At 68.1% G+C, this 57671-nt stretch carries 49 protein-coding genes (2 of these 49 running past the window's edge); 33 read left to right on the top strand and 16 right to left on the bottom strand.

Going from position 1 to position 57671, the window contains the following annotated elements:
- Both QX204_RS03670 and QX204_RS03665 read right to left on the bottom strand, forming a co-directional pair.
- Positions 1 to 189: the beginning of an enoyl-CoA hydratase gene (locus QX204_RS03670; protein WP_301905176.1), read on the bottom strand. It extends 606 nt beyond the left edge of the window; the window shows 189 of its 795 coding nt (coding positions 1–189); its start codon is at positions 187 to 189; its stop codon lies off the left edge, out of view.
- Between the two features lie 85 nt (positions 190 to 274).
- Positions 275 to 1345, bottom strand: coding sequence for an enoyl-CoA hydratase/isomerase family protein (locus tag QX204_RS03665; RefSeq protein ID WP_301905175.1), 1071 nt, complete (start codon positions 1343 to 1345; stop codon positions 275 to 277).
- Positions 1346 to 1441: 96 nt separating this feature from the next.
- On the opposite strand from QX204_RS03665, the gene QX204_RS03660 reads away from it, so the two are divergent.
- Positions 1442 to 1993: a hypothetical protein gene (locus QX204_RS03660; protein ID WP_301905174.1), complete on the top strand. Its 552-nt coding sequence runs from the start codon at positions 1442 to 1444 to the stop codon at positions 1991 to 1993.
- A gap of 1 nt (position 1994) precedes the next feature.
- Here QX204_RS03660 and QX204_RS03655 read toward each other — a convergent pair whose 3' ends face one another.
- The gene (locus QX204_RS03655) at positions 1995 to 2969 is read right to left on the bottom strand and encodes a DUF2157 domain-containing protein (RefSeq protein WP_301905173.1); all 975 of its coding nucleotides are present in this window, start codon (positions 2967 to 2969) and stop codon (positions 1995 to 1997) included.
- A gap of 121 nt (positions 2970 to 3090) precedes the next feature.
- On the opposite strand from QX204_RS03655, the gene icmF reads away from it, so the two are divergent.
- The 3 genes from icmF (at position 3091) to QX204_RS03640 (ending at position 7925) form a co-directional block, all read left to right on the top strand.
- The gene (gene icmF / locus QX204_RS03650; RefSeq protein WP_301905172.1) at positions 3091 to 6315 is read left to right on the top strand and encodes a fused isobutyryl-CoA mutase/GTPase IcmF; all 3225 of its coding nucleotides are present in this window, start codon (positions 3091 to 3093) and stop codon (positions 6313 to 6315) included.
- A gap of 81 nt (positions 6316 to 6396) precedes the next feature.
- Positions 6397 to 7464 carry an amidohydrolase family protein gene (locus QX204_RS03645; protein ID WP_301905171.1) on the top strand — a complete coding sequence of 356 codons (1068 nt, stop codon included), beginning with the start codon at positions 6397 to 6399 and terminating at the stop codon, positions 7462 to 7464.
- Positions 7465 to 7517: 53 nt separating this feature from the next.
- Positions 7518 to 7925 carry a DUF3224 domain-containing protein gene (locus QX204_RS03640; protein ID WP_301905170.1) on the top strand — a complete coding sequence of 136 codons (408 nt, stop codon included), beginning with the start codon at positions 7518 to 7520 and terminating at the stop codon, positions 7923 to 7925.
- A 51-nt stretch (positions 7926 to 7976) separates the two neighbouring features.
- Here QX204_RS03640 and QX204_RS03635 read toward each other — a convergent pair whose 3' ends face one another.
- Together QX204_RS03635 and QX204_RS03630 are read right to left on the bottom strand one after the other, a co-directional pair.
- Positions 7977 to 8726, bottom strand: a complete 750-nt coding sequence (locus QX204_RS03635; RefSeq protein WP_301905169.1) for an SWIM zinc finger family protein — start codon at positions 8724 to 8726, stop codon at positions 7977 to 7979.
- A complete protein-coding gene (locus tag QX204_RS03630; RefSeq protein ID WP_301905168.1) occupies positions 8727 to 11555 on the bottom strand; it encodes a DEAD/DEAH box helicase in 2829 nt (942 codons plus the stop codon).
- A gap of 199 nt (positions 11556 to 11754) precedes the next feature.
- On the opposite strand from QX204_RS03630, the gene QX204_RS03625 reads away from it, so the two are divergent.
- Both QX204_RS03625 and QX204_RS03620 read left to right on the top strand, forming a co-directional pair.
- Complete coding sequence (locus tag QX204_RS03625) at positions 11755 to 12117, top strand: hypothetical protein (protein WP_056817960.1); 363 nt, start codon at positions 11755 to 11757, stop codon at positions 12115 to 12117.
- Positions 12118 to 12174: 57 nt separating this feature from the next.
- Positions 12175 to 12861 carry an HNH endonuclease family protein gene (locus QX204_RS03620; RefSeq protein WP_301905167.1) on the top strand — a complete coding sequence of 229 codons (687 nt, stop codon included), beginning with the start codon at positions 12175 to 12177 and terminating at the stop codon, positions 12859 to 12861.
- A gap of 16 nt (positions 12862 to 12877) precedes the next feature.
- Here QX204_RS03620 and QX204_RS03615 read toward each other — a convergent pair whose 3' ends face one another.
- Complete coding sequence (locus QX204_RS03615) at positions 12878 to 13687, bottom strand: sulfurtransferase (RefSeq protein WP_301905166.1); 810 nt, start codon at positions 13685 to 13687, stop codon at positions 12878 to 12880.
- Positions 13688 to 13969: 282 nt separating this feature from the next.
- On the opposite strand from QX204_RS03615, the gene QX204_RS03610 reads away from it, so the two are divergent.
- Positions 13970 to 15172 (top strand): benzoate/H(+) symporter BenE family transporter, encoded by a 1203-nt coding sequence (locus QX204_RS03610; RefSeq protein ID WP_301905165.1) that lies wholly within the window; start codon positions 13970 to 13972, stop codon positions 15170 to 15172.
- 13 nt (positions 15173 to 15185) lie between these two features.
- On the opposite strand, the gene QX204_RS03605 is transcribed toward QX204_RS03610, so the two are convergent.
- Entirely contained in the window at positions 15186 to 15680 is a 495-nt protein-coding gene (locus QX204_RS03605) for an Lrp/AsnC family transcriptional regulator (protein WP_301905164.1), read from the bottom strand.
- Positions 15681 to 15852: 172 nt separating this feature from the next.
- Between QX204_RS03605 and pdhA the strand changes: the two genes are divergently transcribed.
- The 7 genes from pdhA to QX204_RS03570 all read left to right on the top strand — a co-directional run bounded on the left by pdhA (position 15853) and on the right by QX204_RS03570 (position 22820).
- Positions 15853 to 16935 (top strand): pyruvate dehydrogenase (acetyl-transferring) E1 component subunit alpha, encoded by a 1083-nt coding sequence (gene pdhA, locus QX204_RS03600; RefSeq protein ID WP_301905163.1) that lies wholly within the window; start codon positions 15853 to 15855, stop codon positions 16933 to 16935.
- Positions 16932 to 17906 carry an alpha-ketoacid dehydrogenase subunit beta gene (locus QX204_RS03595; protein WP_056817967.1) on the top strand — a complete coding sequence of 325 codons (975 nt, stop codon included), beginning with the start codon at positions 16932 to 16934 and terminating at the stop codon, positions 17904 to 17906. The genes pdhA and QX204_RS03595 overlap by 4 nt, the downstream gene beginning before the upstream one ends.
- Before the next feature lie 14 nt (positions 17907 to 17920).
- Positions 17921 to 19243 (top strand): dihydrolipoamide acetyltransferase family protein, encoded by a 1323-nt coding sequence (locus QX204_RS03590; protein ID WP_301905162.1) that lies wholly within the window; start codon positions 17921 to 17923, stop codon positions 19241 to 19243.
- Between the two features lie 68 nt (positions 19244 to 19311).
- Positions 19312 to 20043 (top strand): hypothetical protein, encoded by a 732-nt coding sequence (locus QX204_RS03585; protein WP_301905161.1) that lies wholly within the window; start codon positions 19312 to 19314, stop codon positions 20041 to 20043.
- Positions 20044 to 20128: 85 nt separating this feature from the next.
- Entirely contained in the window at positions 20129 to 21496 is a 1368-nt protein-coding gene (locus tag QX204_RS03580; RefSeq protein WP_301905160.1) for a uracil-xanthine permease family protein, read from the top strand.
- A gap of 175 nt (positions 21497 to 21671) precedes the next feature.
- Positions 21672 to 22475, top strand: a complete 804-nt coding sequence (locus QX204_RS03575) for an SDR family oxidoreductase (RefSeq protein WP_301905159.1) — start codon at positions 21672 to 21674, stop codon at positions 22473 to 22475.
- Between the two features lie 126 nt (positions 22476 to 22601).
- The gene (locus tag QX204_RS03570; RefSeq protein ID WP_301905158.1) at positions 22602 to 22820 is read left to right on the top strand and encodes a hypothetical protein; all 219 of its coding nucleotides are present in this window, start codon (positions 22602 to 22604) and stop codon (positions 22818 to 22820) included.
- A 76-nt stretch (positions 22821 to 22896) separates the two neighbouring features.
- On the opposite strand, the gene QX204_RS03565 is transcribed toward QX204_RS03570, so the two are convergent.
- On the bottom strand, positions 22897 to 23316 hold the full coding sequence (locus QX204_RS03565) for an acyl-CoA thioesterase (protein WP_301905157.1): 420 nt from the start codon (positions 23314 to 23316) through the stop codon (positions 22897 to 22899).
- A 7-nt stretch (positions 23317 to 23323) separates the two neighbouring features.
- Positions 23324 to 24256 (bottom strand): AraC family transcriptional regulator, encoded by a 933-nt coding sequence (locus QX204_RS03560; protein ID WP_301905156.1) that lies wholly within the window; start codon positions 24254 to 24256, stop codon positions 23324 to 23326.
- A 95-nt stretch (positions 24257 to 24351) separates the two neighbouring features.
- Here QX204_RS03560 and QX204_RS03555 point away from each other — a divergent pair, with 95 nt between their 5' ends.
- The 3 genes from QX204_RS03555 (at position 24352) to QX204_RS03545 (ending at position 26784) form a co-directional block, all read left to right on the top strand.
- The gene (locus tag QX204_RS03555) at positions 24352 to 25197 is read left to right on the top strand and encodes an NAD(P)H-binding protein (protein WP_301905155.1); all 846 of its coding nucleotides are present in this window, start codon (positions 24352 to 24354) and stop codon (positions 25195 to 25197) included.
- Positions 25198 to 25310: 113 nt separating this feature from the next.
- Entirely contained in the window at positions 25311 to 26528 is a 1218-nt protein-coding gene (locus QX204_RS03550; RefSeq protein ID WP_301907898.1) for an MFS transporter, read from the top strand.
- Between the two features lie 19 nt (positions 26529 to 26547).
- Positions 26548 to 26784: a hypothetical protein gene (locus QX204_RS03545; RefSeq protein ID WP_301905154.1), complete on the top strand. Its 237-nt coding sequence runs from the start codon at positions 26548 to 26550 to the stop codon at positions 26782 to 26784.
- On the opposite strand, the gene QX204_RS03540 is transcribed toward QX204_RS03545, so the two are convergent.
- Complete coding sequence (locus QX204_RS03540) at positions 26781 to 27938, bottom strand: DUF5925 domain-containing protein (RefSeq protein WP_301907897.1); 1158 nt, start codon at positions 27936 to 27938, stop codon at positions 26781 to 26783. The two genes, QX204_RS03545 and QX204_RS03540, sit on opposite strands and share 4 nt — an antisense overlap.
- Before the next feature lie 96 nt (positions 27939 to 28034).
- Here QX204_RS03540 and QX204_RS03535 point away from each other — a divergent pair, with 96 nt between their 5' ends.
- The gene (locus tag QX204_RS03535) at positions 28035 to 29600 is read left to right on the top strand and encodes an MFS transporter (protein ID WP_301905153.1); all 1566 of its coding nucleotides are present in this window, start codon (positions 28035 to 28037) and stop codon (positions 29598 to 29600) included.
- A gap of 118 nt (positions 29601 to 29718) precedes the next feature.
- On the opposite strand, the gene QX204_RS03530 is transcribed toward QX204_RS03535, so the two are convergent.
- Complete coding sequence (locus QX204_RS03530; RefSeq protein ID WP_301905152.1) at positions 29719 to 30432, bottom strand: DUF8020 domain-containing protein; 714 nt, start codon at positions 30430 to 30432, stop codon at positions 29719 to 29721.
- A gap of 156 nt (positions 30433 to 30588) precedes the next feature.
- Here QX204_RS03530 and QX204_RS03525 point away from each other — a divergent pair, with 156 nt between their 5' ends.
- The 6 genes from QX204_RS03525 to QX204_RS03500 all read left to right on the top strand — a co-directional run bounded on the left by QX204_RS03525 (position 30589) and on the right by QX204_RS03500 (position 35672).
- Entirely contained in the window at positions 30589 to 31587 is a 999-nt protein-coding gene (locus tag QX204_RS03525; protein ID WP_301905151.1) for an iron chelate uptake ABC transporter family permease subunit, read from the top strand.
- Complete coding sequence (locus QX204_RS03520; protein ID WP_301905150.1) at positions 31584 to 32639, top strand: FecCD family ABC transporter permease; 1056 nt, start codon at positions 31584 to 31586, stop codon at positions 32637 to 32639. Before QX204_RS03525 ends, QX204_RS03520 begins: the two co-directional genes overlap by 4 nt.
- Before the next feature lie 12 nt (positions 32640 to 32651).
- Positions 32652 to 33458, top strand: a complete 807-nt coding sequence (locus tag QX204_RS03515) for an ABC transporter ATP-binding protein (RefSeq protein WP_301905149.1) — start codon at positions 32652 to 32654, stop codon at positions 33456 to 33458.
- Between the two features lie 131 nt (positions 33459 to 33589).
- Positions 33590 to 34588 (top strand): ABC transporter substrate-binding protein, encoded by a 999-nt coding sequence (locus tag QX204_RS03510; protein ID WP_301905148.1) that lies wholly within the window; start codon positions 33590 to 33592, stop codon positions 34586 to 34588.
- A 25-nt stretch (positions 34589 to 34613) separates the two neighbouring features.
- The gene (locus tag QX204_RS03505) at positions 34614 to 35453 is read left to right on the top strand and encodes a siderophore-interacting protein (protein WP_301905147.1); all 840 of its coding nucleotides are present in this window, start codon (positions 34614 to 34616) and stop codon (positions 35451 to 35453) included.
- Between the two features lie 3 nt (positions 35454 to 35456).
- Positions 35457 to 35672 carry a phosphopantetheine-binding protein gene (locus tag QX204_RS03500; RefSeq protein WP_301905146.1) on the top strand — a complete coding sequence of 72 codons (216 nt, stop codon included), beginning with the start codon at positions 35457 to 35459 and terminating at the stop codon, positions 35670 to 35672.
- A gap of 55 nt (positions 35673 to 35727) precedes the next feature.
- Here the strand turns inward: QX204_RS03500 and QX204_RS03495 are convergent, their stop codons facing one another.
- Positions 35728 to 37377 (bottom strand): (2,3-dihydroxybenzoyl)adenylate synthase, encoded by a 1650-nt coding sequence (locus QX204_RS03495; RefSeq protein ID WP_301907896.1) that lies wholly within the window; start codon positions 37375 to 37377, stop codon positions 35728 to 35730.
- 87 nt (positions 37378 to 37464) lie between these two features.
- Between QX204_RS03495 and QX204_RS03490 the strand changes: the two genes are divergently transcribed.
- From QX204_RS03490 to entS, 6 genes are all read left to right on the top strand, one after another.
- Entirely contained in the window at positions 37465 to 38253 is a 789-nt protein-coding gene (locus QX204_RS03490; protein WP_301905145.1) for an SDR family oxidoreductase, read from the top strand.
- Between the two features lie 9 nt (positions 38254 to 38262).
- Positions 38263 to 39396, top strand: coding sequence for an isochorismate synthase (locus QX204_RS03485; RefSeq protein WP_301905144.1), 1134 nt, complete (start codon positions 38263 to 38265; stop codon positions 39394 to 39396).
- 32 nt (positions 39397 to 39428) lie between these two features.
- A complete protein-coding gene (locus QX204_RS03480) occupies positions 39429 to 40097 on the top strand; it encodes an isochorismatase family protein (RefSeq protein WP_301905143.1) in 669 nt (222 codons plus the stop codon).
- A 334-nt stretch (positions 40098 to 40431) separates the two neighbouring features.
- Positions 40432 to 48972, top strand: a complete 8541-nt coding sequence (locus QX204_RS03475; protein ID WP_301905142.1) for a non-ribosomal peptide synthetase — start codon at positions 40432 to 40434, stop codon at positions 48970 to 48972.
- A gap of 36 nt (positions 48973 to 49008) precedes the next feature.
- Positions 49009 to 50007, top strand: coding sequence for an ABC transporter substrate-binding protein (locus QX204_RS03470; protein ID WP_301905141.1), 999 nt, complete (start codon positions 49009 to 49011; stop codon positions 50005 to 50007).
- On the top strand, positions 50004 to 51233 hold the full coding sequence (gene entS / locus QX204_RS03465; protein ID WP_301905140.1) for an enterobactin transporter EntS: 1230 nt from the start codon (positions 50004 to 50006) through the stop codon (positions 51231 to 51233). Before QX204_RS03470 ends, entS begins: the two co-directional genes overlap by 4 nt.
- A gap of 67 nt (positions 51234 to 51300) precedes the next feature.
- On the opposite strand, the gene QX204_RS03460 is transcribed toward entS, so the two are convergent.
- The 4 genes from QX204_RS03460 to QX204_RS03445 form a co-directional block, all read right to left on the bottom strand.
- The gene (locus QX204_RS03460; RefSeq protein ID WP_301905139.1) at positions 51301 to 52422 is read right to left on the bottom strand and encodes a mechanosensitive ion channel family protein; all 1122 of its coding nucleotides are present in this window, start codon (positions 52420 to 52422) and stop codon (positions 51301 to 51303) included.
- 132 nt (positions 52423 to 52554) lie between these two features.
- A complete protein-coding gene (locus QX204_RS03455) occupies positions 52555 to 53973 on the bottom strand; it encodes an NAD(P)(+) transhydrogenase (Re/Si-specific) subunit beta (protein ID WP_301907895.1) in 1419 nt (472 codons plus the stop codon).
- Positions 53974 to 53990: 17 nt separating this feature from the next.
- Positions 53991 to 54293, bottom strand: a complete 303-nt coding sequence (locus QX204_RS03450; RefSeq protein WP_056818017.1) for an NAD(P) transhydrogenase subunit alpha part 2 — start codon at positions 54291 to 54293, stop codon at positions 53991 to 53993.
- Positions 54293 to 55411 carry a Re/Si-specific NAD(P)(+) transhydrogenase subunit alpha gene (locus tag QX204_RS03445; RefSeq protein WP_301905138.1) on the bottom strand — a complete coding sequence of 373 codons (1119 nt, stop codon included), beginning with the start codon at positions 55409 to 55411 and terminating at the stop codon, positions 54293 to 54295. The genes QX204_RS03450 and QX204_RS03445 overlap by 1 nt, the downstream gene beginning before the upstream one ends.
- Before the next feature lie 394 nt (positions 55412 to 55805).
- Between QX204_RS03445 and QX204_RS03440 the strand changes: the two genes are divergently transcribed.
- The 3 genes in view from QX204_RS03440 to QX204_RS03430 are tightly spaced (each overlapping or abutting the next) and all read left to right on the top strand, a layout consistent with a single transcriptional unit that may run on beyond the window.
- Complete coding sequence (locus tag QX204_RS03440; protein ID WP_301905137.1) at positions 55806 to 56258, top strand: HIT family protein; 453 nt, start codon at positions 55806 to 55808, stop codon at positions 56256 to 56258.
- Positions 56255 to 57094: a maleylpyruvate isomerase N-terminal domain-containing protein gene (locus QX204_RS03435; RefSeq protein WP_301905136.1), complete on the top strand. Its 840-nt coding sequence runs from the start codon at positions 56255 to 56257 to the stop codon at positions 57092 to 57094. The genes QX204_RS03440 and QX204_RS03435 overlap by 4 nt, the downstream gene beginning before the upstream one ends.
- On the top strand, positions 57094 to 57671 hold the 5' portion of the coding sequence (locus QX204_RS03430) for a Type 1 glutamine amidotransferase-like domain-containing protein (RefSeq protein WP_301905135.1). 64 nt of this gene lie beyond the right edge of the window; only the first 578 of its 642 coding nucleotides appear in the window; it begins with the start codon at positions 57094 to 57096; its stop codon lies off the right edge, out of view. Before QX204_RS03435 ends, QX204_RS03430 begins: the two co-directional genes overlap by 1 nt.

The following is a 57671-nucleotide window of genomic DNA, read 5'->3' as shown; positions in this document are numbered from 1 at the left end:
GCCGGTGATCACGACGGCGCCGATGGAATCGTCGCCGTCGAGTTCGTCGAGCGCGGTGATGACGTCGTCGAGTACCTGGGCATTGAGGGCATTGAGCGCCTTGGGCCGGTTCAGGGTGATCCAGCCGACCCCGCCCTTCCCGTCGGCGCCGCCCTTGCGCTCCAGCAGAATCGTCTCGAATTCGGTCACGGCCACCCTCTTGTCAGTCAACGGTCACGGATCACGCTGACGATACCGAGCCAGGTCGCCCACCGGTGCGGGGTGCCGCCGGCGATCAGGCCCGCAGTCCCAGTTCGCGCTCGCCGAGCGCGGCGAAGTAGGCGTCGACCTGGGCATCGGTGACGTCGGCGAGAGTCGCGGGCGACCAGTGTGGCGTGCGGTCCTTGTCGATCACCTGCGCGCGGATGCCCTCGACCAGGTCGTGGGTGCTCAGCGCGGCCACGGTGATCCGCAGTTCGGCATTCAGCGCCCCGGCCAACGTCAGGTCGCGGGCATCGCGCAGCGCGCGCAGGGTCGCTTTCAGCGCGATCGGGGATTTCGACAGCAGATCATCGGCGGCCTTGGTCGCTTCGGGCGAATCCGCCGCGCGCAGCGCCTCGACGATCTGTTCGACGGTGTCGGCGGCGTAGCAGGTATCGATCCAGGCGCGCTGGGCATCGAGCTCGGATTCCGGTGCGGGCGTGGCGAATCGGGCGATCGCCTCGTCGGCCGGGACGGTGCGCAACGCGTCGAGCAGGGCGGGCAGGTCTTCGGAGGCGACGAACGTATCGGCGAAACCGGTCACGATCGCGTCGCCCGCGCCCATGCGCGCGGTGGTGAGCGCCACGTGGGTGCCCAGCTCGCCGGGGGTGTGCGAGAGCAGATAGGTGCCGCCGACGTCGGGCACGAAGCCGATGCCCACTTCGGGCATGCCGATCTGTGAGCGCTCGGTGACGATGCGGTGACTGCCGTGCGCCGACAGGCCCACTCCGCCACCCATCACGATGCCGTCCATCACCGCCACATACGGCTTCGGGTAGCTGCCGATCAGCGCGTTGAGCGAGTATTCGTCACGCCAGAACGCCGCCGACCCGGTGTCGATCGGTGCGGGTGCGTCCGGGCCACCGTCGTTGATCGTCTTCGCGTCGCGATGGATGGCCACGATGTCGCCGCCCGCGCACAGGCCACGCTCGCCCGCGCCGACGAGCGCGACGGTCCGGATCGCCGGATCGGTAGCCCATGCTCGCAGTTTCTCGGTGATGGCCAGGCTCATCGAGTGGTTGAGCGCGTTGATCGCGCGCGGCCGGTTCAGCGTGATCAGACCGAGCCCGCCACGCACCTCGAACAGCACTTCCGCTTCGCTCATGCCCGTCACGATAAAGTCGGATATCGGACTATCCGAAACTGTGGCACGCCGTCTGTGACGCATTCCACCGCGTCCGATTTGCGGCACAATCAGACCATGGGCAGCGACCACTTCGTGCGGATCACCCGCCTGCGCGCACTGATCGACCACGAGAACACCGGCGCGGGCGAGCGCGCCACCGCGGAGCGCATGCTCGAGCGTCTGCTCCGAAAATCCGTGGGCCACAACGGTTCCAGTGCTGCCCCTGACCGCGTCTACGGTTCGCGCCATCACCGCGCAGGCAGGCACGCGAGCACCGCGTCGATCGTCGAATTCGTCCGCGAGGACATCGCCTTCGCCCGCACTTTCGTCGCCGCGGGCGCCCCCGGCGAGGTCACGGTCCACAGTCCCCTCGCCGCGGCCCCCGCCGAGCTCACCGTGGCCGTCACGACCCCGTTCGCCGACCAGATCGTCGTCACGATCACCGATATCCCGCCCTCATGGGGTTGGGAACCCGACGAATTCGACCGCATCACCGCCACCGAGGACCTGCGCCGACTCGCCGACGAACTCGCCGAGATCATCGACAGTTACAACCACGACGGCGCGGACGTGGGCCCGCGCTTCTTCCGCACGATCCGCGCCCAGGAAACCACCCTGATCCTCTGATTCACCCCGGCCGCAGGGGCCCTTGCCGAGTGAGCAGGACGACCAGGCCGATCATGAGTACGAGCGCGCCGATCGCCAGCACCATGCTCGCCATGCCCGGACCTCCGGTGGTGTAGTCGGCCACCACCTGTACCACCGCGATCGCGGTCCCCGCGGCCCCGCCGAGCACCAGCACGGCGTCGCGCCGAATCGCGTACAGCACGAAGCAGACCACCCCGATCAGCGCGGTCAGGCCGGGCCGCCACGGCGATTCGCCCAACGTCAGCATCTGCGCCCCGATCACCGCGATCACCCCGCCGAGTAGGTATCCGGCCCCTTCGACCACCAGCAGGCGAGCCCATGCGAAACCGAACCACAACGCGCCGAACATCATCAGCGCGATCCCCTGCCACGGCGATCGGACATCGAACAGCTCCGAGGTGACGCTCAGGATGCTCGCGACACCGAAGCAGGCCACGGCGACCATGCCGAGCACGCTCGGCACCAGCAGATATCCCAGTATCGCGACGAGCAGTCCCGCGACCGAGGCCGCGATCGCCGTTTCGTCACCGTGGTGCCGGTCGAACGCCGTCGCCACCGCGCCGGTCATCGCCACCGCCGCCAGCACGAGCAGCACCGCGGCCAACCTGACCCGCCCCGCCGAGGCGATCGGCACCCGCCGGTACACCCCCACGCATCCACCGGCCAACGCCACCGCGCCCCACATCGCGCACCCGGCCACCACCACCAGCAGCACCACCCGCCCCGACTGCGCCACCTGCGCCCACGCCTTGTCGATGAACAACCCCAGACCCGCGGCCACCAGCCCGGCCCCCACATAAGCCACGATCTCGGCAGCCACCCATCCCCCGCTCGCGCGCCCGGTCCGATCCTGCTCGTCGACCGCCCGCAACACCGCCGTCCGCTGCTCCCCACTGATCACCCCGGCGGCGACCAATCGTTCCAACGCCACATCCACCCGATGCTCGCGAACCATCCGTCGAGTATGTCGACCTGCGGCGACGATTCCGCCGAAACCTGGGCGGGGCGTTTCGCGGCGGAGTGACGCGATTCACACTAGAATTACTTTGATGTCCTAGTATCGGGCGCTCTACTACATGGCGGAGGCTGTCATGGACCTGCATGTTCCTGTGAATCCGGTGCGGTTCGTGACCTCGGCGGCCCTGTTCGACGGACACGACGCGGCCATCAACATCATGCGGCGGATTCTGCAGGCCCAGGGTGCCGAGGTGATCCATCTCGGACACAACCGATCGGTGCGCGAGATCGTCGACGCGGTGATCGAAGAGGACGTGCAGGGCGTCGCGGTCAGCTCGTATCAGGGCGGGCACATCGAGTTCTTCGAATATCTGGCGCAGGCACTGCGCGAGGCGGGCGCGGATGACGTGCGCATCTTCGGCGGGGGCGGCGGAGTGATCGTCGCCGAGGAGATCGAGCGGCTCGCGGCGAGCGGCGTGCGGATCTTCTCCCCCGAGGACGGCCAGCGCCTCGGCCTGCCCGGCATGATCAACGAACTGATCCGGCTCTGTGATGTCGACCCCGCGCGCACCGCCCCCGACCTCGACGCGCTCTACACCGGCGATCGAAACGAACTGGCGCGCACCATCACCTGCCTGCAGCAGGGCGCGCTGTCCGATGCCGACCGAGCCGCGATCGTGGCGGCGGCCGCCACCCGGCGCGCCCCCGTACTGGGCATCACCGGCACCGGCGGGTCCGGAAAGTCCTCTCTCACCGATGAATTGGTACGCAGGCTTCGCACCGACCAGCAGGACAAACTGCGCATCGCCGTCCTGGCGGTGGACCCGACCCGCAGACGAGCGGGCGGCGCCCTGCTCGGCGACCGCATCCGGATGAACGCCCTCGACGGCGATCACGTGTACTTCCGTTCGCTGGCCACCCGCGGCAATCACGAACTGCCCGACGATATCGACACCATGATCGCCGCCTGCCGGGCCGCCGGTCACGACCTGGTCATCCTCGAGACCCCCGGGATCGGCCAGGGCGACGCGGGCATCGTCGACCACGTCGATGTGGCGCTGTATGTGATGACGCCGGAGTTCGGCGCCGCCTCCCAGCTCGAGAAGATCGACATGCTCGACTACGCCGACGTCGTCGCGATCAACAAGTACGAGCGCCGTGGCGCGGCCGACGCGGTCCGCGATGTGGCGCGCCAATTGATCCGCAACCGTGCGGAATTCGGTGCGAGTCCCGCTGACATGCCCGTCTTCGGCACCAGTGCCGCGACTTTCGACGACGACGGCGTCACCGCGCTGTACCAGCACCTCACGGGCCTGCTCACCGAACACGGCCTGACGCTCGAACCCGGCGTGCTGCCCCGCGTGGACACCTCGGTCTCCACGCGTTTCGCCCAGCTCGTCCCCCCGTCGCGGGTCCGGTACCTGGCCGACATCGCCGACACGGTCCGCGGCTACCACGCCGATACTCAGCGCGAAGTCGCGGCGGCTCAGCGGATTCAACGGCTGGCGCTGGTCCACGACGAACTCCCCGACGACGCGGCGGTCGCCGACCTGCTCACGCGGGCCCGTCCCACGCTCTCCCCGAGTTCGACCGAAGCCCTGGCCGCATGGCCGGCGGTCGCCGAAAGCTATCGCGGTGACGAACAGGTGGTCCGCATCCGCGACCGCGAACTGCGCACACCCCTGCGACGCGAGTCCCTCTCCGGCACCAGCATTCCGCGCGTCGCCCTGCCGCGTTTCACCGACGACGGCGAACTCCTGCGCTTCCTGCGCGCCGAGAACCTGCCCGGTCGATTCCCCTTCACCGCAGGCGTTTTCCCCTTCAAGCGCGAGAACGAGGACCCCGCCCGGATGTTCGCGGGCGAGGGCGATCCCGCCCGCACCAATCGACGTTTCAAGGTCCTCAGCGCCCACGCCGAAGCCACCCGCCTGTCCACCGCGTTCGACTCGGTGACCCTCTACGGCCACGATCCGGCGCCGCGTCCCGATATCTACGGCAAGGTGGGCACCTCGGGTGTCTCGGTGGCCACCGTCGAAGACATGCGCACCCTGTTCGACGGTTTCGACCTCGGCGCCCCCACCACCTCGGTCTCGATGACCATCAACGGCCCCGCGCCGACCATCCTCGCCTTCTTCCTCAACACCGCCATCGACCAGGCGCTGCACCGCTTCTCCGACGCAGAGGGCCGCGAGCCGACGTCCGGCGAAGCCGCCGAGATCCGGGCACGCACGCTGTCGACCGTGCGTGGCACCGTGCAGGCCGACATCCTCAAGGAGGATCAGGGCCAGAACACCTGCCTGTTCTCCACCGAATTCAGTCTGCGCATGATGGCCGATGTGCAGGAATGGTTCGTGCGCAACGACGTCCGAAACTTCTATTCGGTCTCGATCTCGGGATATCACATCGCCGAGGCGGGTGCGAACCCCATCAGCCAACTCGCCTTCACCCTCGCCAACGGATTCACCTATGTGGAGACCTATCTCGCGCGCGGGCTGGCGATCGACGACTTCGCCCCGAATCTGTCGTTCTTCTTCTCCAATGGCATGGACCCCGAGTACACGGTGATCGGCCGGGTAGCCCGGCGGATGTGGGCGATCGCGATGCGCGACCGCTACGGCGCGGGCGAACGCGCCCAGAAACTCAAGTACCACGTGCAGACTTCGGGTCGTTCGCTGCACGCGCAGGAAATGCAGTTCAACGATATTCGCACCACCCTGCAGGCGCTGATCGCGGTCTACGACAATTGCAACAGCCTGCACACCAACGCTTTCGACGAGGCGGTCACCACCCCGACCGAGGATTCGGTGCGCCGCGCGCTGGCGATTCAGCTCATCATCGCCAAGGAATGGGGACTGGCCGTCAACGAGAATCCGCTCCAGGGCAGTTTCATCGTCGACGAACTCACCGATCTCGTCGAGGAGGCGGTGCTGCTCGAATTCGAGCGGATCAGCGAACGCGGCGGGGTGCTCGGCGCCATGGAGACCGGCTACCAGCGCGGTCGCATCCAGGACGAGTCCATGCGCTACGAACAGCGCAAACATGACGGATCGTTGCCGATCGTGGGGGTGAACACCTTCCGCGGCCGCGAGGACGACACCGAGCACGCACCGATGGAATTGGCCCGCGGCACGGAAACCGAACGCCGCTCCCAACTGGACCGGCTGCACAGTTTCCAAGCCGATAACGCCGAACGATCCCATCTCGCGCTGGCCCGGCTGACCGAGGTCGCCCACACCGACGGCAATATTTTCGATGTGCTCATGGACGCGGCGCGGGTGTGCACATTGCAGCAGGTCACCGATGCCTTCTTCGCGGTGGGAGGACAGTATCGGCGCACGGTGTGAGCAGCGTAATCCGTCGCTGTGCGCCGCTGACGTGTGACAATCGCCGAGAGCACTGCCAGCGGCGGAGACGGGACGCACAGCATGGATCTGACCGACTTCGACATCATCGATGCCCACATTCACCAGTGGGATCCACATGCCACGCCACGCGAGTTCAGCAAGCTGGCGAAACTGATGCGCTATCTGCCCGTACCGGTCGATATCGCGGCAAAGCTGGCCCCACGTGGAGATCGCGAATTCGTCGGCGAGCCCAGCGCCTATCTGCAGCCTTATCTGCCGGCCGACTATCGCGCCGACCGTGGAAACACGCCGGTCGAATCGGTCGTGGAAATCGAGGTGCAGTGGACGGGCTGGAAGCCCGACGAGACGCGCTGGGTCGCGAGCCTGCCCTTCGGCGTCGACACACCCGCCTTGGCCACGATCATCGGCTCGGCCGACCCCGCCGCCGCGGACTTCGGCGCGGTGCTCGATGCGCATCAATCCGCGTCGCCGCTGTTCCGGGGCATCCGGACGATGGTCGCCCATCACCCTGATCCCGCCGTGAAGTCGTTCGCCGCGCACGACGGCGCCCTCACCGCCCCCGCCTTCCTGAACGGCTTCGGGCAGCTCGCCGAGCGGGGGCTCTCGTTCGACGCGTGGGTGTATTCGGGGCAGCTCCCCGAGGTGGCGGCGCTGGCCGAACGGTTTCCCGAGGTACCGATCGTGCTCGATCACCTGGGAACCCCGGCGGGCATCTTCGGACCGGTCGGCAAGAACACCGGGCACACCGCCGCGCAGCGAGAGGCCGTGTTCGATCGGTGGCGCGAGGACCTCACCGATCTGGCCGCGCAGCCGAACGTGGTCGCCAAGGTGAGCGGGCTGATGATGCCGGTGCTCGGCCATCCCGTGCCACGACGCGGCACGCCGACGCCCGTGCCGACGCTGCTCGGCCGGGCGCGGCCGCTGCTGGCGCACGCACTGTCCGTCTTCGGCGCCGACCGGCTGATCTGGGGGTCGAACTTTCCCGTCGACAAGCCGATCACCAGCCTCGGTGGAGCGGTCGAGACCGTGGCCACCGGTCTGAGCGAGGCGGGCGCGAGCACCGACGACCTGCGGAAGGTGTTCGGCGGCAATGCCATCCGGTTCTATCGGATCGAGCCGACCGAGTGAATCGCCGCGCGCACTCGCTCGTTTCTGTCGGTGGGCGGGTTTAGCATCGGCGCATGAAAGCCATCGGCACCTTCGAGGTCACCGCGTTCGATCCCACCGAGCTGACGCCGCAGCCGCCCATCGTCACCGGGATGCCGGTCGGCATCTCGACCATGACGAAGTCCTACGCGGGCGAGATCGAAGGGCTCTCGGCCACGCTGTTCACCGCCGCCTTCGACATGGACACCGGCGCGGGCACCTACCTCGCGATGGAGTCGTTCGAGGGTGCGCTGAACGGCAAGGCCGGTGCGTTCAACTTCGTCCACTCCGCCACCACCGCCGGTACCGATCGCACCGACGAGTTCTTCCACATCGTTCCCAGCAGCGGCACCGGGGAGTTGACCGGCATCACCGGGACCGGCGCGTTGTACGTGGATGCCGAAGGCGGACACCATATCTGGTTCGAGTACGAGCTGAGCTGAACCGCTCCGGTTCGACCGGCGCGGCAGTTCCGCTGCCGCGCCCAGCGCGACTCAGGTGTCGAATTCGGTATAGAGCGAACGCAATTCGCGGAGGCCGGTTGCGGCGGTCGGCTCGTCCTCGGTGGACATCCGGAGCGCGCGACGCAGCGGGATCGCGTCGAGGTCTTCGATCACGGCATGGAATTCCACGCGGGGCAGCTCGGGCAGGACAAGTTCGTCGCCGTAGGGGTCATCGGAATCGGCGGTGCGCGCCGACCTCTCGACGCCGCCGATGAGGGTGTCCAGGTCGAGCCCGCGCAGGGTGAGGATCTCGCTGGGCTGTTCGTCGAGACGCTCGGCGAGCAAGTAGCAGACCGCGGCGACGTGCTTGCACGGCCAGCCCATGTCCGGGCAACTACAGGTGAAGTCCAGCTCCGAGGCGGTGGTCGGCAGCAGGTGCGGGCCGAGCGCGGGTGGGAGCGCGCCCGAGGCGATCTCGGCGAGCATGCCCGGCGCCTCCCTGATCTCGGCGAGCAGTAGGTCGACCTCTTCGTCGCGCAGTGGCCGGATCGACAGCACCGAGGTGAAGGGGCTGGGCTGGCTGCCCTGGACCTCGGCGGTCACCGCGCCGCGTTCGATCCGGTAGTTCACCACCTGTCCGACCCTGGCGTAGGTGCGTCCGCGCGAGAGCCTGCCCGCGTCGGCCACCTTCTCCACCGCGTCGAGCAGCGATTTGCCCCACCAGGTCCGCCCGAAACCGCCGCGCGCCTGGGCGCCGCCGCGAACCGGTTTGCGCGGACCGAACTGGCTGAAGTCGGCCATCTAGTCGCCCACCGCCTCGGCACCGAGGGTGAACAGCTCGCGCAGTTCGTCGGTGCTCATCTCGGTGATCCAGTTCTCCCCCGCGCCGACGGCCAGATCGGCCAATTGCTTCTTCCCGTTGATCATTTCGTCGATCCGCTCCTCGATGGTGTCGACACACACCAGCTTGCGGACCTGCACCGCACGCTGCTGGCCGATCCGGAACGCGCGGTCGGTGGCCTGGTTCTCGACTGCCGGATTCCACCAACGATCCAGGTGGATCACGTGATTGGCGGCGGTGAGGTTGAGACCGGTGCCGCCCGCCTTGAGCGAGAGCAACATCAGCGGCGGGCCGTTGTCGCCTTGGAAGCCGGTCACCATGTCGTCGCGGCGCTGCTTGGCCACGCCGCCGTGCAGGAACGGGATCGGGGTGCCGAATCGTTCGGTGAGATACGGCAGGATCAAGTCGCCGAATTCACGGAACTGGGTGAAGAGCAGGGCTTTCTCGCCATCGGCGAGTACCGCGTCGAGCACGTCCTCGACCAGCGCCAGCTTGCCGGAGCGGTGGCCGCCGCGGCGCAGGATCGGCGACCCGTCACCCAGATAGTGCGCGGGGTGGTTGCAGACCTGCTTGAGCCTGGTCAGCGCACTGAGCACAGCGCCCTTGCGCGCCATGCCTTTGGCGTCTTTGAGCTTGTCCAGCATGTCGTCGACAACGGCCTGGTAGAGCGCGGCCTGCTCGACGGTGAGGTTGGCCCGCACCGTCATTTCCAGCTTCTCCGGCAGGTCGCTGATCACCGTCGGATCGGTTTTGAGCCTGCGCAGCACGAACGGATCGGTGATCAAGCGCAGTCTGTCGATGGCTTGCTGATCACGCTCGCGTTCGATCGGCACCGCGAACTTGGCACGAAACGATTGCGGGCTGCCGAGCAGTTTCGGCATGGCGAAGTCGAACAGGGCGCGCAATTCCTCCAGGCGGTTCTCCACCGGAGTTCCGGTGAGCGCCAGCCGATGTCGGGCTTGCAGCGCCCTGGCCGCGCGCGCCTGTCTGGTCACCGCGTTCTTGATGTGCTGCGCTTCGTCGAGCACGATCCGCTCCCACTGTTGTTCGCTCAGCAGGGTGACGTCACGGGCGAGCAGTGCGTAGGTGGTGATCACCAGGTCCGAATCAGCCACCGCCGCGGCGAATTCCGAACCGGTGAGCCGCCCGGGGCCGTGGTGCACGAGCATGCGCAGGTCGGGCGCGAACCGTTGGGTTTCGCGCTGCCAGTTACCGACCACCGACATCGGACACACCAGCAGCGTCGGTCCGACCACCGACTCGCCCGTCGGCGTGGGTCGCCCGCCTGCCAGGCCGGCCTCACGCTCATGGACCAGCAACGCGAGGACCTGCACGGTCTTGCCCAAGCCCATGTCGTCGGCGAGGATCGCGCCGCAGTTGAGTCGACTCATGGTGGCCAGCCAGCTCAGGCCCCGCTCCTGGTACGGACGCAGCTGAGCTTTCAGGCCGACCGGCACCGGAACCGGCTCTGGTTCGCTTTCCCTGGCGAACAATTCGGCCGCCCACCCGTCGGCGGTGACCTCGGTGACCGGGACATTGTCGACCCGTTCGGCGGCCAGTTCACCGATCATGTCGGCCAGGGTGATCGGGCTGTCGTCGGCGTGCTGCGCGACGTAGCGGGCGGCGGCGGCCAGTGCCCGGTGGTCGGCCTGCACCCACTCGCCGCGCAACTGGACCAGGTCGGACTTGCTGCTGATCAGCCGGTGCATCTCGGCCGGGGTGAGCACCAGATCGCCGAGCGCCAATTCCCAGCGGTAGGACAGCAGTCCGCTGAGTCCGACGGTGGATTCGGCGGCGGCGGGGCTGCTCACCCGCAATCGCATACTCGGTTCGGCGATGTTCCAGGCGCGCGGCAGGAGTAGTCGAATTCCGGCTTCCTGCAGGGCATGTGCGCCGTGCGCCACCAGGTCGGCGACCACCTCGGTGGGGAGCAGCAGGTCGAGGCCACGTGGATCGGTGGGCAGGTCACGCAGGCGCGGGTACGCCTTGCGCGCCTGGCCGAGCTTCTCCGCCGCTGTTCGCACGAGCACCGGATCATCGTCGAAGACAACGGGTTTGGGTGCGTCGTCGACCGGGCGCAGGCACACCTGTAGCCGCCACAGCGCCACCGATTCGTCGGCGGTACCGAATTCGCCGTCGGGTTCGCACAGGCGCAGCACGAGTTCCGGCTCGTCGGCGGCATAGCCTTCGCGCCACTGCGTCAGCGTTTCGGCCAGTCGGTAGGAGCCGACTTCCAACGCAGTGTCGTCGATCAGTGCGGCCAGCAGCGGGTGGGTCATCGTGCGGTGCGTGAGATATTCGCGGGCGATCGGGTCGGTGAGATGCGTGCACAGATCGTCGAGCACGGCGGCAGGCGGACCGGCCACCCGCAGCGCCGGGGGCATCGCGGCGGCCAACTCGGCCAGCCATGCCCGTTGACGTTGTCCGCCGACCAGCCGCCAGCGCACCCACCACTGACCGTCGGCCCGCTCGATCTGGGGCACCACCCGCCCTGCCCGCACCCACCGTTCGATGCCGCGCGCGACGTGCGCGAGGAAGCGTAGGTCGCCCGAGACGTTCTCGCGCGGGAGTCGGCTGCGCAGCACGACGGCCGCCGTCGGTGGCGCGAGCGCGTGCGCGCGCACCTCGGCGGTGCCCGACTGCCCCTCGGCATCGACGACGAACACCTCGGCACGGTGCCGGAACCTGGCGCGGTCCAAGATGTCGCCGAGCACCGACCCCACAGCGACCGGCTCCGCGTCGTGCCACAGCAGTAGGCCCGATTCGGGGGACCACAGACCGTGCAGCATGGGCACCATCCAAGCAGGCGGCACCGACACCGATCACAGCCGCCATACCTCTGGATTTCTCGCCGCAACGAGCGGATAATTGAATAATCCCTGGTCATGGGCCGGAATACCCACCGGCGACAACTCCATACTCACCCAGGCGAGCCGGACTCGAACCGGTTCGGCCGATGACCCCTTGTAATTCGTGCGGAGGGCAGCGATGACGATTCTGCTCCAGGTTCTCGAGCAGAGCTACACACCCAACACCCCTTGGGAACGGCGCAAATTCACCTTCATCGACACCACGAAGATCCTGGGTATGCGCCTGGACGGCCAAGCCGGCGTCTGGCTCGATCTGTCGCGGCCCGGCGAATCCCAGCGCCTGGCCCACACCATCGACCCCCGGGAATCCATCACCTTCCTGCTCACCGTCTTCGCCAAGATCGCCGAGTGCGAAGAGCGTGGCGGTTCCTGGCTGGTCGGCCACGACGGCGCCCATGTTTCCTCGATCGCGGCGACGCGCTTCCCACCGATCGCCAGTGGCCTCGCCGCCGACGACCTGCTGGCCCGGGCCTGGTTATAGGCCAAGAACTGACCCATCAGCGGTAATTGTCGGTGCCACCGACTACAACCTGCGGGTATGGGGAAAGCGGCGTGGTTGCTCGTGCTGGTGCTCGCGATCGCCGGGTGCGGGGTGATCGGGCCGACTGAGCCGGTCGCTCCCGCACCGGGCAGTCCGACGCGCGCCGAGGTCACCGCCCTGCTCGACACGGTGCGCGTCATCGTCTCGCGCCCTCGACCGGGCGGCTACGAACGTGGTTGCAAGGCGGGCCAGGCCTGCGTCTTCGGCCCGGCCTGGACCGATGATTCCGATGCCCCCGGCAGTCACGACGGCTGCGACACCCGCAACAACGTCCTGGCCATGCAGTTGCGCCAGGTGGTCCATCGTGGCCGCTGCGTGGTCGTGGAAGGCATCCTCACCGACCCTTACACCGGCACCGACATCGCTTTCAGCAAGTCCGACGGCGGCCGCATCCAGATCGACCATGTCTACCCGCTTGCCGCCGCATGGGATATGGGCGCGGCGGCGTGGACCCCCGACAAACGCCGCCGCTTCGCCAACGATCTCGCGATCAACCTCCTGGCCACCGGAGCATCCACCAACCAGTCCAAAGGCGACGACACCCCGTCCGGATGGCTCCCGCCCGCGCGGCCCAACCACTGCTTCTACGCGGCGAAGTACCTCACCGTCGCGGTCGACTACGACCTACCGATCACCGCCGCCGACAATGCCGCTCTCCACGACATCGCCCGGAGCTGTCCGTGAGGACCGGCAGCAGCGCTCACGCTCCGGTGGCCACGGCCCGCTTCGGATCGTTGGACCACTGCGAGTACGAGCCCGGGTAGAGCACGGCCTCGATGCCCGCGACTTCGAGGGCGGCGATCTGGTGGGCGGCGGTGACGCCGGATCCGCAATACACCGCGACCGGACCTTCGCCGAAGCCCGCGAAGCGCGCACGCAAGTCGTCGGCGCTACGGAAATGTCCTGTGCCGTCCAGATTCTCGGCGGTCGGCGCGCTCACCGCACCGGGAATATGTCCTGGTCGCGGGTCGACCGGTTCGACCTCTCCGCGATAACGCTCGCCGGCTCGCGCATCGAGCAGTACGCCCGGCCACTTCGCGGCGGCATCGGCATCGATCACCGGCAGCTGACCGGGACGAACCACCAGGTCACCGCCGACCGGGTCCGCTTCGGCACCGGTCGCGAGTTCGCCACCGGCCGCGATCCAGGCGGGCAGCCCGCCGTCGAGGATGCGCACGTTGTCCACACCCGCCCACCGCAGCAGCCACCATGCGCGCGCGGCCGCCGTCGCGCCGGTCGCGTCATAGACCACCACCGGCTCGCCATCGCTCAATCCCCAACTGCGCGCGCACTTCTCGAAGGTGGCGGGCTCTGGCAGGGGGTGCCTGCCGCGGGCAGGCGACGGCGCCGCGGCCAGCTCGGTCTCCAGGTCGACGAACACCGCGCCCGGAATATGCCCGTCGAGATAGTGCTGCGGCCCATTCGGATCGCCCAGCGCCCAGCGCACATCGAGTAGATGAATCGCCCTGTCCGCCAGCTCTTCCCGAAGCTCCGCCGACGAAATCAACACCGCGCCCAATCCCACTCCTTACCGAGGCCCCCACCTGCGAAACAGTTCCCGCCACCTTACGCACCGCGCCGTCCGACGACACGGGACTTGCCCCTTCCCGCTCTCTCTCCGCGCTGTCGGTCACGGCGGGCAACGCCGCCGGGGCGGACACCGGCACCGCACGACCCGAGGTCCGCTGAGGCCGGTCGACGGAACTGGACCGACGAGCGGTGCAGATGAAACAGTCCACTTTCGCGAGACTGGTAGGCGACGAGGGCAGATCCATCGGGCAATATCGGCACAATGTCGCAGGTCTCCACCACTTCCCCCGATATCGCCGACGAACCGGCGGGAATCGCGCAGCCGCTCGGCGCGGGCGCGATCACGGCACTGGTCGGGTTCACCAGTTCGTTCGCGGTGGTATTGAGCGGTTTGCGCGCGGTGGGGGCCAGTCCGGCGCAGGCGGCGTCGGGGTTGCTGGTGTTGTGCTTCACACAGGGCATCGGCATTCTGCTGCTGAGTTCGCGATACCGGATACCCATCACCCTGGCCTGGTCGACACCCGGCGCGGCGCTGCTCGCGAGCACGGGACTTGTCGCGGGCGGCTGGCCCGGCGCGGTCGCTGCCTTCGCGGTGACCGGCGTGTTGATCGTGATCACCGGACTGTGGCAACGGCTCGGCTCGCTGGTCGCCGCGATTCCGGTGCCGATCGCCCAGGCGATGCTGGCGGGTGTCCTCGTGCCGCTGTGTCTGGCCCCGGTGCAGGCGCTGCGCACCTCGCCCGCCGTGGTCGTCCCGGTCATCGTGGTGTGGCTGGTTCTGCAACGGTTCGCACCCAAATGGGCCGTGCTCGTCGCCTTCGCCACGGCGGCCGTCGGCACGGGCATCGACATCGTCGTGAACGACCGGCACCTGGAATTGTCCGCCATGGTTCCGACGGTGCAATGGACTGTTCCCCAATGGCATTGGCAGGCCATCATCGGCATCGCCGTCCCGCTCTACATCGTCACCATGGCGTCACAGAACATTCCCGGCGTCGCGGTGATGCGCTCGTTCGACTTCCAGGTTCCGTGGCGGCCCGCCATGCTCGTCACCGGCATCGGCACCATCCTCGGCGCCGCGGCGGGTGGCCACGCGATCAATCTCGCCGCCATCAGCGCCGCCCTGGCCGCCGCCCCCAGCGCCAGCCCTGACCCGAAACGCCGGTGGATCGCCGCGGCCACCGCGGGCGCCGCCTATCTCGTCCTCGGGCTCGCCTCCGCCGCCCTGGTCACCCTCATCGCCGCCGCCCCCGCGGGCACCATCGAAACCGTCGCGGGTCTGGCCCTGCTCGCCACCCTCGCCGCTGCCCTGACCGGCGCCCTCAGCGATCCCACCCATCGCATGGCAGCCCTGGTCACCTTTCTCGTAGCAGCCTCCGGCACCACCCTGTTCGGCATCGGCGGCGCCTTCTGGGCCCTGGTGGCCGGCCTGGTCGTCCGCCGTTTCCTGCCCACCGGCACCTGACGGTTCGTGGAGTTCAGTTCGGATCGGCCAGTCGGTCGAGTAGGGGGCCGGTTCGGGGGCCGACGAGTTCGCGCATGACCAGAGCCATGTTGGTGCGCTCCACACCCGGGATCTTCAGAATTCGGCCCGCGATGCGGTAGAGGTCGTCGGCGTCGCGGGCGACTATGCGCACGGTGAGGTCGGTGGCGCCGGTCATGCCACAGACCTCGGTGACCTCGGGGACGTCGGCCAGCTCGTCCACCACGGGGTCGAGTCGATGCTGGTCGACCACGACCGCGACGAACGCTGCCAGCGGATAGCCGAGGGCACGGGGTTCCACCCGGCGTTCGAAGCTGCCGAGCACCCCGCCGCTGTCCCAACGGGCCAGACGGGCCTGCACGGTGTTGCGCGACAGGCCGAGGCGCGCCGCGAGCTCCACCCCGGTGGCCCGTGGGTTGGCTACCAGTTCGCGCAGTAGCCGCGCGTCGGTGGCGTCGAGTGTCACGGCGTGAGGTTCGCCACTGGTCATACAACGCAGTATGACAGCGCCGATCCCCCGCAGACCATGCATTCTGCTCATTTGAGCGCGCATCGCTTGCGCATACCGCGTTATGGGGGATGCTGAAGGGATACACATCGCGCTCAGCGGCGTGGCGTACTTGCATCGGCTCACAAGGCACGGTGACGAGGAGGCGATCACGATGTCGCAGAAGCAGACCTACCCGGTCCAGCTGGTGCAGCCCGACGGCCGTCGGGTGTTCGACAAGGCGCACGGCGCGCTGGTGGCCGACATCGATGCGGCGCGATTGCGGCAGCTGTATCGGGACATGGTCGTCACCCGCCGGATCGACGTCGAAGCGACCGCACTGCAACGCCAAGGCCAGCTCGGACTGTGGCCGCCACTGCTGGGCCAGGAGGCCGCGCAGGTCGGCTCGGCACACGCTTTGCACCCCGACGACTACGTCTTCTGTTCCTACCGCGAGAGCGCCGTCGCCTACTGCCGTGGCGTGCCGCCCGAGCAACTCACCGCCCTGTGGCGGGGCGTCTCCCACCATTGCTGGGACCCCACCGAGTTCAACATCACCAACGCCAACATCGTCGTCGGCTCCCAGGGCCTGCACGCCACCGGTTACGCCTACGCCGCCCACCTCGACGGCGCCGACATCGCGACCATCGCCTACTTCGGTGACGGCGCGACCAGCACCGGCGATATCGCCGAGGCGCTGGGATTCGCCGCGGCGTGGAGCGCGCCGGTGGTGTTCTTCTGTCAGAACAACCACTGGGCGATCAGCGAACCCGTCACCGTGCAGAGCAACGTCGCGCTGGTGCGCCGGGCCGACGGCTACGGCATCCCGGGTGTACAGGTGGACGGCAACGACGTGCTCGCCGTCCTCGCCGTCACCCGGCAGGCTGTCGAACGCGCCCGCACCGGCGGCGGCCCCACCTTCATCGAGGCGATGACCTACCGCATGGGTCCGCACACCACCGCCGACGACCCCACCCGCTACCGGACCGCCGCCGACACCGAGTACTGGGCCCAGCGCGACCCCATCGACCGCGTGCGACTGCTCCTCGAACGCGAAGGCCACTTCTCCCCCGAGTTCGCCCAGCAGGTCACCGACGAGGCCGACGACGTCGCCCGCCGCCTGCGCGCCGCGACGATCGAGATGCCCGACCCCGATCCCGAGCGGATGTTCGACAACGTCTACGCGACCGAGCACCCGCTGATGACCGAAGAGCGTCAACAGTTCTCGGCCTACCTCGCCGAAGGAGCGCAGTCATGATCACCACCTTCGCCGCCGCCCTCAACACCGGCTTGCGCAGCGCGATGGAAGACGACGCCAAGGTCGTCTTGCTCGGCGAGGACATCGGTCGACTCGGTGGCGTGTTCCGCGTGACCGACACCCTGCAGAAGGATTTCGGCGACAACCGCGTCATCGACACGCCGCTGGCCGAATCCGGCATCGTCGGAACGGCTTTCGGGATGGCCTTGCGTGGGTACCGGCCCGTGGTGGAGATCCAGTTCGACGGTTTCGTCTACCCGGCCTTCGACCAGATCGTTTCCCAGGTGGCCAAGATCCACAACCGTACCGGCGGGAAGATCAAGGCCCCGTTGACGATCCGCATTCCCTTCGGCGGTGGCATCGGCGCGGTCGAACACCATTCGGAGTCGCCCGAGGTGTACTTCGCGCACACCGCGGGCCTTCGCGTTGTATCACCGAGTACGCCCGCCGACGCGTATTCGATGATTCGCCAGGCGATCTCACTGGACGACCCGGTGGTTTTCTTCGAACCCAAACGTCGCTATTGGGACAAGGCCGACGTAGATTTCGAAGGCGAACCGGATCTGCCCCTGCACAAGGCCAGGGTCTGCACCCGCGGCGCCGATGCCACCGTCGTCGCCTACGGCGGCACCGTCGCCACCGCGCTCACCGCGGCGAAGATCGCTGCCGAGGAAGGACATTCGCTCGAGGTGATCGACCTGCGCAGTCTCTCGCCGATCGACGTCGACACGATCGCCGAGTCGGTGGTCAAGACCGGCAGACTCGTCATCGTGCACGAGGCGCCCGTGTTCGCCGGGCTCGGCGCCGAGATCGCCGCCCGCGTCACCGAACGCTGCTTCTATCACCTCGAGGCGCCGGTGTTGCGCGTCGGTGGCTACGACATCCCCTATCCCCCGGCTAAGCTCGAAAAGCACCACCTGCCCGACCCCGACCGCATTCTGGCGGCGGTCGACCGCTGCCTGACCGCGTGATGAAAGGTGCCCTCGTGCCGGAACCAGCCGCCGACGACGACGGTCATGTTCTCGAGTTCCGCCTCCCCGACCTGGGCGAAGGACTGGCCGACGGCGACCTGGTGTCCTGGGCCGTAGCGGTCGGCGACACGGTGGAACTGAACCAGACCATCGCCGAGGTGGAGACCGCGAAGGCGGTGGTGGCGCTGCCGTCGCCGTTCTCCGGGGTCGTGGTCGAACTGCTGGCCGAGCCCGGCGACACCGTACCGGTCGGCGCGCCGCTGATCCGGGTGCGCAACGACCTCGAGGTGACGGCGCCGCCGACCGCCGAGCCCCGCACGGACGTGCTGGTCGGCTACGGCCCCGAGGCCGAATCTACTTCGCGGAGAAGGAAAGCCACGCCGTCGATGGCGGCGAGCACGCCGAGCACCCATCGCGCCGCGGCTACCCCCGCGGCCCGCAAGCTGGCCAAGGAACTCGGCATCGACCTGTGGTTCGTCGCGGGCTCGGGGCCGGAGGGCGCAGTCACCGTCGACGACGTGCGCTCGGCTGTGCCGGTGACACAGCCGCGCACCCCCGCCCGCCTCGGTGATGTCGCGCCGGCGCGGCCGTCGAACGGTCACGTCACCGATCCCGACGGCCTGATCGAACCGACCGCCCGCGAAGAACGCACTCCCATCACAGGTATCCGCAAACGCACCGCCGCGGCGATGCAGGCCAGTTCGCGCACGATTCCGCAGGCCAGCACCTTCGTCACCGTCGACTGCACCGCCTCGATGGAACTGCTCGACCACCTGCGCACGACGAAGTCCTTCGAAGACCTCACCCTCACGCCCCTGGCCCTGGTCGCCAAGGCCACGTTGGCGGCGATCGCGGAGTACCCGGGGATCAACACCGCCTGGGACGAGCAGAACCAGGAGATCGTCACCAAGCACTATGTGAATCTGGGGATCGCGGTCGCCTCGGATCGCGGCCTGATGGTGCCCAATCTCAAGGAAGCGCAAGCGCTGAGCCTGCGCGAACTGTGCCGCGAGATCACCTGGGCGGCCGACACCGCGCGCTCCGGCAACGCCACCCCCAACGACCTGCGCGGGGGCACCTTCACCCTCACCAATGTCGGGGTCTTCGGCGTCGACAGCGGCGTCCCCCTGGTGAATCCGGGTGAAGCCGCGATCCTGTGCGTCGGCGCGATCCGTAAGCGCCCCTGGGTTTTCCGCGACGAACTGGCGGTCCGCTGGGTCACCACCCTCGGCCTCAGCTTCGACCACCGCATGGTCGACGGCGAACTCGGCGCCCGCTTCCTCGCCACCACGGCGGGCTTCCTGGAGGACCCGCTGACCCTGCTCAGCCGCATCTGAGAGCGGCGGAAATCGCCGTATAGTGCGGGGCGGTGCGCGTCCGACCGGACTGGCCACCGCACGAACGAATGTCGGCAGACGCAGCCGAGAACTGGGGGGACGTGATGGGGTATCCGCATGGGCCTCAACAAGGTCAGGGCTATCCGCCTGTCGGTCAGCAGGGGTACAACCCGTATGGCCAAGCAGCTCCCGGGTACGGCGCAGCGGGCCCCGGCGTTCCCGGGTACGGCGCTCCTGTGCCCGGCTACGGTTCTCCCGGATATGGAATGCCCGGCCCCGGCGCACCCGGCTACGGCTACCCCCAACTACCCGCCACCGGGGGCACCGCGATCACCGCAGCTGTTCTCGCCCTGCTGCTTTCGTTGATAGGCGGGGCAGGGTTGGCGATCGGCTACGGGATTCTGGGGGACAACAGCGCCGGCCCGCTGGTGCAGACGTCGGACGGTAGCTTCGCGCGTGAGTCCGTGCCCCTCTCCTCGTTGGTGATGACCTACTTCGCGATCGGAGCCAGCGTCGCCGCGCTGTGGTTCATCGGCGCGATCCTGCTGTTCCTTCGCAAATCCGCCGGCCGAGTGATCATCATCATCCTGGCGTCACTCACCGCGCTCGGCGGCCTCGTCTCCCTCGTATTCACTCTCGGATCCGCGGTGAGCTCGGTCGCGGGTGTGACCATCGGCCTGATCCAAGCCGGGTTCGCGACGCTGATCCTGTGCCTCGCCGCAGCCGGGTCGACCGGGCGTTGGATCCGGGCCGCACAGCAGCGACCGAGCTACCCGCAGGGCGGTTACCAGCAGTATTGAACCCACCGGGTGATATATCCGACCCGCAACGCCGACGAAACACGGAGCTCACTCACGGTAAAAAACGGGGACTACAACCTGTTACATGAGTGAGGCACATCCCGTCGACACCCGGCTGCCGTTCGCTCGGCAACTGGCTTTCGGCATTCAGCACGTCCTGATCATGTACACCGGCTGCATCACCGTGCCGCTGGTCTTCGGTGCGGCCGCCGGGCTGGACCGGGCGACGATCGCGCTGTTGATCAGTGCTGACCTGCTGGTCGCGGGCATCATCACGCTGGTGCAGAGCCTCGGTGTGGGCAAGCTGGCCGGTGCGCGACTGCCGATCGTGTGTGGCGCCACGTTCGTCGGGCTCAACCCGATGATCCTGATCGCCGCGGAATACGGGCTCGACGCTGTGTACGGGTCGATGCTGATCGGCGGTGTGGTCGGCGTCGCGCTGGCGTGGCCGTTCGCGCGGGTGGTGCGGTTCTTCCCGCCGCTGGTCACCGGGACCGTGCTCACCGTGGTCGGGGTGTCGCTGATCGGGGTCGCCGGTGGCCTGATCATCGGGACCGATCCGAAGTCGTCGAGCTTCGCCTCGCCGTCGAATATCGGGCTGGCCGCGGTGGTCGTGCTGATAGCGGTCGGTTTCGTGTGCCTCGGGCGCGGCGTGTGGTCGCAGCTCGGCGTGCTGATCGCGTTGGTCGCGGGCATCGTGATCGCGCTGCCGATGGGTCTGATCAGCACCGCCGGAGTCGGTACCGCCGACTGGATCGGTATCCCGCAGCCGTTCCACTTCGGGTCACCGCAGTTCCCGGTGACCGCGGTGGTGGCGATGAGCATCGTGATGGCCGTGGTGTTCGCCGAGTCGACCGCGAGCATGCTGGCGATCAGCGAGATCACCGGCAAACCGCTCAGCAGAGGCGATCTCGCGCGCGGCCTGGTCGGCGACGGCCTGTCGGGCGTGCTCGGCGGAATCTTCACCGCGTTCGTCGACACCATCTTCAACCAGAATGTCGGCGCGGTCTCCACGACCAGGGTCTTCAGCCGGTATGTCACCGCGGTGAGCGGCGCGATCCTGGTGGTGCTCGGTTTGGTGCCACGCATCGGCGAGGTGGTCGCGGTGATTCCGAAGCCGGTGGTCGGCGGGGTCGGGCTGGTGTTGTTCGCGACGGTCGCCGTTGTCGGCGTCACCACGCTACTGAAAGCCGACTTGATGGACCGGGTCAACGCCACCGTCGCGGCCACCGCCATCGGCATCGGTCTGCTGCCGGTGTTCACCAAGGACATGTTCGACAAGTTCCCCACCTCGGCGCAGATCCTGCTCGACAGCGGCGTCACCCTCGGCGCGGCCACCGCGTTCCTGCTCAACCTGGTCTTCAACCACACCCGTCTGGGTACCCTCGCTCGCGCCACGACCACACCACCGCCGCCCCTGCCCAGCACCCCGAAACCCGCCGTCACCGCCTGATCGAGCCGAAAGAACCAGTCCCGACCCTATCCGCGCTCCCCTCCGCGATGACCTCATTCCCAGCCCGCACGCCCCGACCTCGAGGAGGGGCCGCCGACGCAGTCGGCGGTTCGCGCCCGTCCCGCCAGGGGCGCGAACTCGAGCGCGCCAGCGCTCCAAAAACTACAGTGCGGGCATGGAGATAGCAGGCAAGGTCGCGATCGTCACCGGCGCGGGTGCGGGCATCGGCGCCGCTCTCGCTTATCGTCTCGTCGCCGGCGACGCGCGGGTCGTCGTCGCCGATCTCGACGCGGACAGCGCGGCGAAGGTGGCGGCCGAACTCGGCGACAAGGCGATCGCGGTCGGTGGCGATGTGGCCGATGAGCTGGTCATCGCGGAGTTGATCGCCACCGCCGAACGCGAATTCGGGCCGGTGGACCTGTATTTCGCGAACGCGGGCATCGGCGGCGGACCCGGTCTCGACAGCACCGAGGCCCAGTGGGCGAGCACCATCGAGGTGAATGTGATGGCCCACGTACGCGCCGCCAAGCTGCTCGTCCCCGGCTGGCTCGAGCGCGGCAGCGGCTATTTCGTCTCCACCGCGTCGGCGGCGGGCCTGCTCACGCAAATCGGTTCCGCCCCCTACTCGGTGACCAAACACGCCGCCGTCGGGTTCGCGGAATGGCTCTCGGTCACCTACGGCGACAAGGGCATTCGTGTGAGCTGCCTGTGCCCGATGGGCGTGGACACCCAACTGCTCACCGGTGGCCTCATCCCCGACGCCCCGGAGGCGGGCGCGCTGGCGATCAAGGCCGTGAAGACGGCGGGCGCGGTGCTCTCCCCCGAGGAGGTCGCCGACACCGTCGTCGAAGCGATGGCCGCAGAACACTTCCTGATCCTGCCGCACCCCGAGGTATTGCAGATGTACCGCAACAAAGGTTCCGACTACGACCGGTGGATTTCCGGCATGCGCCGATTCCAGTCCATGCTCGGCGCGTGAGAACCGGTCGGTCCGCGAGAAAAATTTCGGCGAGGTAGCGGCGAGATCGCTCGATTCCTGCCACGATGGTCGGTAGCCGCCGGTCACGATCCGCTGCCCGGCGGAGGTCTACGCGGAGATCCGGCGATGGCACACCTGATGTATTTCAAGAAGGTTCGCGACGAACGCACCGAGGTCGAGTACCACTGGGGACCGAGCCGAGAACAACTCGACTCGTCGGTGGTGATCGACAAAACCACCTTCGCCGCACTACCCAGCCCGCCGGGCTACTCGCCGGCGGGCCAGATCATCTTGCGCGCCCGCCGTGGAAGCGAATGGCCCGAGGTAGGGGTCATAGCATCCTGACCGCACACCCCGACGGACTCCGGACCACTCGACCCCCCGAGGTAGGGGTCATAGCGTCCTGAGCGTCAGGGAGGAGTTACTCGTCGGTGACGAGTTCTGCCGCTGCCGCCCGCACTACCTCGGGTATCGCGACCGGTTTGCGGGTGTCGGCGTCGACATAGACGTGGACGAATTCGCCGGTCGCGGCAAGCTCCGGACCGGCGTCGCCCTCGCGGAAGATCGCCAGATCGTAGGTGATGCTCGAGTTGCCGAGGCGGGCAATCCGCAGCCCCACCTGTAACTGGTCGGGGAAGCTGACCGATCCGTGGAACCGGCACGATGTCTGCGCGACGACGCCGAGCGCGGGCAGCGCGGTGATGTCGGCGCCGGTGGCGCGCATCAGCCAGGCGTTCACGGCGGTGTCGAAGTAGGAGTAGTAGGTCACGTTGTTCACGTGGCCGTACTGGTCGTTGTCGGCCCACCGGGTCGGCATCGGCCACAGGACGGGATAGCTCATCGGGCCATCATGCCGCGCTTCGCTGCCGGTGGTCGCGCGGGCTCACCCCGAAGTGCCGTTTGAAGGCGGTGCTGAGCGCGAACGCGCTGCCGTACCCCACCTGGTGGGCGATGGATTCCACCGTCGCATCGGATTCGGCGAGCAGATCGGCCGCGAGCGAGAGCCGCCATTCGGTCAAGAAGCTCATCGGCGGTTCCCCGACCAACTCGGTGAACCGGCGGGCCAGCGCGGCGCGGGACATGCCGACGGCCTCGGCCAGGGCCACCACCGTCCACGGATGCGCCGGATTGTGCTGGAGCAGGCGCAGAGCCTTGCCGACCAGCGGGTCGCTGTAGGCGTGGTACCAGGCTGGGGCATCGTCGCGGGCGAACCAGGCGCGCAGGGCTGCGATGAGCAGCAGGTCGAGCAGCCGGTCGAGGACGACGGTTTGCGCGGGCAGGTCCTTGGTCGCCTCGTCGACGAGCAGGTCGAGCAGTCGAGAATCGAGCTCGCCACGTGGCAGCACCGCGACCTGCGGCAGCGCGCGCAGCAAACGCCGGCTCACCGCCCCCGCCGATTCGTAGGTTCCGGTGACCATCAGCGTTTCGCCATCGGGATCGGTGCCCCACTGACGGACACCGAGACTCAATGTCTCGCACAGGATTTCACCGTCGGGCGTCGTGGATACCTGCCCCGGACGAATGACGATCTGGGGTTCGGTCAGCGGATCGTCGGCCACCGTGTACGGCTGCGGCCCACGGAAAACGGCGACATCGCCCGTGCCGAGTTGCCGCGGCGGCATCGAATCCGTACTGACCCAAGCCTTTCCGCGGATCATCGCGAGCACCGTGAGCGGGGCTTCGTCCTGCACGCGCAACGACCACGGCGGGTTCAGCAGCGAACACATGAGGAACGCGCCGCGGGCGCGTGGACCTTCGAGCAGACCGGCTAACGCATCCACCCTCTCCACAGTAGACGACAACGCGTAGACGACAACGCATGTTCGTGAGCGGCACGACGATGTTGCCGCGAGCCGCGCCACGGTGTACTTATCTCATGACGAACACAGCCTCTCACCAGCAGCTTTCCCTCATCACCGGCGCGACGGGCAAGACCGGCAGCCGAGTGGCGGCGCTCCTCGAAGCCGCCGGTCGACCGGTCCGCCACGGCTCACGCACCGCCGCGATCCCCTTCGACTGGACCGACCGCGAGACCTGGGCGCCCGCGCTCACCGGCGTCGACTCCGTCTACCTCGCCTTCCAGCCCGATCTGGCCGTGCCCGGCGCACCGGACACCATTCGCGCGTTCACCACCGCCGCCCGATCCGCGGGCGTGCGCTCGGTGGTGCTGCTGTCCGGTCGCGGTGAACCCGAGGCGCTGGAATGCGAAGAGATCGTGCGGGATTCGGGCCTGAGCTGGACCATCGTGCGCTGCTCCTTCTTCGCCCACAACTTCAGCGAAGGCGCCTTCGTCGACGACGTGCTCGCCGGTGCGGTGGCGCTGCCCAACGGCGATGTGCCGGAGCCGTTCGTGCACGTCGACGACATCGCCGAGGTGGCGGCCGCCGCGCTCACCGACCCCCGTCACGAGGGTCAGCTCTACGAGCTCACCGGCCCACGCGCCCTGACCTTCGCCGATGCGGTCGGCGAGATCGCCGCTGCCACCGGCCGCGAGATCGCCTTCATCCCCGTGTCCCGACCGGAATTCGTTGCGGCCCTGAGTGAATACCAGGTCCCCGACGACGTGATCAGCCTGCTCGACTACCTCTTCGGCACCATCCTCGACGGACGCAACTCCGCGCCCACCGACGGCGTCCGCCGCGCCCTGGGCCGCGAGCCCCGCGAATTCACCGAGTACGCGAAGGAGACCGCCGCCGGCGGAGCCTGGACACCCCAACGATAGCTGTTGGACAGTTGATCACCAGGTCATCTGGGAGACATCGCCCGAGAGCGAAAATCCCTGATGGCCTGATGATCTTGAACTACCGACTGTGCCGCGACGGTGAGTCCTCGACGATGCCCGGTACCGTCGAGGTGGTGAGTTCAGCAGCAATCGACCGTCGTCTTCGGTTGGCCAGGGCGGCGGTGTTCGCGGCTTTTACGCTGAACGGGGTTCTGCTGGCCATGTGGGTAGTCCACATTCCGGCGATCACCGGTCGGACGGGGGTGTCGACGTCGACGCTCAGCATGCTCGTGTTGCTGATGGCGGGCGCCGCGCTGGTCGGTATGCGGCTCGCGGGCCCCGCCGCCGACCGGTTCGGCAGCCGCACCCTCGTCATGCTGGCCGCGTCCGCCGTTTCGGTGACAGTGCTCGGCCCGGGACTGGCGACCGATCCGATCACCTTGGCGATCGCTCTGGCCTGCTTCGGAATCGGCAACGGCGCGCTCGATGTGTCGATGAATGCCCAGGCGGTGCAAGTGGAACGGGCATATCGCCGACCGATCATGTCCGCGTTTCATGCGATGTACTCGGCGGGCGGGTTCGCCGGCTCGCTGTTGGGCGCGGCTGCTCTGCACGCCGGCTGGGCGCCGCAAGTGACGCTGACCTGTGCGTCGGTATGCGGGTTGCTCGTCACTGCGGCGCTGGTACCACACCTGGTCAGCCACCACCGGGCTGAACCACTTTCACATGCAGAGCACTACGACATGGCCGACGAGGCCGATCCCGCCGATTCCACCCGGCTCCGCACCACGCAGACACGAAAAGTGCTCTTGCTCGGGAGCATCGCGTTCGTCCTCCTGCTCGCGGAAGGTGTCGCGGCCGACTGGAGCGCGCTACAGGTTCGCGAACGACTCGGCGCGTCCGAGGCCGGTGCCGCCCTCGCGTTCGGCGCCTTCTCCGCCACCATGACCCTCGGCCGCTTCCTCGCCGATCGGGTGAGCGGCGCCATCGGCCCGGTAGCCATCGTCCGCTACGGAAGTCTGCTCGCCGCAGCGGGATTCGCCCTCGTCATCGCCTCCCCCTGGCTCCCGCTCACCCTCCTCGGCTGGGCGACGTGCGGACTCGGCCTCGCGGGCGGTGTTCCCCAGATCTTCTCGACCGCAGGCAATCTCGGTGGCACGACCGCCGCCACCGACATGTCCCGCGTCTTCACGATCGGATACCTCGGCCTACTCGCGGGCCCCGCCATGATCGGCTGGCTCACCGCCGTCATCCCCCTCACCGCGGCGCTGCTCGTACCCCTCGTACTCACCCTCGCCTGCGCCGTCGCCGCTCCGGTCGTCCGCCGCTGAAGTCACCTACCCTGGAAGAATGTTCGCCCAAGACAGAAACGAAGCGAAACTACTGAGGATCGAACGCAAGCTCGATTTGATCATGCGGCACCTGGAAATCACGGACCCCGCATCGGAGCTGGACCTCAGCGAGGTCGATGATCTCGTGCGCCAAGGGAAGAAGATCCAGGCGATCAGGGCGTATCGACAACTTCGGCCGGACGCCTCGTTGGTCGAGGCCAGGGACGTCGTCGAAGCACGCGACGCCGATCGCTAGAGGTACATTCCGACGTCGGTCGAGTGGTCGATGGTCGACTGGATCTGGATGCCGCCATCGCGGTGGGCGACCAACTCGGCGAGGGTCGCGCCGTCGGGAAAGCTCGGCGCGGTGGGAGCGCTGTCCTGGCGACTGAGCCATTCGTCGGCTTCGGCTGCCGACAACCGGCCGACCTCGAGTTGGGCCAGGCAGCGGCCCGGCCGGACGACGGCGGGGTGCAGGCGGGAGAGGTCTTCGTTGGTGGTGATCGCGATCAACACATTGCGGCCCTGGCCGAGCATGCCGTCGGTGAGATTGAGCAGACGCGAAAGTTTCTGGCCCGCGGCTTCTTTCGCCTCGCCGCGGATGAGCTCGTCGCAGTCCTCCAGTACGAGCAGCCGCCAGCGGCCGTCCTCGTCGTCGCCGTCGGCACCCGCCGCCACTTCCATCAGGTAGCCGGGATTGCTGAACAGTTCTTCCGGATCCACGACGCAGTCGACCTGACACCACGGTGCCCACGACCGCGCCAGCGCACGCAGCGCGGTGGTCTTGCCGGTGCCGGGCTCGCCGTGCAGCAGCACCAGCCGACCCTTGATGTCGGCGACGCCGAGCCCCATCAATCGCTCCATGCCCGCGGCCACCCCGCCGGTGTAGTTCCCGCGAATTTCCGACCAGGCGGGCGCGGCGATCTGACGACGTCTGCGCGCGGGGCGCCGCACATCCATGTGCCAGAACCCCATCTCCACCGTGGCTTCGCTGTCACGTGACAGTGAAGCGCCTTCGGTGGCCGTAGCCAATACTTCGACGGCGAGTTCGTCGCTCACCGCGGTCACTTCGATCGTGGCCGAACCACTCGCCCACCGCACGGCCCGCAGTGCCCAGCCGTCACCGGCCGCGAGCAACGCACTGCTGTCGTCGTCGGCGACCGAGCGAACGATCCGCGAATCGGTCGGCCGCAGCGGCGCGTCGGGACGCACTCGGTCCAGGTGGGCCTGGCGGGCGAAGGGCTGGTCGCCGCGCAGGAATGGGGCAAGGGCCAACGCGTCGATCGCATCACGGGTGGAATAGGTGGAGTCGATGGTCGCCGACCACGGGAACGGTTCGCCCTGATCCTCCGGTCGACGCGGCGAATCGACGAGCCTGAGCTGTTCGTTACGTGTGGACACCGAGCCCATCATCGTGGCCGTCCGCCGGGAATGTCCAATGACTTACGGCGAGCACTGCCGAAAACTCACTGGCACCGGGGGTGTACCCGTCGGTACGGTCGTAGTGTGACGTCGACTCAGCACGACCAGTCCCCGCCGGAAGCCACCACGAGGGCCGGGGTCAAGGAGTGGATCGGGCTCGCCGTCCTCGCCCTGCCGACGCTGCTCATCTCGATGGACTTGAGCGTGCTCTACCTGGCGATCCCCAGCATCAGCGAAGCACTCGAACCCAGCAGTTCACAGCTGCTGTGGATTCTCGACATCTACGGCTTCCTCGTCGCCGGCTTCCTCATCACCATGGGCACCCTCGGCGACCGCATCGGCCGCCGCAAACTCCTGATGATCGGCGCGCTCGCCTTCGGCATCGCCTCGGTGATCGCCGCGTACTCGACCAGCGCGAACATGCTGATCGGCACCCGCGCGCTGCTCGGCATCGCGGGCGCGACGTTGATGCCGTCCACGCTGGCGCTGATCCGGAATATGTTCCACGACGACCGCCAGCGCACCACCGCCATCAGCGTGTGGATGACCAGTTTCATGGTCGGCATGGTGATCGGACCGCTCGTCGGTGGCGCGATGCTCGAGAATTTCTGGTGGGGTTCGGTGTTCCTGGTCGCGGTGCCCGCGATGGTGTTGCTGCTGGCGACCGGCCCGTTCCTGCTGCCCGAGTACAAGGACCCGAACCCGGGCAAGCTCGACATCCTCAGCGCGTTGCTGTCACTGCTGTCGGTGATGGGTGTCATCTACGGCATCAAGGAGCTCGCCAAAGACGGCTGGTCGATCGAGTCCGTCGGCGTCCTGGTCGCCGGTCTGGTGCTCGGCACGGTGTTCGTCCTGCGCCAGAAGCGCCTGACCAACCCGCTGATCGACCTGCGCCTGTTCAGCAATGTCCGGTTCAGCGGCTCGCTGGTCGCGTTGATGGTGGCCATGCTGGCGATGGGTGGGTTGTTCCTACTTCTCTCGCAGTATCTGCAACTGGTGCTGGGCCTTTCGGCATTCGAGGCCGGCTTGTGGACCGTGCCGCAGGCGGCCGCGATGGTGGTGGCGGCCGGTGTGGTGAGCGCGCTCGCGCCCAAGATCCGGCCCGCCTACCTGATGACCGGCGGTCTGATCATCGCCATGGCCGGGTACGCGCTGTTCACTCAGCTCTCCGGCAGCGACGACCTCGCGTTGATCGTCACCGGCATGGTGGTGTTCTCGCTCGGCCTGAGCCCGATGTTCGTCCTCGGCCTCGATCTGATCGTCGGCGCGGTGGACCCGGAACGCGCCGGTGCCGCCTCGGCCATCTCCGAAACGGGTCAGGAACTCTCGGCCGCACTCGGCGTCGCGGTGATCGGCAGCATCGGTACGGCCGTCTACCGCGGACAGATGACAGAGCAACTGCCCGCCGGACTTCCGCCGGAGATCACCCACACCGCGGAAGACACGCTCGCGGGCGCCCTGTACGTCGCGTCGGCGCTGCCCGAACCGTTCGGCGCCGAGTTGACCACGATCGCCCGTGAGGCCTACACCCATGCGCTGCAGGTGAACTCGGTGGTCGGCATCGGGCTGACGGCGGTCGCCGCCGGGTTGGTCATCGGCCTGCTGCGACACATCCCCGCACCCGACGACAAGGCATCCGTCACCGACTGAACCCAACGTCGTTCGGACACAACGAATCCCGCCCGATGCTGATCGGGCGGGATTCGCTACTCGCTGAGTTGTCCCCTCCGCGAGGTTCGGATTCGGCTATTCAGCCGAAGTCTTCGGCCTACTTGGCAGCCGGGGCCGGGGTCGGCATCGGGGAGTTGATGGTGGTGAAGTACTGCACCGCGGCCATGATCGCGACGGGAGCGGTGATGAAGATCTGGCCCGCGAGGGTGCCGAGCGCGCCGATGGCCATGATGCCCGCGATGCAGCCGACAGCCGCGGCCGGGATGAACGGGCCGAACATGCCGACGATGGTGGCCGAGGCGATGGTGGCGCCGGCGATGCCGCCGAGCACACAACCGATCGCGCCGCCGCCGAGACCGCCGACGAGGGTGGCGATGCTGGCGCCGAGGGAGATGGTGCTGCCCAGACGGCTCCACGCCGCCTGCTCACGGTCGTATTCGCTCTTCCACGGAGCCTTGTCCTCGTAGGGCAGCGCGACCGGCTTGTAGGTGGCGTGCGCCAGGTCGAACTGGGGGGTCAGCGTCGCCGTGCGACCCGAGATATCGGCGGCGATCGGGAACACGAATTCGTCTACCCGGAAGGACAATTCACTACCCGCGACGGTGGTGCCATTGGCGGCCTTGATCTTGAACACGCCGTCCTCGACCACCAGCGAGCCCGAGTCGGTGCCGATGACCGTCGAGGTCTCGGTGGTGGTGGAGGTGTAGTTGATCGGCTCATCCGCGGCAGGTGCTGCGTGGCTGGTTCCGGCAGCGATGCCGAGGGCAACGCTGACGGTGGATGCCAGCAGGGCGAATTTGGTGATTTTCACGGGGGTGAACCTTTCGTGTTCCTCGTGGTGAGATGCGCGGCGCACAAGCTGTGGTCCGGGCGAGATGTGACCATAGCGAGGTAAGCCTCACCTATCAAGACCTTGCTTAGGCTAACCTGCATGACGACCCAGTTTCGCCGTTAGAGAGAAACCACGATGAGAAATCCGCGTTGGTGCGGGTGGCTTCTTGCCGTATTCGTACTGGCGGCAGTCTGTGCGCTCAGCCTGTTGGTCGGCACGAAAGCTATTGCCATCAGCGATGTTTGGCAGGCGCTGTTCGGTGCGAGCACCACCCCTGACCACGTGACGGTCACCGAATATCGGGTTCCACGCACGCTGCTCGGACTGCTCGTGGGGCTCGCGCTAGGCGTGGCGGGCTGCCTGATGCAGGGCCTGACCCGCAACCCCCTGGCCGACCCCGGATTGCTCGGCGTCAACGCGGGCGCGGCCTTCGCGATCACCATCGCCGTCGCGATGTTCGGTGTCAGCGAGATCACTTCTTACGTCTGGTTCGGATTCCTCGGCGCCGCCCTGGTGTCGGTCGTCGTCTACCGGGTCGGCACCGCGGGAAGATCCGGCACCGACCCGGTGCGACTGACGCTGGCAGGCGTCGCCGCCACCGCGGTGCTCGGCGGCCTGACCAGGGGCCTGATCCTGATGCACCCCAAGGCTTTCGACGAGATGCGCCAATGGGATTCCGGCGGCCTCACCGGACGCGGGTTCGAGATCCTCGTCGGCGCGACCCCGTTCATCGCGGCGGGACTGATCATCGCGGCGCTGTGCGCGCGCTCGCTCAACGCCGTCGCGCTTGGCGACGACCTGGCGCACTCGCTGGGCGTACACGTGGGCCGCACGCGCCTGTTCACCGCGCTGGCGGTGGTGCTGCTGTGCGGCACCGCGACCGCCGCGGTGGGCCCGATCGCGTTCGTCGGACTCGCGGTTCCGCACGTGTCCCGGTGGCTGATCGGGCCCGATCAGCGCTGGATCTTCGCCTATTCGCTGGTGCTGGCGCCGATCCTGGTGCTGTCGGCGGACATCGTGGGCCGCATCGTCATTCGTCCCGATGAAGTACCCGCCGGCCTGGTCACCGCGTTCCTCGGTGCGCCGGTGCTGATTTGGCTGGCCCGTCGCGCAAGAGTAGGTGCCGCCGCATGAGTTCGACGATAGATTTCGGCCGCGCGATGCTGGTGGTCCGGCCGCGCGGAGGACGTCTCTCCGCCCGTATCGGCGTGCGCACCCTCGTGGTTTGCGCTGTTCTGCTGACGATTTCGGTGGTGACTGCGGTGATCGCGCTCGGCAGCGGCGACTACCTGATCCCGCCGCTGCGGGTACTGCGCGCGCTGGTCATCGGCGACGAGCGGTTCGACCGCCTGGTGGTGTGGGACTGGCGGCTGCCACGCATCCTGCTCGCCCTGATCCTCGGTGCGGCGCTGGGCGTGAGCGGCGCCATCCTCCAGTCGGTGACCCGAAATCCGCTGGGCAGCCCGGACATCGTCGGGTTCAACACCGGCGCCTACACCGGCGCGCTGATCGCCATCCTGACCCTGGGCGGTGGACACCTGCAGACCGCGACGGGTGCGGTGATCGGCGGGCTCGGCGCCGCGTTGGTCATCCATCTGCTCGCCTTCCGGCACAATGTCACCGGGTTCCGGCTGATCATCGTCGGCATCGGCGTGAGCGCCATGCTGGCCTCGATCAACACCTGGCTGATCCTGCGCGCCGACCTGGACGCGGCGATGTCGGCGGCGGCCTGGGGCGCGGGCACGCTCAACGGACTCTCGTGGCCGCAGGTCGGTCCCGCGGTGGTGATCCTCGCTCTGCTGGCGATCGCGCTCGTTCCCGCGGCCCCGCGCTTGCAGATCCTCGAACTCGGCGACGACACCGCTCGCGCGTTCGGCCTGAACGTCAGCCGGGCGATGCTGTGGCTGATCGTGCTCAGCGTCGCGTTCACCGCGGTGGTGACGGCGGTCGCGGGCCCGATCGCGTTCGTCGCGCTCGCCGCACCGCATCTGGCGCGCAGGCTGGCTCGGACCCCGTCGATCGCGCTCGCGCCCTCGGCCGCGATGGGGGCGATGCTGCTCATCACCTGCGACTGGATCGCCCAGCACGCGTTCGCGCCGACGACCGTGCCGGTCGGCCTCGTCACCGTCTCGGTCGGCGGTCTGTACCTGGCGTATCTGCTGGTCGCCGAGGCGCGACGGAACTAGGAAAGCGAAGACATGAACGAGACTTCACGGCTGCGCGCCGACCGGGTTCGCCTCGGCTACAAGGGCACCACGATCAGCGACCAGCTGTCGGTGGACATCCCGGACGGCAAGTTCACGGTGATCATCGGCCCGAACGCGTGCGGCAAGTCGACCCTGCTGCGCGCGCTGGCCCGGCTGCTCACCCCCGACTCGGGGACCGTGCTGCTCGACGACAGACCGATCAACTCCTATCCGGCCAAGCAGGTGGCCCGGCAGATCGGTCTGCTGCCGCAGACATCGACCGCGCCGGACGGCATCCGGGTCGCCGATCTCGTCGCGCGGGGCCGCTATCCGCATCAGACGCTGCTGCGGCAGTGGTCGAAGGCCGACGAGGAAGCCGTCGCGTCGGCGATGGCGGCGACCGGTGTCACCGAGTTGTCGGCACGGATGGTCGACGAGCTGTCGGGCGGTCAGCGCCAGCGGGTGTGGATCGCGATGGTGCTCGCCCAGGACACCCCGCTGATCCTGCTCGACGAGCCGACGACCTACCTCGACATCGCCTATCAGATCCAGCTTCTGGATCTGTGCCGGTCGCTGAACCGGGATTCCGGGCGGACCGTCGTAGCCGTGCTGCACGACCTCAACCACGCCTTCCGCTACGCCGATCACCTGATCGCCATGCGTGACGGGCGCGTGGTCGCCACCGGCGCGCCCGCCGACATCGTGACGGCCGAACTCGTGGACGAGGTCTTCTCGCTGGGGTGCCGGATCGTCGACGATCCGGAAACCGGTACACCGCTGGTGATTCCGCTGGCAGAGGATGCCGCCAAGGTGCGCTAGACCAGCCGCGATCCCGAGTTCGAGGCCGACCGTGGCCACCGGGGTGACCAGCTCACCCCAGTGATCAGCGGATGAGCAGACAGCCCACCGCTTTTCACCGTTCGAAAAGAAAGATGAGGACAACCCCTTCCATGTTCACCACTCGATCATCGGGCAGGCTCCGCGCCACCCTCGCCCTGCTGGTTCTCGCGCTCATCGCAGCGCTCACCGGTTGCAGCAGCTCCTCGGGCGACTCGGCCGCACCCACCGGCCCCCGCGAGGTCCAGACACCGAAGGGCGCCGTGTCCGTACCCGCCGACCCGCAGCGCATCGTCGTGCTCAACGGCACCCTGGCCGGCTACCTCTACGACCTGGATGTACCGGTCGTCGCCGCGGATCCGCGTCTGCTCGGCGTCGCCGCCAAGCCGGGCGAGTTCCCGACCGGTTGGGCCGAGGACGCCACGAAGCAGGGCACCAAGGCCCTGCCGACCGGTGAGAACATCAACCTGGAGTTCATCGCCGCCCAGCGTCCCGACCTGATCATCGGTGGCGGCCAGGGTTACCCGGCGCAGCAGTCGGTGAATGCCTACGACCAGCTCAGCGCGATCGCCCCGACCGTGCTGGTGCCGACCGAGACGACCTACTGGCAGGACCAGCTGCGGGTGATCGCCGAGGTGGTCGGCAAGCCGTCGAAGGTCGACCGGCTGATCGCCGACTACCAGGCCAAGCTGGCCGAGGCCAAGGCCGCCATCAAGGCGCCCGCGGGCAACACCGTCGTCATGCAGTCGCTCAAGAGCCAGAAGCCGACGGCGTTCGTGCCCACCGCCGCACTGCCCACACTGCTGTCGGAAGTCGGGTTCACCCTGGATCGTCAGCTCGAAGGCAAGGCGGGCAACCCCGCTCGCGAAGCCAGCGCCGACTTCATCAGCTTCAGCCCGGAGCTGCTCAACGCCGCCGTCGACGCGCCGGTGCTGTTCATGATCCCGCTCAACGGCGGTCGCAGCGTGGATGAGCTGCGGGCCGACCCGATGTACGCCTCGCTGCCCTCGTTCAAGGCGAACACCGTCTTCGAGCTGCCCGCGACCAGCTCGCGTCCCGACTACCGCACGGTCATGACCACCCTCGATCTGCTCGTGGAGCGCTTCAAGTGACACCGCCGCACGGAAAGGAACAGCAATGACAGATCGCAGTGGCTATGCCGCGCGCATCGCCGAAGTGCTCGCCGGTGAGCACGGCGCCAAGGTCCCCTATCCGATCGGACTGCAGGAAGTGGAGGTAATCCGCACGGCCGCGGTCGGGGCCGGGCTGCGAAGGATCACCTTCGGCGGGCCCGATATCGCGTCCTTCCACAGCTACGTGCCGGACGAGCATGTGCGCCTAGTTTTTCCGAGTGAGGACGGGGAGCTACGGCTGCCCAAGCTCGACGGGCAGTCGCTCGAGTGGGGCAACCCGCGCCCGGTCTCGCGCGAGTACACGGTGCGCCGCCACAGCATCGCCGACAACGAACTCGACATCGATTTCGTGATCCATCCCGGCGGCCTCGCCTCGGATTGGGCGAGCGCGGTGGCTCCTGGCGACAAGATCCACATCGCCGGTCCGCCCGGTGGCGTCGTCGTCCCCGAGTCCTATGACAAGTTCCTCTTCGTCGGCGACATCACCGCACTGCCCGCCATCGCGCGCTGGCTGGAACGGATCAGGCGCACCGCGCAGGGCTGGGCGTTCATCGAAGTGGCCGGACCCGAGGAAGAGATCGAGATCGACGCGCCGGCCGGCATCGAGGTGCGCTGGCTGCATCGCGGCGATCTGGAGCCGGGCACCGGCGACGCGCTGGAGACGGCGGTGCGCGGGGTGGAAGTGCCTGCCGGGCAGCGTGTTTACGCCTGGGTCGCCGGCGAGGCCGGATGCCTGCGGGGAATCCGCAAGGTGGTCAGAGGCGAACTCGGCATCGGCCCCAAGGACTCCCTGATCGCCGGCTACTGGAAGCGCGGCGTCGCCGACTTCGATCGTGAGGAATGAACGATGACCGACGAACAGATCATCACCGACGTGGCCACCGTGCTCGGCGTCGACCCATCGGAGCTGGCCGTCGACACCGATCTCCTCGACGCGGGGCTCGACTCGGTACGCATCATGTCGCTCGTGGAGAAATGGCGGTCGGCCGGACATGCAGAGATCGACTTCCCCACGCTCGCGGGTGATCCCGTGCTCGGATCGTGGATCGAACTGCTGGCCTGATCGCTTGATCCCGGCCGGGGGTGGCTCGACAGCAGTCGCGCCACCCCCGGTTCGGTCACTTGCTGTGCGCGCCGTCGGCGAGTGCCTGCCGCAGATCCTTGCGGCTGGTCTTGCCGACGCCGGTCGCCGGGAATTCGTCGACGACCACCACCGTGTCTGGCATCTTCCACGCCGCCACTCCGCGCGAGCGAACGAACGAGCGCACGGAGATCAGCGTGGGGCGCTGCTCGGGGTCGATCGGCTGGACGAAGGCGCAGATGCGTTGACCGAGTACCGGATCCGGGGTGCCGACGATCACGGCATCGCGGACCGCGGGATGTTCGAGCAGGTGCGCCTCGAGCTCTTCGGCCGAGACCTTCTCGCCGCCCCGGTTCACCCAGTCGCCCGCCCGGCCCGCGACCACGAGGTTGCCGTCGGGGCGCACAGACACGATGTCACCGGTGCGGTACCAGCCGTCGGCGGTGAAGCTGCGGGCGTCGGCGTCGGGATTGTCGTAGTAGCCGCGAATGGTGTACGGGCCCTGGGTGATCAGGTTGCCCGTACCGCCCGGCGCGACCTCGACGCCGTCGTCGTCGACGACGGCGAGCTGGTCGTGCTCCGACATCGGCCGACCCTGGGTGCTCACCACCACGTCGATCGGGTCGTCGAGCCGCGTGTAGCAGACCAGCCCCTCGGCCATGCCGAACACCTGCTGCAGGGTCACGCCGAGCGCGGGACCGATCCGGCGAGCCAGCTCGTCCTGGCACCGCGCCCCACCTACTTGCAGGACGCGCAGGCTGGACAGATCAGGGGTCGCGCCCGCCTCGGCTCGTTCGGTCCACAACCGGGCCAGCGGGGGCACCAGGCCGGTGATGGTGACACCGAATCGCTCGATCAGCGGAAAGGCCGTCGCCGGAGTCGGATCCGGCGTCATCGCGACCGCACCGCCCGCCCAGAGCGCGCCGAGGATGCCCGGCGAACTCATCGGAAAGTTGTGCGCGACCGGCAAGGTCGCGAGATAGACAGTGGCACTGTCGAGTTCACAGACCTCGGCACTGCGACGCACGCTGTAGAGGTAGTCGTCGTGGGTGCGGGCGATGAGCTTCGGGATGCCGGTACTGCCGCCGGACAATTGCAGGAACGCCACCGCGCTCGCCGCAGGACCGACCAATTCGACTGGAGTGTCCCGATATTCGTCGAGGTGCTGCGCGCCCTCGGGCAGCGTCTCGCTGTCGACGAGCAACAGGTGACGCAGGCTCTCGACTTCGTCGCGCACCTGCGCGGCCAGCGCCGCGTAGTCGAAATGCTGGTGCGTGCCGCAGGTGATCATCGCCTTCGCCGCGGCGGCCCTGGCGATCGGCACCAACTCGGCCTTGCGATGGGCGGGCAAGCAGAACACCGGCAGCGCACCGAGTTTGAACAGCGCGAAGATCACCTCGACGAATTCGGCACGGTTGGGCAGCTGCACCAGCACGCGATCGCCGGGCGCGATGCCGAGGCGGACCAGGCCGGTGGCGAGCGAACTGGAACGGTGGTCGAGTTCGGCGTAGGTCCAGCTGTTCACCTCGTCGAGGACCGCGATCCGATCCGGCGCCGCACCGGCCCGCGCGGTGAGCACATCACCGAATGTCTCACCCGCCCAACAGTTCTGCTCTCGATATCGTCGTGCCAGGTCAGCGGGCCACGGAGTGAATCCGGGGAGCACGGGATCGGTCAAGTCGAGCACCTCTTTCCAGCGGATCTTCGATCGGTCGCGTCGGCTGCTGTACGCGAAGGTAACCACCCGACGGCAGATTCAGGTTAGGCTAACCTCATGTTAAATGGTGATTACCGTGGGCGAACCGTCGTCGTCACCGGTGCGGCCGGAGGTATCGGGGCCGCGATCGCCGCCCGTTTCGCCGTCGAGGCCGAGGTGCTCTCCCTGTGGGACCGCGACCCCGCGGTGCACAAGGTCGCCGCCGAACTTCCGGCGCGATCCGCCCACGGTGTCGAGTTGGACGTCAGCGACAGCGACGCGGTACAGGCAGCCTTCGACCGCTTCGGCGCCGAACACGGAACGCCCGATGTCGTCGTGCACGCGGCCGGACTCATGGTCGGCGGCTCCCCGCTCGCGCTCGATCCCCAGGACTGGACCCGCAGTCTGGCCGTCAACGCCACCGGCACGATGCTCGTCGCCCAACGCGCGGCCGCCGACATGGTCTCCGCCGGTCGCGGCGCGATCGTGGTCGTCTCCTCGAACGCCGCCGCGACGCCACGCGTCGGCATGGCCGCCTACGGTGCGGCCAAGGCCGCTGCCACCTCGTTCACCCGCTCCCTGGCCCTCGAGGTGGCGCCGCACGGCGTGCGGGTGAACTTGGTCTCGCCCGGCTCCACCGATACCCCGATGCTGCGCGACATGTTCGGCGGCACCGCCCTCGACGACACAGCCCAGAATGCCCTGTTCGACGGTGATCCGAGTGTCTACCGCCTCGGAATCCCCTTGCGGCGCATCGCCACTCCCGCCGATATCGCGGGCGCAGTCCATTTCCTGGCGTCCGAGGACGCCCGCCACATCACGATGCACGACCTCCGGGTCGACGGTGGCGCAACGCTCGACATGTGACCGAGAGGAATGATCACCATCAGTACCGACAGCTCAGACCCCGCTTTCCTGCTGTCCCGTCCGCAGCGGACCGTGTCCGCCACGGCGGGCGGGACAACCTTCCGCTCGGCACACGACGCGATCACCGCGCTGCGCAGTGGCCGGATCAGCCACATCGTCGGAGCCCTACCCTTCACCCCCGGTGCGCCGACCGCGCTGTGGGCACCGGACTCGGTGACGATCACCGAGGCGCCGCACCAACCCGGTTCCCGGGACATGCCCCGCTTCGAACTCGACGCGGCGTTGCCCGCTCCGGAGCAACATCGCCAACGCGTCGCCGACGCCGTCGAATTGCTCGGCGATCCCGCGCATCCGCTGCGCAAGGTGGTGCTGGCGCGCGCCGTTCGGGCTCGCGCCCCGAAACCGGTACGCGCACTGGACATCCTGGACTTGATGGTGGCCTCGGACCCGTTACGCAACGGCTTCCTGGTCGATCTGTCCGCGGCGGGTGGGCGATATCCCGGCCGCTACCTCGTCGGCTCCAGCCCCGAGATTCTCGTCCGCCGCAACGGAAGCCAGGTACTGAGCCACCCCCTGGCGGGCTCGGCCCGGCGCATCCTCGACGACAACGCCGCCGACCGATCCGCGGCCGACGCACTGCTGGCCTCCACCAAAGATCATGCCGAGCATCGCTTCGTGACCGATCAGGTCTCCGCCGTACTGAGCGACCGATGCGCCGAAGTACACACTCCCGCACCGGAACTCACCTCCACCCCGGCGATGTGGCACCTGGGCACGCCGATCACCGCGACGGTGCCGCTCGCCGGACCATCAGCGCTGGAACTGGCCGTGGCCCTGCACCCCACTCCCGCGATCTGCGGCACACCCACCGCCGCGGCAGCCAGGGTGATCGCCGAGCTCGAGGGCGAACGCGGCTTCTACGCGGGCGCGGTCGGCTGGTGCGATGCCGACGGCAACGGTGAGTGGATGGTGAGCATCCGCTGCGCCGAACTGTCCGCCGACGGCACCACCCTGCTCGCCCACGCGGGCGGTGGGATCGTCGCCGCCTCCGACCCCGCCGCCGAATTGGCCGAGACCACCGGCAAATTCCAGCGCATCCTCGGGCCGCTCGGTATCGCCGACCTGCCCGTCACCGTCGGCTGACCCGGCCGACCCCTACGTCTACGGAGACTTCCATGCCCATACCCCCGATCGCGCCCTATCCGATGCCGACCGCGGACGAGTTCACCGCCGATCAGGTCGACTGGACCGCCGAACCCGGCCGCGGCGCGCTGCTCATCCACGATATGCAGCAGTACTTCCTCGACGCCTACGACCTGCACCGCGATCCCGCCCGCACCCTCGTGGCCAATATCGCCAAACTGCGCGACCACTGCCACCAGCTCGACATCCCGGTCATCTACACCATGCAGCCCGGCGACCAGCATCCTTCGCGGCGCGGCATTCTCGCCGATTTCTGGGGCACCGGGATGGCCGAGGGCACCGATACCGAGGTGATCAACGCGATCGCCCCCGAACCACAGGACATCCAGGTCACCAAATGGCGCTACTCCGCGTTCCAACGCACCGACCTGCGTGAACTCCTCGGCTACTACGGCCGCGACCAACTCCTCATCACCGGCGTCTACACCCACATGGGCTGCATGCTCAGTGCCGCGGAGGCATTCATGGGCGACGTGCGCCCCTTCCTCGTCCACGACGCCACCGCCGACTTCAGCCGCGATGAACACATCATGGCGCTGAACTACGTCGCCCGACGTTGTGGAGCCGTCGTCAGCACCGACGATCTGATCGGTCAGCTCGGCAGCGCGAAGGTGGAATCCACCGGCCGCCGGTCCGCCTGATCGGTGCGGTCGAGCACGGATGTGGGCCAGCGACTTCCGTGGTCGACGGATGGCCCTGCCGTTTCATTCGACGGCAGGGCTGTTCACACCGTGTCCGAATACGCTGCGCCACTGCCGATTTCGATCGCGCAGAGCGCAACCGACGCGGACAGAAGGCCGGTCCGTGATGCGGACCACAATCTACAATTGGAACTGAAGTTAGGCTAACCTACTCTTCGCCTCTCTCCGGCTGGACTCGCGTCGAGCCGGATGGCGCGAGAGTCGGAGAACATTGATGGTGGAGGTTGCTGTGGGTTCGGTGGAACGGAACGAGTCAATCGCCGAAAATCCCGGATTGCCCCTCACCGGAGCACAACTGGGCATCTGGAACGCCCAGCGCCTCGACCCCGACTCGCTCAGCTACATGGTCGGCGAGGTACTCGAGATCTCCGGACCCGATCCCCTCGACGTGGCCTTGCTGGACACCGCGATTCGCCGCACCATCGCCGAAACCGACACCATGCGACTGCGATTCGACGACACCGCCGAGGGGCCGCGCCAGCGGATCACCGAGCTGGAACCCGACCTGCGGCCGCTGGTGGATCTGCGCGGCGAAGACGACCCGATCGCGGCCGCACACCGACTGGTCGCCGCCGAACGTGAGCGTTCCGCCACGTATTGCCGGGCGATGGTCGACCGTCAGCTCTACACCTACACGCTGCTTCGCCTCTCCGACAACGACGTGTGGTGCATCCAGCTCTACCACCACCTGATCATCGACGGCTACAGCGCGGCCATGGTGTCGCGCCGGGTGGCCGCCCACTACACCGCGCTGCGTCGCGGCGATGACGTGCCGCGGCTGCGGTGGGGCTCGATCGAAACGCTCGTCGCCGAAGACCTGGAATACCGTGCGAGCCAGGCACATCAGCACGACCGCGAGTACTGGCGCGACCGGCTCACGCCGCTCCCGCCGCTGGACGGTCGCGGCCGCGCACCCGAAGGCGTCGTCGAGCAGACCCATCAGGCCCGCGCCGTCCTCGACGCCGATCTCGTGGCGCGGGTCAAGGAGGCGGCCACGGCCGCCGGCATCACCTGGGCCGATGTGCTCGTCGCCGGATACGTGGCCTTCGTGCACCGGTTACTCGGCGAGACCGATGTGGTCATCGCGCTGCCGGTGATGGCGCGGGTCGGCAAGACCGCCCTCACCACACCGTCCATGGCCGTCAACGTGCTGCCACTGCGGATTTCGGTAGCAAGCTCCGATCGCCTCGGCGACCTCGGCAAGCGCGTGGCCGATGCCCTGCGGGAGATGCGTGCCCACCAGCGATTCCGCGGCGAGGACCTGGCCCGCGAGTTCGGCGGCACCCAGACCGGAGCGCTGCTGCACGGCATCGGGATCAACCTCAAGGCCTTCGACTTCGCCCTCGATTTCGACGGCGCCACCGGCACGCTGCGCAATGTCGCCGGTGGCCCGCCGGAGGATCTCGGGCTGACCGTCACGCCGCTGTCGCAGGACCGGATCCAGCTCGGGTTCGAGGTCGACGCCCGCTCGCTCGACGCCGAAACGGCGCAGCGGCGGATGGGCGCGCTGCTCGCGCTCATCACCGAACTGGTCGACGCGGACAAGCCCATCGGCGCGATCACCCAGTACCCCGCGGAGATCAGCGCGCGCATCGCCACCGATCGCGCCGGTGCCGCACTGCCCGGCGACCCCGGCGACGCGGTCGAGATCTTCGACCACATGGTCGCGCAGCGGCCCGACGACATCGTGCTCGTCGACGGCGCCCACAAGCTCGCCGCCGCCGAACTCGGAGCCAGGGTGCGCCGGTTGGCGCGGTATCTGCGCGGCCGGGGCGTCGGCCCCGAGGACATCGTCGGCATCGCCCTGCCGCGCACCGTGGACCTGGTTCTCGCGCTGCTCGCGGTGCGGCACGCGGGCGCGGCGTTCCTGATCCTCGACATCGGACATCCCGCGCAGCGCCTGGCCGACATCGTCGACGATGCCGCTCCGGTGCTGATCCTCACCGACGACACGGTCGCCGACACCGTCTTCGCCGATCGATCCGCGTCGCCGACTCCCGACGCCCATCCATCGGGTGAGCTGATCCGGCTCTCGGACAAGGGTATTCAGGAAGCCGTCACCGGGCTCGCGAGCGGTCCGCTGACCACCGCCGAACTCGCCGCTGCGCGCGAGCCCGCGCATCTGGCCTACGTCGTATACACCTCGGGATCCACCGGAAAGCCCAAGGGCGTGCAGATCTCCTGCGGCGCCATGGCCCAACTGCTGCACCACCACCGCTCGACCGTCTACGCCGACGCCGCCGAGCGCGCGGGCGGGCGGCAACTGCACGTCGCCCACACCTACTCCTTCGCCTTCGACGCCGCGCTGGACCAGCTGCTGTGGCTGTTCTGCGGACACCGGATCCATCTGTACGACACCGAAATCCAGAAGGACGCTGCCGCGCAGGTGGCGGCGTTCAGCGCCGATCGCATCGATGTCGTGGACACCACCCCGTCGATGGCGACCGCCCTGATCGACAACGGGCTGCTCGGCAGCGCGCACCGCCCCGGGCTGCTCCTGCTCGGCGGCGAGGCGACCCCGCCTGCCCTGTGGTCAGTCATCGTCGACTCGAAGGTCGCCGCCCGCAATATGTACGGCCCGACGGAGGCCACCGTCGACGCGCTCAGCGCGCCGGTGACCGGCCCGCTGCCGCATGTGGGCGGTCCGCTCGCCGGAACCCGCGCCTACCTCCTCGACGGTGCGCTGCAACTCGTGCCGGACGGCGAGGTCGGCGAATTGTATTTGGCCGGTCCACAATTGGCGCGCGGCTACCTCGGTCGGGCCGTGGTGACGGCCGAGCGGTTCGTCGCCGATCCGTTCGCCGCGGGCGAGCGCATGTATCGCACCGGCGACCGGGCGCGGTGGTTACCCGGCCACGGTTACGAATACCTCGGGCGCGCCGACCAGCAGATCAAGGTGCGCGGCTACCGCGTGGAACTGGGCGAGGTCGAAGCCTCGCTCGGCGCGCTACCCGGGGTGGCCGCCGCGGCCGCGACCATCCGTAAGTCCGGCGACAGCACCCGATTGGTGGGCTACCTGGTCCCCGAGGCGGGCCACGCCCTCGACGCCGATCAGCTACGCCAGCGGTTGACCACGCTGGTGCCCGATCACTTTGTGCCCTCGGCACTCGCGGTGCTCGACGCCCTGCCGACCACCGTGAACGGCAAACTCGATCGCGCCGCCCTACCCGCGCCCCAATTGACCTCGACCGGACGACCACCGCGCACCGAGCAGGAGCGGGCACTGTGCGGCGTGGTCGCGCAGGTGCTCGGCGTGGCACAGGTGAACGCCACCGACGACTTCTTCGGTCTCGGCGGTGACAGCATCACCGCGATCGGTGTGAGCAGCCGCCTGCGCGCACTCGGCTGGGCGGTCCAGCCGAAAACCCTGCTGGCGCAACGTGACCTGGCGTTCATCGCCGCCGCGGCCCAGGTGGTGGAACAACTCGCCGACGCCCCTGCCCCGGACGAGGCGACCGGCCCCGTTCCGATCCCGCCCATGGTGGCCGCCCTGCTCGAAGCCAACCCGCACCGCACCGCCATCGCCGGGTACGCCCAGTGGACCGCCCTGACCCTGCACGAGGACCTCGCGCTCGACCACCTGATCACCGGTCTGCAAACGGTGCTGGACCGCCACGACGCTTTGCGTCTGATCCTCGACGAATCGGACCGGCTGGAAGTCGCGGGCGTCGGTACCGTGCGCGCATCGGACCTGGTCCGCGAGCTTCCGTTCGACGACTCGCGGCCGAGCTCCGCGGTCACTTCGGCTTCTTCGGTGGCCGCGACGGCGCGAGACTCGGAGAACACGGACGCCCTGATCGAATCGGTGGCGACCGCGCTCGCGGGGGAATTGGATCCCGCCACGGGCGTCGACATTCGCGCCACGGTGGTACGCACCGCGCCGGGTACCGCCGACCGCTTGGTCCTGGTGGCCAATCATGCGGTGGTGGACGGGGTTTCGTGGCGAATCCTGGTACCCGAGCTGTACGAGGCATGTGCGGCGGCGCGGGAATCACGACCGACGCGCCTGTCCGCGAAGGGTAGTTCGTGGCGGCGCTACGCCACTCTGCTCGCCGAGTCCGGCGAAGCGGGCGATCATCGCCAGGAATTGGAGCACTGGGAGCGCGCTCTCGGTGACGACACGGTCGCCACACTCGGCGACCGGGCGCTCGACCACACGCTCGATCTCGTCGAGAGTGCCGAACAGACCAGGACTTTCGCGGCGCCGCAGATTTCCGAAGCGCTGCTGACCACGCTCCCCACCGCCTACCGAGCGAAGACCGACGAGGTATTGCTCGCGACTCTCATGCTGGCGCTCAACGCCTGGCGGCAGGAGCGCGGCGAGGCGCTCGAGTCGGGCCGTCCCGTCACGGTCGAAGGACACGGGCGCGAAGCTCTGCGCGCCGATACCGATTTCGCCGGCACCGTCGGCTGGTTCACCAGCGAGTTCCCGGTGTGGACGCCCGCGACCGGCATCGACGACGCGGACGGGCTCGCCGAGGCACTGGCGGGTGGCGCGGCGGCCGGACGGTTGTTACGGGCGGTCAAGGAGGCCAAGCGAGCAGTCCCAGGCAACGGTGTGGGGTACGGCGTGCTGCGCAGGCTCGACCCGCAGACCGCGCCGCGATTCACCGGACGGCGCGCCCCCGAGGTGCTGCTCAACTACCTCGGCCGCTTCGGCGGCGGTGGCGACCTCGGCTGGAGTCTGCCCGAACACGACCCGTTCGCGGTGACGGAGCCGTCGGAAAAGGCACTCACCGAGGTACTTTCGGTCAACGTCTTCGTGCACGAGCCCACCATCGCGCAGCCGGGTGCGCCCCGGCTCGCCGTGGAGTGGACCGCGGCGAGCCGGATTCTCGGCGCGCACCAGGTCGCGGAAATCCAGCGACACTTCGACCTCGCATTGGAAGCGTTCGCCGCGCACGCGATGCTGTTCCCCGGCGGGCTCACCCCGTCGGACGCTCCCGGTCTCGCCGTCACCCAGGACACCATCGACGCGCTGGAGGCGTCGCACGGCCCGCTGGCCGAACTGCTGCCGCTCTCGCCGTTGCAGGAAGGGCTGCTGTTCCACGCGATTCGCGACGGCGCCGACGATGTCTACACCCTGAGCGCCCGCGTCGACCTGCACGGCCCCCTGGACGGTCCACGCTTGTCGGCGGCTTTCGACACCGTCGTGGGCAGGCACCACACCATGGCCGCGGCCTTCCACTACGAGGGCCTGGATCAGCCGGTGCAGGCGGTCCCCCGGTCGGTCGGAATGCCGTGGCGTGAGGTCGATCTGTCCGGGTTGCCGCTGCGCGCCGCGCAGGCCGCCGCCGACCGGCTGGAAACCGAAGCGACCCGGCACCGGTTCGCGGTGGACCGGTCGCCGATGTTGCGCGCCACACTGATTCGTATGCCGGGCGAAGCGCACCGGTTGGTACTCAACACCCATCACCTGGTGATCGACGGCTGGTCTACGCCGATCGTGCTGCGCGAGGTGCTGGCCGCCTACCACGGTGACGAACTGCCGTCGGCGCCGTCGTACAGCGACTATCTGGCGTGGATCGGCACCCGTGACCGTGCGGCGGTCCGCGCGGCCTGGTCGCAACGGCTGGACGGCCTCGCCGCGCCGACGCTGGTGCGCACCGAGACATTCCGCGAACGTGAGTTCCGGCAGTGGCAGGTTCCGCTGACCACATCACTGGCCACCGAGCTGTCCGAGCTCGGCCGCCGTCGCGGCCTGACCATGAACACCCTGGTGCAGGGCACCTGGGCACTGGTTCTCGCCGCGCTCACCGGGCGCACCGATGTGGTGTTCGGCGCGACCGTGTCCGGTCGACCCGCTGAACTGTCCGGGGTGTCGGGCATGGTCGGTCTGTTCGCCAACACCGTGCCGGTGCGCTGCGCCTTCGACCCGGATCGCACGCTGCTCGAACAGTTGGCGCAATTGCAGGACACCCAGTTCGCCATGCAGGAGTTCGACTACGCGGGACTGGCGGAGATCGAACGGATCGCCGGAATCGGAACCCTCTTCGACACGCTGGTCGCCTTCGAGAACTTCCCGAATTCCGGCCCAGGGCAACCCGATTCACACGAGCTGCGACGTGGCGACTTCCACAATCACGGCAACACGCACTACCCGATGACCTTGATCGCCCCGCCGGGCGACCGGCTGGAACTGGTGATCTGGTACGACCGCGCCGCCGTCCACGACACCGCCCTCGCCCAGATCTCCGAGCGGATCGGTGCGATCCTGACCGCCGTCACGGCCGCCACCGATCCTACTCCCGCGATGTTCCTCGAGCCTCTCGCACCGCTGGTCGAGCCCGTATCGAAGGCCACCATCACCGAACAGCCGGACCCGAGGGGCGACACTCTGGCCGACTGGGGGACGCCCGTCGATCCGGCGGCGCCCGCCATCACGGCCGAAGGCGTCACGATCGACTTCCGAGAGTTCGATGCCAGGACCAATCGCCTGGCCCGATGGCTCATCTCGCGCGGCGTCGGTCCCGAGACCGTGGTGGCCGTGGCCATGCCACGCTCCATCGACTCGGTCGTCACCGCGCACGCCATCTGCCGCGCCGGTGGGGTGTATCTGCCGGTGGATCCGGAACAGCCCGCGCAGCGTGTCGAGAAGATCTTCGATACCGCCGCTCCCGCGATGGTTCTGCACTCGCTCGACGAGGTCGACACCAGCGGACTCGCCGATACCGCGCTCACCGACGCGGACCGGCTCGCGCCGCTGCGCCCCGCCAACACCGCCTGTCTGCTGTTCACCTCCGGCTCCACGGGTGTGCCCAAGGGCGTGAACCTGTCGCACGCCGCGATCATCTCCACTTTCGAGTGGCTGCACCGCGAATGCCGCTTCGGTCCGGGCGACACGATGCTCTTCCGCACCCCACCGATCTTCGATGCCTCGCTCATGGAGATGTTCCTGCCGCTGCACGTCGGCGCGCGAATCGTGCTGACCCGGCCGGGCGGTCACCGCGACCCCTACTATCAGGCGCGGCTCATGAGCGCGGAGCGGGTGACCGCGATGTGGATGACGACCTCCATGCTGACCGTGCTCGCCGAAGAGGCCGACCTGTCGGGGTGCGCGGATCTACGTGTCGTCCTCACCGGCGGTGAGGTGTTGCCGCCCGCGACGGCGCACCGCATGCGCGCGCTGACGGGCACCGCCGTCTACAACTTCTACGGTCCCACCGAGGCCGCCATCGGCTTCACCTTCCACGAGACCGTGGACGCCGACACCGCCTCGGTGCCGGTCGGCGCACCCGCCGACGCCATCCGCATCCTCGACGACCAGCTCCGGCCGGTCCCCGAGGGCGCCATCGGCGAGCTCTACATGACCGGTGTCCGGCTCTCGCGCGGCTATCTCGCCCGTCCCGATCTGAGCGCCGCCGCCTTCGTCGCCGACCCGCTCGGCAACGGCGAAAGGATGTACCGCACCGGCGATCTGGTGAAGCTGAATCCGCGCGGTGAACTCGACTACGTCGGCCGCACCGACAGCCAGGTGAAGTTGCGCGGCCAGCGCATCGAGCTGGGCGATATCGAATCGGCCCTGCTCACCTGTGCCGGTGTGGCCAACGCGGTGGTACTGCTGCGCGAGGACACACCGGGCGATCAGCGCTTGGTCGCCTATCTCATCGCCAGGTCCGCGACCGTGCTCGACATCGACGCGGTGCGCGAACAGTTGCGAACAGCATTGCCCGCGTACATGATTCCCGCCGCGTTCGTCGAGCTGGATCATATTCCGCGCACCGCGACCGAGAAGATCGCCCGGAGAGAGCTGCCCGCACCGGAATCCACCCGGTCCGGCGAGACCCCGGCGACTTCCGCGACGAATGAACCGGCCGGAGATTCCCTGCCGGACAAGCCTTCCGGTCTGCTCGACGCGATCTGCCAGGCCATGGCGGCGGTGCTGTCGGTCGACGAGATCGGCGCGGACGACGACTTCTTCGACAAGGGCGGGCACTCGCTGCTCGCTGTGCGACTGGTCGGCCGACTGACCCGCGGCGAACTGCCGGTGGTCCTCGACGACGTCTTCGCCGCCCCCACGGCGCGGGCGCTCGCAGCACGGATCGACGCGGTCGATCCCGAGACGCATCGCCCCGCGGACGGTCTCGCCAGCCTGGGCAGCCGCCTCGATCCGGTGTTGGAACTGCGCGCCGAGGGGTCGGTTCCCCCGCTGTTCTGCATCCATCAGATCGGCGGCACCGCATGGAAATACGCGCCGCTGGCCCGGCTGCTGCGGGCCGAACGACCGATCATCGGCCTGCAGATGCCCCAGCTCACCGAGCCGAACAAGCAGACGCGCACGCTCGACGAGCTGGCCCAGTTCTACTTGGACGCCGTCCGCCGCATCCAGCCGCAGGGCCCCTACCATCTGCTCGGCTACTCGCTCGGCGGCAATCTCGCCCACGCGATGGCCGCCATCCTGGAAGCCGAGGGCGAGCAGGTCGGCTACGTGGGGCTGCTCGACTCGCATCCGCTGTCGAACCTGGCCGATCGCGCCGCCGCGACCCTGGCCGACCCGTCCGGCATGGACGCGCTGCTGCCCGAAATCGCGGAGTACGCACCGGAGTTGGCGGTCGTCGTGCGCAATGCCGCGACCGAGCTGCTGCGCATGGTCACGCAGTCCGAATCACCGAACTACAGCGGCCCGATGGCCCTGTACTGCGCCGACGCCGGTGACGAACCCGAACGCGTGCACGCCCAGCTGACCGGCTGGAAGGCCGCGGGCGCGCAGCTGGTGATCCGGCGACTCCCCTATTCGCACAACGACATCGCGATGCCCACCGGCTGGGTCGAGGTCGCAGCGCTCCTCGATGTGGATCCGGCGATCCGCACCTGAACCTCCCGTAGAAGAAAAGAAAGAGGAACAACTTCCATGTCAGTTCACCGAATGACGGCACGCCTGCGTGCCGGCGTCGCACTCCTGATCGTCGCGGTCGCCGCGACGGCAGCGGGCTGCGGCAGCTCCACCTCCGAGCAGGCGGCCGACACCGGCACTCGCCAGGTGGAAACCGCCAAGGGGCCCGTGACGGTGCCCTCCGATCCGCAGCGCATCGTGGTCCTCAACGGCGCCCTCGCCGGGTACCTCTACGACCTCGACGCCAAGGTGAAGGCCGCGGATCCGCGCATCCTCGGCCTCACGTTGAAGCCCGGCGAGTTCTCGCCGTCGTGGTCGGCGGACGCCAAGGAGCAGGGCACCGAGGCCGTGCCCTCCGGTGACGACCTGAACCTGGAGTTCATCGCCGCCCAGCGGCCGGACCTGATCATCGGCGGCGGACCGGGTTTCCCCGGCTTGCAGTCGATCAAGGCCTACGACAAGCTCACCGCCATCGCCCCGACCGCGCTTGTGCCCTCGGACGCCACCAGCTGGCAGGACCTGTTGAAGTCGGTGGCCGACATCGTGAACCGCACCGACAAGGTGGACGCGATGATCACCTCCTACAACGACAAAGTCGCGAAGGTGAAATCCACGCTGAAGCTGCCCCAGGGCGCAGCCGCGGTGATGCAGTCCCAGTCGGACGGCAAGCCGATCATGCTGCTCCCCAACACCCCGCTCGGTGGACTGCTCACAGCGGTCGGCTTCACCATGGACGACAAGATCGAGCAGAAGGCGGGCAACCCGCCCCGTACCGCGGCGGCCGACTTCGTGACCTTCAGCCCTGAGCTGCTGAGCACCGTCGCCGATGCTCCGGTGCTGTTCGTGATCAAGCTCGACGGCGGTCGCGACATCGCCGGTCTGAAGCAGGACCCGGCGCTGTCCTTGCTGCCCGCGTTCCAGAAGAACCAGGCCTACGAGCTGCCCGCGGACACCAAGCGCCCAGATTACCGGGTAGCCATGGCGACCCTCGACCTGTTGGCCGAGCGCTTCAAGTGATAGCCGTCGGCGGCCTGCTGATCGATACCTCGCCCCTGCGCACCAGCCGGGAGTTCCGCAATGCCTTCGCGGCCCGGCTGGTCTCGGTGCTCGGTATCGGATTGCTCATGGTGGCTCTGCCCGTGCAGATCTATCAAGCCACCGGATCGTCGCTGCATGTCGCCGGCGTCACCACGGTGACCGCGATCGCCCTGTTCGCCGGAAGTCTGGCGGGCGGGGTGATCGCGGACCGGTACGACCGGCGCGATGTCATCCAATGGGCGCGCAGCGCGGCCGGCTTCGGCTTTCTCGCGCTCGGCGTGAACGCCCTGCTGCCGCATCCGTCGCTCGGGGTCATCTATGCCGCGGGCCTGGTCGACGGCCTGGCGGGCGGAGTCAGCGGCTCGGCGCTCATGGCGCTCATCCCCATGCTCGTCGGCCGGGAGAAGGTGGCCGCCGCCGGTGCGCTGACCTCGCTCACCACGGACCTCGGGACCATGATCACACCGGCGATCGCCGGTCTGCTGATCGCGAAAACCGGTGTGGCACTGCCGTTCTTCCTCTGCGCGGGCGCGACCGTGGCCACCGTGGGGCTGATCCGCTCCATCGGGCCGCAGCCGCCGCCCGAGCGCGAGATCGCCCATCCGCTCCGTGAACTGGCCATCGGCATCACGTTCGCGGCTCGACACCGGGTCATCCGCGCGGCGCTGCTGACCGGCGCGGTGGCCATGATGGTGAGTGGACCGCTGGTCCTGCTGCCCGCCTTGGCCGGGGGCGAACTGGGCGCGGGTGAGACCACGCTCGGCCTGCTCTACGCCGCACCGGGCGCGGGCGCGGTCCTCGGCTCACTCACCAGCGGATGGATCGGCCGCAGCCGACGTCCCGGCCTCGCCCTGCTGATCTCGTTGGCGCTCATGCCGATCGGGGTCATCATCGCCGGACTCGCACCGCACGCCGCACTGGCCTTCCTCGGCCTGGCCGGATTCGGTCTCGCCCGTGCGCTGAACATGGTGCTGCGCTACGCGATTCTGCAGCAGGAATCGCCCGAGGAACTGCGCGGACGTCTTTCGGGCCTGCTCATGGTCCAGTCCGTGGCGGGCACGGCCGTCGGCTCCATGGTCGCCGGTGTGATCGGCCAATTCTTCGCACCCGGAACCGCTCTCGTGGTCTACGGGCTGTCGGTCCTGGTCCTCGTGGCGTTGACAGCTGTCGCCGCCGCTCCCCTGCTGGCCAAGAAGAAGCCCTGATCTAGCGGACCCCATCGTCGAAAGAGCAAGAGGCCCCGCTGTTCTACGGAAACAGCGGGGCCTCTTGTCAGGTATTCGCCCCGACGGGCTTGTTCACCTCGTCGAACAAACCAGCTCGGGCTTCCTCGCCGGACTGGGTGATCGAAGTCGGGATCTTGGGAAACGCGTAGGCGTGGTGGCGACCGATCCAGGTCAGCAATTCCTCACGGACCGCGCAGCGCAGGTCCCACGCATCATCGGCATCGGCGGCCGACATCGTCGCGCGGACGACGATGTCGGTCGGCGTGCTGTCGGTCACCACGAGATTCCAGCTGCGGCCGTCCCATTTCCGGCAGTCACGCAGGTAGGCGTGCAGGTGCTCGCGCAGCGCGGGCACCGGGGTGCTGTGGTCGAGGTGCAGCAGTACCGTGCCGGTGACCTGCGAGCCGCCCCGCGACCAGTTCTCGTAGGGCTTGCTGTTGAAGTAGGACACCGGCATGGTGAGCCTGCGGTCGTCCCAGATCCGCACGGTCAGGAAGGTCAGGGTGATCTCCTCGACCGTGCCCCACTCCCCCTCCACGACAACGGTGTCGCCGATCTTGACCGAGTCGCCGAAGGCGATCTGCAGCCCCGCCATGAGATTGCTCAATGTCGACTGGGCGGCAACACCGACGATGATGCCGATCACGCCCGCCGAGGCCAACATCGACGTACCGAGGGTCCGCAGACTCGGGAACAGCAACATGATGGCCACCGCGGCGGTGGTGACCACCAGCACCGAGGTGACGATGCGACGCACCAGTCCGAACTGGGTCCGCAACTGACGCACGCGCGAAATCTCACTGGCGCGCTGGGCGTAGCGGCCCAGCAGGCTGTCGGCGACCACATCGGTGGCCCGGATGACCAACCACACCGCGGCGATGATGGCCGCCGTCGCCAGGAAGTTCCGGATCACCCCGTCCTGGCGCAGCTCGAGTTCGGCAAGCGGGTAGACCGCGTGCAACGTGACAGTGCCCAGCAGGACCTGGAGCGGCAGTTGCAGTCGCCGCAGCGAGGGCAGATGGACGCCGGGACTGCGGCGCGCCGCGTAGCGCAGCAGCCGCTCTATCAGCAAACCCACCGAAACCGTGATCGCCACCGTGCCGAGCAGCACGATGATCGGCCGTAATATCTCCTCCACGAGATCGAACTCCTCTCGTTGTCGGCTCACTTCAGCTGGGGCATACCCACACCCGCTCCCGACAGACATGACCGTCTGATGGCGGGTCGCGGTCGACACAACGACAAGAGGCTCCGCTGTTCCGAAGAACAGCGGAGCCTCCAGCCGATGTATTCGGCTGTCTTACAGCGCTTTCAGTTCCTCGGTGACAGCACCGACGGACTTCTTCGCATCACCGAACAGCATCGAGGTGTGGTCGGCGTAGAACAGCGGATTATCGATACCGGCGAAGCCGGAGTTCATCGAGCGCTTGAGCACGATGACGCTCTTGGCCTGGTCGACATTGAGCACCGGCATGCCGTAGATGGGGCTGGACTTGTCGTCGCGGGCCGCCGGGTTGGTGACGTCGTTGGCGCCGATGACCAGAACCACATCGGTGCGGTTGAACTCACCGTTGATGTCGTCCATTTCCTTCATCGCGTCATAGGACACCTCGGCCTCGGCCAGCAGCACGTTCATGTGACCGGGCATACGACCGGCGACCGGGTGGATCGCGTACTTGACCTCGACGCCCTTGGCCTCGAGCAGCAGCGCCATCTCCTTGACCGCGTGCTGGGCCTGGGCCACGGCCATGCCGTAGCCGGGGACCACGATCACCTGGTTGGCGTAGGCCATCTGGATCGCGGCGTCGGCCGCGGAGGTCGCCTTCGCGGTCTTGGCCTCACCGTCACCCGAACCCGCGACCGCGCCGCCGCCACCGAAGCCACCGGCCACGATCGCGGGGATGGAGCGGTTCATGGCCTTGGCCATCAGGTTGGTGAGGATGGTGCCCGAGGCGCCGACGATCATGCCCGCGACGATCATCGCGGTGTTGTTCAGCGCCAGACCGGCGGCCGCGGCCGACAGACCGGTGAGAGCGTTGAGCAGCGAGATGACGACCGGCATGTCCGCGCCGCCGATGGGCAGCACGACCATCAGGCCGAGCACACCGGCGAGCACGAGCAGCGCGATCATCCACAGCTGCGAGACGCCGCCGTTGTCGGCGCCGAGGCCGATCACTACGGCGCACGCGATCGCGCCGACGAGCAGGATCAGGTTCAGCGGCTGCTGCAGCCGGCCGATGCCGATCGGCTTGCCGGACAGGATCTCCTGCAGCTTCGCGAAGGCGATGATCGAGCCCCAGAAGGAGATCGAGCCGATCACCGCGGCGAACAGCGAACCGATGATGATGTGGATGGTCGGTTCTTCGTGCAGCTCGGAAAAGCCCGTGCTGTCGACGAATTCGGCCCACGCGATCAACGCGACGGTGCCGCCGCCGACGCCGTTGAACGCCGCGACCAGCTGCGGCATCTCGGTCATCTTGGTGCGGATGGCGGGCGGAACACCCAGTGCCACACCGACGATCAGACCGGCGGCGATGAGAATCCAGTTGAGCAGGGCGGCGTGGCGCACCGAGATCAAGGTGGCGACCACCGCGATACCCATACCGACAGCGGCGATCTGGTTGCCGCGCACCGCGGTCTTCGGGCCGGTCAGGCCCATCAGGCCGTAGATGAACATGGAGAAGGCCACGATGTAGAGGCCGTTGACCAGATAGGTCATATTGTCGACTGCGTGCATCACTCGGCCGCCTTCTTCTTACCCTTGAACATGCCGAGCATGCGGTCGGTGACCACGAAGCCACCGATGACGTTCAATGTTCCGAACACCACCGCGACGAACAGGATCACCTGCACGAGCAGCGAGGGGTCCTTCACATTGCCCAGGGTCACCAGCGCACCGAGCACGACGATGCCGTGAATGGCGTTGGTGCCCGACATCAGCGGGGTGTGCAGGGTGTTGGGGACCTTGGAGATCACCGCGAAGCCGACGAAGCCGGACAAAACGAGAATCGCGATATTGGCGAGAAGTTCGGTGTACATCAGGCTTCCACCTCACGGGTGACACAGGAATCCGCCAGGACCTGATCCTCGAAGTCGGGGGCGAGCTTGCCGTCGACCAGCATCAGTTCCAGCAGCGCCGAAATGTTCTTCGAGTACAGCTCGGAAGCGTGCTCGGGCATCGTGGCGGGCAGGTTCAGCGGCGAGGCGATGGTCACCTCGTGCTTGACGACGACCTCACCGGGCTCGGTGAGCTCGCAGTTGCCACCGGTCTCACCGGCCAGGTCGACGATCACGCTGCCGGGCTTCATGCCCTCGACGGCGGCGGCGGTGACCAGGCGCGGTGCGGGACGACCCGGCACCAGCGCCGTGGTGATCACGACGTCGAAGCCCTTGATGGCGTCTTCGAGCGCCTGCTGCTGCTGGGCCTTCTCCTCGTCGGTGAGTTCGCGGGCGTACCCGCCTTCACCGGCGGCGTCGATGCCCAGATCCAGCCACTGCGCACCGACCGAGCGCACCTGATCGGCGACCTCGGGACGCACGTCGTAACCCGTGGTCCGCCCGCCCAGCCGCTTGGCCGTGGCCAGCGCCTGCAGACCGGCGACACCCACACCGAGCACCAGCACGGTGGCCGGCTTCACGGTGCCCGCGGCGGTGGTGAGCATCGGGAAGAACCGGGTCGACTCCGACGCGGCGAGCAGCACGGCCTTGTAGCCCGCCACGTTCGCCTGCGAGGACAGCGCGTCCATCACCTGCGCGCGCGAGATACGCGGGATCGCCTCGACGGCGAAGGCCTGCACACCGGCGGACTTCAGCGCACCGATCTGATTCTCGGCATTGCGTGGCGCCAGGAAACCGATCAGGGTCTGCCCGGAGGACAGCTTGGCCACCTCGGCATCGCTGGGCGGGGCAACCTTGACGACGACATCGGCCGACCACGGATCACCGATGGTCGCACCTGCCTCTACATAGGCAGCGTCGGGAATGAGAGCGCCGAGGCCGGCACCGGCTTCCACGATCACCTCGACACCCTGCTTGGACAGGGCGGGGATGATCTTGGGCACCAATGCGACTCGCCGCTCACCCGGGCCGGATTCGCGAACGACTCCGACCCGCGCTCCGCGCGGCGAACCCTCGCCCACGTTTTGCGTTGTCTCCACTAGTCAGACTTCCTTTTCGTGCTGGCTTCGAGCCTGGGAACAACGGGGCGCCGAAGTTACCTGTGAGTAAGTTCGACAGAAATCCTCGCCACTGTACTCGGCTCGCGGTGAGCCTAGCGGAGATGCCCGTCACAACGGAGAACTGGACTGACGACCACAAAACGGACACCACCGCCGTGATCACCCATGACAACGACCTCTCGACCCGGTAGACACCGGTCGGCGCGTGCGTCCGGATTCGTCGCCGCAGGTGGGACACCCGAGGCCACGAGTCCGCGTCGATCACTCACCGCGGCGCCCGAGCACCGCCGCGGCGCACCGGACGTGACACGGGTCATGACGAAGGCCCATTCGGGCTGTTGCGCGACCCAGATCACACCGTAGGGTCGAGGCCGTGAACGACTGCGTCTTCTGTTCGATCGTGGCGGGTGCCGCACCGGCAACCGTGGTCTACTCCGACGACGCGGTGTGCGCGTTCCTCGACATCCGTCCCATCACCCGCGGCCACACCCTGATCGTTCCCAAGGTCCACGCGACCGAACTCGACGATCTCGATCCCGAGCTCGGCGCACAGATCTTTCGCACCGGCCACCGTCTCGCCCGCGCCCTGCGCGTGAGCGGGCTCGCGAGCGACGGGGCCAATCTCATCCTCAACGACGGCACCGCCGCGTTCCAGACCGTCGGCCACGTTCACCTGCACGTGGTCCCTCGCAAACACGGTGACAAGCTCACCTTCGCCAAGGGTTTCCTGCTGCGTCGGCCGCACGAACCGAATTCGACCGCAGCGGCGATCCGCGCGGGCCTCACCGCGCTCGACCGGAGCGATGCAGAAGGAGCACAGGGATGACCCAGACGCCGGGGCGCGAGCAACTCACCGATCTGCTCGCCGAACAGTGGGAAGCCATCGCGCTGCTGGTCGCCGACCTCGACGAAAAGGCTTGGCGCCGAATGTCTCCGCTGCCCGGCTGGACCCTGTTCGATGTTGTCGCGCATGTGGTCGGCAGCGAGTCCTGGCTGCTCGGCGAGACGCCGCCGCCGCATGATCCGTTGCGCCCCAAGGACGATGTGCGAACGCTGCCGCATGTGCGCAACGAAGTGGCCGTGCTCAACGAGATCTGGGTCGACCGGTTGCGCCCGCTGTCGGGCAAGCGCCTGCTCGCGCTGTTCGACGAGACCACCGAGCGTCGCCGGGCCGCACTGGCCGCCATGGACGACGAGGACTGGCAGGCCTCGACCGTCTCCCCGGTCGGACAGGTGCCCTACGGGCGCTTCATGCGGGTGCGGCTGTTCGATTGCTGGATGCACGAACTCGACCTCGCCGACGGGATCGGCCGCAGTGTGCCGGAGGGTGGCGCGCGGGCCGAGGCCGCGTTCGCCGAGCTGACCATCGGTCTGGGCCGTGCGGTGGTGAAAGGCGCCAAGGCGCCGGATGGTTCGCTGATCACGCTCGATCTGACCGGGCCGGTGACCAGGCAGGTACATCTGTCGGTCGCCGGTGGGCGCGGGACAGTTCTCGACGAGATTTCCGAGCAACCCACCACCGTGCTCCGGTTGGACTCCGGGCTGTTCGCGCGGCTGCGCGGCGGACGTACGACGGCTGACCGGCACCCCGGAGAGGTCGTCGTCGAGGGCGATACGGCGCTCGGTGAGCGACTCGTGCGGAATCTGGCGTTCACCATCTGATGCGACTCTTCCTGGCGTCGTACAGGTTCGGCGGTTTCGCCGATCGGCTCGTCGGGCTCGTCGGTGCGCCGGGACGGGTGGCAGTGATTCCGAACGCGTGTGACGCGTGGCCGGACGCCTGGTCGTCGGCGGTGACGAGCGATGTGAAACCGCTGCAACAGCAGGGTTATTCGCCGGAAGTGCTGGATCTGCGCGAGTACGTGGGACAACCGGATCGGCTGGAACGACATCTGCGTGGGTTCCCGATGGTCTGGGTTCGCGGTGGCAATACCTTCGTCCTGCGCGCGCAATTCGCCCGCAGCGGGGCGGATTCGGTGTTCGCCACCCTGTTGCGCGAAGACGCGCTGGTCTACGCGGGCTACAGCGCGGGCGCGTGCCTGCTCGGACCCGATCTGCACGGACTGGAAACCATGGACGACCCCGCCGAGGTCCGGCCCGCCACCGGAATCGAACCACTCTGGGACGGACTGGGTGTGGTGGATCGTCGGCTGGTGGTCCACCTGGACTCTCCCACCGACCCGGACGGCGACGCCGCCGCGATGCTGGCCCACTGCGTCGCCGAGCGGATCCCGCATTG

Source organism: Nocardia sp. PE-7 (assembly GCF_030486425.1).
In the GTDB taxonomy this organism is placed as follows: domain Bacteria; phylum Actinomycetota; class Actinomycetes; order Mycobacteriales; family Mycobacteriaceae; genus Nocardia; species Nocardia salmonicida_A.
The sequence above is the reverse complement of the archived record's forward strand: the minus strand, read 5'-3'. Positions and strand labels throughout refer to the sequence as shown.

Bases quoted from the DNA above. Each gene is read 5' to 3' on its own strand.
- QX204_RS03665 (WP_301905175.1), bottom strand. From the start codon at position 1,345: ATGAGCGAAGCGGAAGTGCTGTTCGAGGTGCGTGGCGGGCTCGGTCTG.
- QX204_RS03660 (WP_301905174.1), top strand. From the start codon at position 1,442: ATGGGCAGCGACCACTTCGTGCGGATCACCCGCCTGCGCGCACTGATC.
- QX204_RS03655 (WP_301905173.1), bottom strand. From the start codon at position 2,969: ATGGTTCGCGAGCATCGGGTGGATGTGGCGTTGGAACGATTGGTCGCC.
- icmF (WP_301905172.1), top strand. From the start codon at position 3,091: ATGGCGGAGGCTGTCATGGACCTGCATGTTCCTGTGAATCCGGTGCGG.
- QX204_RS03645 (WP_301905171.1), top strand. From the start codon at position 6,397: ATGGATCTGACCGACTTCGACATCATCGATGCCCACATTCACCAGTGG.
- QX204_RS03640 (WP_301905170.1), top strand. From the start codon at position 7,518: ATGAAAGCCATCGGCACCTTCGAGGTCACCGCGTTCGATCCCACCGAG.
- QX204_RS03635 (WP_301905169.1), bottom strand. From the start codon at position 8,726: ATGGCCGACTTCAGCCAGTTCGGTCCGCGCAAACCGGTTCGCGGCGGC.
- QX204_RS03630 (WP_301905168.1), bottom strand. From the start codon at position 11,555: ATGCTGCACGGTCTGTGGTCCCCCGAATCGGGCCTACTGCTGTGGCAC.
- QX204_RS03625 (WP_056817960.1), top strand. From the start codon at position 11,755: ATGACGATTCTGCTCCAGGTTCTCGAGCAGAGCTACACACCCAACACC.
- QX204_RS03620 (WP_301905167.1), top strand. From the start codon at position 12,175: ATGGGGAAAGCGGCGTGGTTGCTCGTGCTGGTGCTCGCGATCGCCGGG.
- QX204_RS03610 (WP_301905165.1), top strand. From the start codon at position 13,970: ATGTCGCAGGTCTCCACCACTTCCCCCGATATCGCCGACGAACCGGCG.
- QX204_RS03605 (WP_301905164.1), bottom strand. From the start codon at position 15,680: ATGACCAGTGGCGAACCTCACGCCGTGACACTCGACGCCACCGACGCG.
- pdhA (WP_301905163.1), top strand. From the start codon at position 15,853: ATGTCGCAGAAGCAGACCTACCCGGTCCAGCTGGTGCAGCCCGACGGC.
- QX204_RS03595 (WP_056817967.1), top strand. From the start codon at position 16,932: ATGATCACCACCTTCGCCGCCGCCCTCAACACCGGCTTGCGCAGCGCG.
- QX204_RS03585 (WP_301905161.1), top strand. From the start codon at position 19,312: ATGTCGGCAGACGCAGCCGAGAACTGGGGGGACGTGATGGGGTATCCG.
- QX204_RS03580 (WP_301905160.1), top strand. From the start codon at position 20,129: ATGAGTGAGGCACATCCCGTCGACACCCGGCTGCCGTTCGCTCGGCAA.
- QX204_RS03575 (WP_301905159.1), top strand. From the start codon at position 21,672: ATGGAGATAGCAGGCAAGGTCGCGATCGTCACCGGCGCGGGTGCGGGC.
- QX204_RS03570 (WP_301905158.1), top strand. From the start codon at position 22,602: ATGGCACACCTGATGTATTTCAAGAAGGTTCGCGACGAACGCACCGAG.
- QX204_RS03565 (WP_301905157.1), bottom strand. From the start codon at position 23,316: ATGAGCTATCCCGTCCTGTGGCCGATGCCGACCCGGTGGGCCGACAAC.
- QX204_RS03555 (WP_301905155.1), top strand. From the start codon at position 24,352: ATGACGAACACAGCCTCTCACCAGCAGCTTTCCCTCATCACCGGCGCG.
- QX204_RS03550 (WP_301907898.1), top strand. From the start codon at position 25,311: ATGCCCGGTACCGTCGAGGTGGTGAGTTCAGCAGCAATCGACCGTCGT.
- QX204_RS03545 (WP_301905154.1), top strand. From the start codon at position 26,548: ATGTTCGCCCAAGACAGAAACGAAGCGAAACTACTGAGGATCGAACGC.
- QX204_RS03540 (WP_301907897.1), bottom strand. From the start codon at position 27,938: ATGGGCTCGGTGTCCACACGTAACGAACAGCTCAGGCTCGTCGATTCG.
- QX204_RS03525 (WP_301905151.1), top strand. From the start codon at position 30,589: ATGAGAAATCCGCGTTGGTGCGGGTGGCTTCTTGCCGTATTCGTACTG.
- QX204_RS03520 (WP_301905150.1), top strand. From the start codon at position 31,584: ATGAGTTCGACGATAGATTTCGGCCGCGCGATGCTGGTGGTCCGGCCG.
- QX204_RS03515 (WP_301905149.1), top strand. From the start codon at position 32,652: ATGAACGAGACTTCACGGCTGCGCGCCGACCGGGTTCGCCTCGGCTAC.
- QX204_RS03510 (WP_301905148.1), top strand. From the start codon at position 33,590: ATGTTCACCACTCGATCATCGGGCAGGCTCCGCGCCACCCTCGCCCTG.
- QX204_RS03505 (WP_301905147.1), top strand. From the start codon at position 34,614: ATGACAGATCGCAGTGGCTATGCCGCGCGCATCGCCGAAGTGCTCGCC.
- QX204_RS03500 (WP_301905146.1), top strand. From the start codon at position 35,457: ATGACCGACGAACAGATCATCACCGACGTGGCCACCGTGCTCGGCGTC.
- QX204_RS03490 (WP_301905145.1), top strand. From the start codon at position 37,465: ATGTTAAATGGTGATTACCGTGGGCGAACCGTCGTCGTCACCGGTGCG.
- QX204_RS03485 (WP_301905144.1), top strand. From the start codon at position 38,263: ATGATCACCATCAGTACCGACAGCTCAGACCCCGCTTTCCTGCTGTCC.
- QX204_RS03480 (WP_301905143.1), top strand. From the start codon at position 39,429: ATGCCCATACCCCCGATCGCGCCCTATCCGATGCCGACCGCGGACGAG.
- QX204_RS03470 (WP_301905141.1), top strand. From the start codon at position 49,009: ATGTCAGTTCACCGAATGACGGCACGCCTGCGTGCCGGCGTCGCACTC.
- QX204_RS03455 (WP_301907895.1), bottom strand. From the start codon at position 53,973: ATGACCTATCTGGTCAACGGCCTCTACATCGTGGCCTTCTCCATGTTC.
- QX204_RS03450 (WP_056818017.1), bottom strand. From the start codon at position 54,293: ATGTACACCGAACTTCTCGCCAATATCGCGATTCTCGTTTTGTCCGGC.
- QX204_RS03435 (WP_301905136.1), top strand. From the start codon at position 56,255: ATGACCCAGACGCCGGGGCGCGAGCAACTCACCGATCTGCTCGCCGAA.